The sequence below is a fragment of the Rhodococcoides sp. S146-33 genome (assembly GCF_059489205.1).
The window spans coordinates 1-57671 of record NZ_JCAJWY010000003.1; the positions used below are offsets into that span (position 1 = coordinate 1).

General features: G+C 65.0%; 41 protein-coding genes, 1 pseudogene and 1 riboswitch (1 of these 43 running past the window's edge). Of the genes and pseudogenes, 23 read left to right on the forward strand and 19 right to left on the reverse strand.

What is annotated here, in order from left to right; genetic code table 11:
- Positions 1 to 111 precede the first annotated feature (111 nt).
- Together AC5WEY_RS15670 and pruA are read right to left on the reverse strand one after the other, a co-directional pair.
- Complete coding sequence (locus tag AC5WEY_RS15670) at positions 112 to 1056, reverse strand: proline dehydrogenase family protein (protein ID WP_495646594.1); 945 nt, start codon at positions 1054 to 1056, stop codon at positions 112 to 114.
- Positions 1053 to 2702, reverse strand: a complete 1650-nt coding sequence (pruA, locus tag AC5WEY_RS15675; protein WP_495646595.1) for an L-glutamate gamma-semialdehyde dehydrogenase — start codon at positions 2700 to 2702, stop codon at positions 1053 to 1055. Before pruA ends, AC5WEY_RS15670 begins: the two co-directional genes overlap by 4 nt.
- A gap of 153 nt (positions 2703 to 2855) precedes the next feature.
- Between pruA and AC5WEY_RS15680 the strand changes: the two genes are divergently transcribed.
- On the forward strand, positions 2856 to 4376 hold the full coding sequence (locus AC5WEY_RS15680; RefSeq protein WP_495646596.1) for a PucR family transcriptional regulator: 1521 nt from the start codon (positions 2856 to 2858) through the stop codon (positions 4374 to 4376).
- Between the two features lie 46 nt (positions 4377 to 4422).
- On the opposite strand, the gene AC5WEY_RS15685 is transcribed toward AC5WEY_RS15680, so the two are convergent.
- The 8 genes from AC5WEY_RS15685 to AC5WEY_RS15720 form a co-directional block, all read right to left on the reverse strand.
- Entirely contained in the window at positions 4423 to 5433 is a 1011-nt protein-coding gene (locus AC5WEY_RS15685; protein ID WP_495646597.1) for a LacI family DNA-binding transcriptional regulator, read from the reverse strand.
- Positions 5434 to 5508: 75 nt separating this feature from the next.
- A complete protein-coding gene (gene mmsB / locus AC5WEY_RS15690) occupies positions 5509 to 6837 on the reverse strand; it encodes a multiple monosaccharide ABC transporter permease (protein WP_032405721.1) in 1329 nt (442 codons plus the stop codon).
- Positions 6834 to 8372 carry a multiple monosaccharide ABC transporter ATP-binding protein gene (mmsA, locus tag AC5WEY_RS15695; protein WP_495646598.1) on the reverse strand — a complete coding sequence of 513 codons (1539 nt, stop codon included), beginning with the start codon at positions 8370 to 8372 and terminating at the stop codon, positions 6834 to 6836. The genes mmsB and mmsA overlap by 4 nt, the downstream gene beginning before the upstream one ends.
- An 8-nt stretch (positions 8373 to 8380) precedes the next feature.
- Positions 8381 to 9517 (reverse strand): multiple monosaccharide ABC transporter substrate-binding protein, encoded by a 1137-nt coding sequence (gene chvE / locus AC5WEY_RS15700; RefSeq protein ID WP_495646599.1) that lies wholly within the window; start codon positions 9515 to 9517, stop codon positions 8381 to 8383.
- Between the two features lie 194 nt (positions 9518 to 9711).
- A complete protein-coding gene (locus AC5WEY_RS15705) occupies positions 9712 to 10515 on the reverse strand; it encodes an ABC transporter (RefSeq protein ID WP_495646600.1) in 804 nt (267 codons plus the stop codon).
- A 32-nt stretch (positions 10516 to 10547) separates the two neighbouring features.
- Positions 10548 to 10862: a DMT family transporter gene (locus AC5WEY_RS15710; RefSeq protein WP_057476314.1), complete on the reverse strand. Its 315-nt coding sequence runs from the start codon at positions 10860 to 10862 to the stop codon at positions 10548 to 10550.
- 14 nt (positions 10863 to 10876) lie between these two features.
- A riboswitch (guanidine-III (ykkC-III) riboswitch) is annotated at positions 10877 to 10937 on the reverse strand.
- Positions 10938 to 10982: 45 nt separating this feature from the next.
- A complete protein-coding gene (locus AC5WEY_RS15715) occupies positions 10983 to 11711 on the reverse strand; it encodes a TIGR03943 family putative permease subunit (RefSeq protein WP_495646601.1) in 729 nt (242 codons plus the stop codon).
- An 8-nt stretch (positions 11712 to 11719) separates the two neighbouring features.
- Positions 11720 to 12724, reverse strand: a complete 1005-nt coding sequence (locus AC5WEY_RS15720; RefSeq protein ID WP_495646602.1) for a permease — start codon at positions 12722 to 12724, stop codon at positions 11720 to 11722.
- A gap of 83 nt (positions 12725 to 12807) precedes the next feature.
- On the opposite strand from AC5WEY_RS15720, the gene AC5WEY_RS15725 reads away from it, so the two are divergent.
- Positions 12808 to 13515, forward strand: coding sequence for a response regulator transcription factor (locus AC5WEY_RS15725; RefSeq protein ID WP_057476317.1), 708 nt, complete (start codon positions 12808 to 12810; stop codon positions 13513 to 13515).
- Positions 13512 to 14927 (forward strand): sensor histidine kinase, encoded by a 1416-nt coding sequence (locus tag AC5WEY_RS15730; protein WP_495646603.1) that lies wholly within the window; start codon positions 13512 to 13514, stop codon positions 14925 to 14927. Before AC5WEY_RS15725 ends, AC5WEY_RS15730 begins: the two co-directional genes overlap by 4 nt.
- Here the strand turns inward: AC5WEY_RS15730 and AC5WEY_RS15735 are convergent.
- From AC5WEY_RS15735 to AC5WEY_RS15745, 3 genes are read right to left on the reverse strand one after another with little or no spacing between them, the layout of a single operon-like run.
- Positions 14907 to 16049: an AbrB family transcriptional regulator gene (locus tag AC5WEY_RS15735; protein WP_495646604.1), complete on the reverse strand. Its 1143-nt coding sequence runs from the start codon at positions 16047 to 16049 to the stop codon at positions 14907 to 14909. The two genes, AC5WEY_RS15730 and AC5WEY_RS15735, sit on opposite strands and share 21 nt — an antisense overlap.
- Positions 16046 to 16456, reverse strand: coding sequence for a universal stress protein (locus AC5WEY_RS15740; protein WP_057476320.1), 411 nt, complete (start codon positions 16454 to 16456; stop codon positions 16046 to 16048). The genes AC5WEY_RS15735 and AC5WEY_RS15740 overlap by 4 nt, the downstream gene beginning before the upstream one ends.
- Positions 16457 to 16490: 34 nt before the next feature.
- Positions 16491 to 17873, reverse strand: a complete 1383-nt coding sequence (locus AC5WEY_RS15745; protein WP_495646605.1) for a CitMHS family transporter — start codon at positions 17871 to 17873, stop codon at positions 16491 to 16493.
- 169 nt (positions 17874 to 18042) lie between these two features.
- Here AC5WEY_RS15745 and AC5WEY_RS15750 point away from each other — a divergent pair, with 169 nt between their 5' ends.
- Positions 18043 to 19707 carry a sensor histidine kinase gene (locus AC5WEY_RS15750; protein WP_495646606.1) on the forward strand — a complete coding sequence of 555 codons (1665 nt, stop codon included), beginning with the start codon at positions 18043 to 18045 and terminating at the stop codon, positions 19705 to 19707.
- Positions 19704 to 20360 carry a response regulator gene (locus tag AC5WEY_RS15755; RefSeq protein WP_495646607.1) on the forward strand — a complete coding sequence of 219 codons (657 nt, stop codon included), beginning with the start codon at positions 19704 to 19706 and terminating at the stop codon, positions 20358 to 20360. The genes AC5WEY_RS15750 and AC5WEY_RS15755 overlap by 4 nt, the downstream gene beginning before the upstream one ends.
- On the opposite strand, the gene AC5WEY_RS15760 is transcribed toward AC5WEY_RS15755, so the two are convergent.
- The gene (locus AC5WEY_RS15760) at positions 20343 to 21758 is read right to left on the reverse strand and encodes an MFS transporter (protein ID WP_495646608.1); all 1416 of its coding nucleotides are present in this window, start codon (positions 21756 to 21758) and stop codon (positions 20343 to 20345) included. The genes AC5WEY_RS15755 and AC5WEY_RS15760 overlap by 18 nt on opposite strands.
- Positions 21759 to 21832: 74 nt before the next feature.
- Between AC5WEY_RS15760 and AC5WEY_RS15765 the strand changes: the two genes are divergently transcribed.
- Positions 21833 to 22357, forward strand: a complete 525-nt coding sequence (locus AC5WEY_RS15765) for a winged helix-turn-helix transcriptional regulator (RefSeq protein ID WP_495646609.1) — start codon at positions 21833 to 21835, stop codon at positions 22355 to 22357.
- 10 nt (positions 22358 to 22367) lie between these two features.
- On the opposite strand, the gene AC5WEY_RS15770 is transcribed toward AC5WEY_RS15765, so the two are convergent.
- The gene (locus AC5WEY_RS15770; protein ID WP_057476326.1) at positions 22368 to 22793 is read right to left on the reverse strand and encodes an HIT family protein; all 426 of its coding nucleotides are present in this window, start codon (positions 22791 to 22793) and stop codon (positions 22368 to 22370) included.
- Positions 22794 to 22882: 89 nt separating this feature from the next.
- On the opposite strand from AC5WEY_RS15770, the gene AC5WEY_RS15775 reads away from it, so the two are divergent.
- The 5 genes and pseudogenes from AC5WEY_RS15775 (at position 22883) to AC5WEY_RS15795 (ending at position 29738) form a co-directional block, all read left to right on the forward strand.
- Complete coding sequence (locus tag AC5WEY_RS15775; protein ID WP_495646610.1) at positions 22883 to 24139, forward strand: bifunctional glycosyltransferase family 2/GtrA family protein; 1257 nt, start codon at positions 22883 to 22885, stop codon at positions 24137 to 24139.
- Positions 24136 to 26148 (forward strand): annotated as a pseudogene (locus tag AC5WEY_RS15780) (glycosyltransferase family 39 protein). The gene AC5WEY_RS15775 and the pseudogene AC5WEY_RS15780 overlap by 4 nt, the downstream one beginning before the upstream one ends.
- A 79-nt stretch (positions 26149 to 26227) precedes the next feature.
- Positions 26228 to 27478 carry a phosphoribosylamine--glycine ligase gene (gene purD, locus AC5WEY_RS15785; protein ID WP_495646611.1) on the forward strand — a complete coding sequence of 417 codons (1251 nt, stop codon included), beginning with the start codon at positions 26228 to 26230 and terminating at the stop codon, positions 27476 to 27478.
- A gap of 171 nt (positions 27479 to 27649) precedes the next feature.
- Positions 27650 to 28486, forward strand: a complete 837-nt coding sequence (locus tag AC5WEY_RS15790) for a DUF559 domain-containing protein (protein WP_495646612.1) — start codon at positions 27650 to 27652, stop codon at positions 28484 to 28486.
- A 103-nt stretch (positions 28487 to 28589) separates the two neighbouring features.
- Positions 28590 to 29738, forward strand: coding sequence for a pyridoxal phosphate-dependent aminotransferase (locus AC5WEY_RS15795; RefSeq protein ID WP_495646613.1), 1149 nt, complete (start codon positions 28590 to 28592; stop codon positions 29736 to 29738).
- Positions 29739 to 29803: 65 nt separating this feature from the next.
- On the opposite strand, the gene AC5WEY_RS15800 is transcribed toward AC5WEY_RS15795, so the two are convergent.
- Positions 29804 to 30817, reverse strand: coding sequence for a threonine aldolase family protein (locus tag AC5WEY_RS15800; protein WP_495646614.1), 1014 nt, complete (start codon positions 30815 to 30817; stop codon positions 29804 to 29806).
- Positions 30818 to 30884: 67 nt separating this feature from the next.
- On the opposite strand from AC5WEY_RS15800, the gene AC5WEY_RS15805 reads away from it, so the two are divergent.
- Entirely contained in the window at positions 30885 to 31523 is a 639-nt protein-coding gene (locus AC5WEY_RS15805) for a TetR/AcrR family transcriptional regulator (RefSeq protein WP_057476333.1), read from the forward strand.
- A gap of 104 nt (positions 31524 to 31627) precedes the next feature.
- Here the strand turns inward: AC5WEY_RS15805 and AC5WEY_RS15810 are convergent, their stop codons facing one another.
- Positions 31628 to 32278, reverse strand: coding sequence for a DsbA family oxidoreductase (locus AC5WEY_RS15810; protein WP_495646615.1), 651 nt, complete (start codon positions 32276 to 32278; stop codon positions 31628 to 31630).
- 107 nt (positions 32279 to 32385) lie between these two features.
- On the opposite strand from AC5WEY_RS15810, the gene purB reads away from it, so the two are divergent.
- Complete coding sequence (gene purB / locus AC5WEY_RS15815) at positions 32386 to 33804, forward strand: adenylosuccinate lyase (RefSeq protein WP_057476334.1); 1419 nt, start codon at positions 32386 to 32388, stop codon at positions 33802 to 33804.
- Here purB and AC5WEY_RS15820 read toward each other — a convergent pair whose 3' ends face one another.
- Entirely contained in the window at positions 33805 to 34611 is an 807-nt protein-coding gene (locus AC5WEY_RS15820) for an HAD-IIA family hydrolase (protein ID WP_495646616.1), read from the reverse strand. It abuts the gene before it with no gap.
- A 67-nt stretch (positions 34612 to 34678) separates the two neighbouring features.
- Between AC5WEY_RS15820 and AC5WEY_RS15825 the strand changes: the two genes are divergently transcribed.
- Positions 34679 to 35104 (forward strand): HIT family protein, encoded by a 426-nt coding sequence (locus AC5WEY_RS15825; protein WP_057476336.1) that lies wholly within the window; start codon positions 34679 to 34681, stop codon positions 35102 to 35104.
- On the opposite strand, the gene AC5WEY_RS15830 is transcribed toward AC5WEY_RS15825, so the two are convergent.
- Positions 35091 to 36149, reverse strand: a complete 1059-nt coding sequence (locus tag AC5WEY_RS15830) for an ABC transporter substrate-binding protein (RefSeq protein WP_495646617.1) — start codon at positions 36147 to 36149, stop codon at positions 35091 to 35093. The genes AC5WEY_RS15825 and AC5WEY_RS15830 overlap by 14 nt on opposite strands.
- A 252-nt stretch (positions 36150 to 36401) precedes the next feature.
- Between AC5WEY_RS15830 and AC5WEY_RS15835 the strand changes: the two genes are divergently transcribed.
- From AC5WEY_RS15835 to AC5WEY_RS15875, 9 genes are all read left to right on the forward strand, one after another.
- Positions 36402 to 39902 carry a non-ribosomal peptide synthetase gene (locus tag AC5WEY_RS15835; protein WP_495646618.1) on the forward strand — a complete coding sequence of 1167 codons (3501 nt, stop codon included), beginning with the start codon at positions 36402 to 36404 and terminating at the stop codon, positions 39900 to 39902.
- Between the two features lie 39 nt (positions 39903 to 39941).
- Positions 39942 to 41615, forward strand: coding sequence for a (2,3-dihydroxybenzoyl)adenylate synthase (locus tag AC5WEY_RS15840; RefSeq protein ID WP_495646619.1), 1674 nt, complete (start codon positions 39942 to 39944; stop codon positions 41613 to 41615).
- Positions 41612 to 44974: a non-ribosomal peptide synthetase gene (locus AC5WEY_RS15845; RefSeq protein WP_495646620.1), complete on the forward strand. Its 3363-nt coding sequence runs from the start codon at positions 41612 to 41614 to the stop codon at positions 44972 to 44974. Before AC5WEY_RS15840 ends, AC5WEY_RS15845 begins: the two co-directional genes overlap by 4 nt.
- Entirely contained in the window at positions 44975 to 52573 is a 7599-nt protein-coding gene (locus tag AC5WEY_RS15850; RefSeq protein WP_495646621.1) for an amino acid adenylation domain-containing protein, read from the forward strand.
- Between the two features lie 102 nt (positions 52574 to 52675).
- The gene (locus tag AC5WEY_RS15855) at positions 52676 to 53746 is read left to right on the forward strand and encodes an ABC transporter substrate-binding protein (protein ID WP_495646622.1); all 1071 of its coding nucleotides are present in this window, start codon (positions 52676 to 52678) and stop codon (positions 53744 to 53746) included.
- Positions 53747 to 53809: 63 nt separating this feature from the next.
- Positions 53810 to 55702, forward strand: a complete 1893-nt coding sequence (locus AC5WEY_RS15860; RefSeq protein ID WP_495646623.1) for an SIP domain-containing protein — start codon at positions 53810 to 53812, stop codon at positions 55700 to 55702.
- Between the two features lie 104 nt (positions 55703 to 55806).
- Positions 55807 to 57150, forward strand: a complete 1344-nt coding sequence (locus AC5WEY_RS15865; RefSeq protein WP_495646624.1) for a salicylate synthase — start codon at positions 55807 to 55809, stop codon at positions 57148 to 57150.
- The gene (gene panD / locus AC5WEY_RS15870) at positions 57150 to 57566 is read left to right on the forward strand and encodes an aspartate 1-decarboxylase (RefSeq protein WP_057476344.1); all 417 of its coding nucleotides are present in this window, start codon (positions 57150 to 57152) and stop codon (positions 57564 to 57566) included. The genes AC5WEY_RS15865 and panD overlap by 1 nt, the downstream gene beginning before the upstream one ends.
- Positions 57563 to 57671, forward strand: partial view of a lysine N(6)-hydroxylase/L-ornithine N(5)-oxygenase family protein gene (locus AC5WEY_RS15875; RefSeq protein ID WP_495646625.1) — the start only. It continues 1163 nt past the right edge of the window; 109 of the gene's 1272 nt are visible here — the first part of the coding sequence; its start codon is at positions 57563 to 57565; the stop codon falls past the right edge of the window. The genes panD and AC5WEY_RS15875 overlap by 4 nt, the downstream gene beginning before the upstream one ends.

The window sequence follows — 57671 nt, forward strand, 5'->3', positions numbered from 1 at the left end:
GTCCGTTCCCCGCGTTCACGCCGACTGTCTCACGATCAGCCTGGCAAAGAACGGATTCTGCGCGCGTCTGGCAAATGCGCGCGCTTGCCGGCATCCGTGGCCGTCGACCCCCTACGTCCGCGACATCAGCGATCGCGCGAAGAACATCAGGTTGGCGGGTCGCTCGGCCAGTCTCCGCATGAAGTAGCCGTACCACTGCTCGCCGTACGGCACGTACACGCGAACGTGTCGATCGGCGTCGACGAGCCGCCGCTGCTCCTGATCTCGGATGCCGTAGAGCATCTGGAACTCGAAGTCCTCGGACGACCTGCCGGCGGCCGACGCGAGTGTCTCGGCGGCCTCGATCATCTCCGGATCGTGCGAGGCCACCATCGGGTAGCCGCGGCCGTTCATCAGTATCTTCAGGCACCGCAGGTACGAGTCGGACACCTCCCGTGTTCCCTGGAACGCCACCGAGGACGGTTCGTTGTACGCCCCCTTGCACAGTCGGATCCGCGATCTCGGTCCCGACAACTCCACGCAGTCCGCTTCGGTTCTCCTCAGGTACGCCTGCAGCACCGTGCCCAGATCGGGAAAGTCCACGCGGAGTTCACGCACGATCGACAGTGTCGAATCGGTGGTCGTATGGTCTTCGGCATCGACCGTCACCCACACGCCTGCCGCCTCGGCTGCCGCGCAGATCCTGCGCGCGTTCTCGAGTGCAAGATCTCGATGGATTCCTTGGCCGAGGGCCGAGAGTTTGAGCGAGACCTCCAGTGCGTTGGTCGTGCCGCGTCGGGACGAAAAGCGTTCCATCAGAGACAGATACGAGGCGACGGTGGCGCTCGCCTGAGCTCGGTCGGTGGTGTCCTCGCCGAGATAGTCCACGGACACGAATCGACCCGAGGCCAGCAGGGCGTCGACAGCGTTGACGGCTGCGGGCTCCGATTCGCCCGCCACGAAGCGGTCGACGAGAGCGCGAGTGGCGCGCATTCGCGTCACGGTCGCCTGCAGTTTGGGCGATCGTGCGGCCGCCAACAGCGCCGGCCGGAGGGGATTGTTCAGCAGGGTGGTCATCGCGTGCCCTCGCCTTCCTGGTGTGGGTAGCCGTGGGTGGTCGGCGGGACGAACGTTTCCTTCACGGTGCGGGCCGAGGTCCAGCGCAGCAGGTTCTGCGGTGAGCCGGCCTTGTCGTTGGTTCCCGACGCGCGGGCTCCGCCGAACGGTTGCTGACCCACCACTGCGCCGGTCGGCTTGTCGTTGACGTAGAAGTTGCCGGCTGCGAATCGCAGTGCCGCATGGGCGTGTTCGACGGCAGTGCGGTCGGTGGCGATGACGGCACCGGTCAATGCGTACTTCGATCCGGTGTCCACGGTGCGCAGTGTCTCGGCGTAGGCGCCGGGCTTGCTGTCGTCGTAGACGTGCACGGCCAGGATCGGTCCGAAGTACTCGGTGGTGAACGCCTCGTCGGTCGGGTCGTCGCCGAGGAGAACGGTGGGGGAGACGAAGTAACCCTCGGAATCGTCGCACGTTCCGCCGGCGGCGATGGTCAGGCTGGGTACGGATTTGGCTCGATCGAGTGCAGCTGCATTGCGGTCGAACGCCTTTCGGTCGATGACGGCTCCGCCGTAGTTCGACAGATCGGTCACGTCGCCGTACTTCAGCGCCGACACCTGCTCGATGAACGTCTCACCCATCGAAGCCCACAGCGATTTCGGAACGAAGGCCCGAGAAGCGGCCGAGCACTTCTGTCCCTGGAAATCGAAGGCACCGCGAATCATGGCCGTGGTCAACACATCCGGATCGGCGGAGCTGTGCGCGACGATGAAGTCCTTGCCGCCGGTCTCGCCGACCAGCCGGGGGTACGAGTGGTAGTTCGAGATGTTGTTGCCCACCTCGCGCCACAGCGTCTGGAAGGTTGCGGTGGACCCGGTGAAGTGGATGCCCGCCAATCGTGGATCGGCCAGAGCCACCTCGGACACCATTGGTCCGTCGCCGAGGACCAGGTTGATCACACCCGGTGGCAGACCGGCGGCTTCGAGAAGCTGCAGCGTCAGATACGCGGCGACGGCCTGGGTGGGGGAGGGCTTCCACAGCACGGTGTTGCCCATCAGTGCAGGCGCGGTGGGCAGGTTGCCGGCAATGGCGGTGAAGTTGAACGGGGTGATCGCGTAGACGAACCCCTCGAGTGGGCGGTACTCGACGCGATTCCACACTCCCGGGGCCGAGACCGGCTGATCGGCGAGAATCTGTCGAGCGAACGCGACGTTGAACCGCCAAAAATCGATCAGCTCGCACGGCGCGTCGATCTCGGCCTGATAGGCCGACTTGGACTGGCCGAGCATCGTTGCGGCAGCGATCCTTTCGCGCCAGGGGCCGGACAGCAGGTCGGCTGCTCGCAGGAACACGGCGGCGCGCTCGTCGAACGGGAGGTCCCGCCACATCGGGGCGGCAACAGTCGCGGCGTCGATCGCGTCGCGCACGTCCTGATGGCCGGCATTGGCGAAACTGCCGATGATCGACGAGTGCCGGTGCGGCTCGACCACATTCTCGACAGCGCCGTCGGCGACGCGGTGAACCCCGCCGATGACCTGCTTGATCTCGACGGGCGAGGTCCGGAGCTCGGTCAGGCGTGTCCGCAGTCGGACACGTTCGGCGCTCCCCGGCGCGTAGGTGTTGACCGGCTCGTTGATGGGGGTGGGAACTGATGTGACGGCGTCCATAGCTGCTCCTTCTCGTCGCTGTGTGATGGCTATTGAAGTCCGATTCGGGGAGCGATCAATCAGCTCGTCGGCCAAAGAATCCGTGATGTACTTGTCCGTATGGCCAACACCGTTTCACTGCGATCGCTGCTGACATCCCTGCACAGTGCTGTCGTGGAACTAGTGGTGGCGCCCGCGGGCATCGACATGACCGTCGAGTCCGTTGCGCTGCTCGACGCCGACGACCTGCGTCTGCCGCCGGGGGCGTCCGCCGATCTGACGCTGCTGGTGGGAGTCACCGAGGCGGACGTGGTTCGGTGGTTCGACGATCTGGCTCTGCGTGCCGCAACAGACCGGCCGCGTGCGGTGTTGACCAAGGTGGCCGACTCGACTGCCCTGACCCATGGTGCGCGCGAGACCGGTATCGCCTTGGTTGCCGTACATCGGCAGACGCGCTGGGAGTTGTTGTTGTCCATGACCCGGGGAGTTCTCGACCAGGTGCGCACGCACAGTCCGGACGACGGGACCTTCGGGGCGGACACCGATCTGTACGAACTCGCGCAGACGGTGGCGTCGCTGACGAAGGGGATGGTGAGTATCGAGGACGAGCGGTCACACGTGTTGGCGTATTCGGCATCGGACGATGCGGCCGACGAGTTGAGAACGCTGTCGATCCTCGGGCGTGAAGGCCCGGCCGATTATCTGCGACGGTTGCACGAGCGCGGCGTGTTCGATCGCCTCCGGCGCACCGACGACGTCATCGACGTTCCCGCCGATCATCAACTGGGAATTCGACGACGCCTCGCCGTGGGGATACGGCGAATCTCCGGCAGTCCGACCACTCTCGGAACGATCTGGGTGCAGGAGGGTGCCAGTCCGCTCGCCGACGAAGCCGACGGTGTGCTCCGGGGTGCCTCGGCCGTCGCGGCACGTTTGATCACTCGCATCGCGAATGCCCCGACCAACGAGACCTTGCAGATCCAACGTCTGCTCGGGGCACGAGGGGGCGGAGTGGACGTGCCGTCGCTGGCGTCCGCGCTGTCGATCCCCGCCACCGGTTCCTCGGCGGTCGTCGGATTCGCGTCGTGCGGAGAATTCGACATCGGCGCACTGGCCCCGTCGATCAGATTGCACGCCAGCGCTTTTCGCCGCGATTCATTGGTCACCACCATCGGCGAGCGAATCTACGCACTGTTTCCCGGGGTGGCGTCGGGCACGGGGATTTCGGGATGGACTGCCGACGCTGTGGGGCGAATCGAGAGGCGAACCTCACTGGCATTGCGTGCGGCGGTAGCGGCACCGATCGCCGACCTCGACGCTGTGGCCGTGGCCCGATTCGAGGTGGATCGAGTTCTCGACGGCACCACCGGCGAGGTTCGTGTCACCACGCTGGAGGAATCGAGAACCTCGGTGCTGCTGGGAGAAATTCTCGAATTGATCGGCAATCACGAGCAACTGCGGGACCCGCGTATCGCCGAGCTCGACCGATACGACGCATCCAACGACTCCCGGATGCGCGAGAGCCTCGAAACGTACCTGGCGTGCTTCGGTGACGTTCGCTCCGCAGCCGATCGTCTGCACGTCCACCCGAATACCCTGCGCTACCGCATTCGCCGCGTCGAGCAGATCCTGGACCTCGATCTGACCGATTCCGATGCGCGTCTTCTGGTGGAGATTCAGCTGCGGATGCAATAGGGCCTGCGGCCCACGTGCATAGAAATTCGTAGCAGGCTACGAATTTCTATGCACGTGCAGCACCGCTGCTCGCTCTGATCACCAAGCTCGGCTCGATGCTCGAACGCCTGGTGCTTCGGTTCCCGGTATCGATCTGGTCCAGCAAAATTTCGACACTGCGGACGCCCACCTCGCTGAATTCCTGGCGGATCGTCGTCAACGGAGGTGAGAAGAATTCCGCGTCGGGAACATCGTCGAATCCGATGACGCTGACGTCCTGCGGTACACGTTTGCCCTGAATTTCGAGCGCACGAAGTACCCCGAGGGCCATGGAGTCGTTTCCGGCGAACACTGCTGTGACACATGGAGTTCGGGCCAGCTCGGTTCCGGCCGCGAATCCCGATTTCGCGGTCCAATCGCCGCTGAGCGTGGGCGGCGGTTCGATGCCCGCATCCTCGTGGGCCATCCGCCATCCGGTCACGCGATCGGCGGCCTCGTACCACCCGAGCGGTCCGGCGACGTGCCACACCGCACCGTGCCCGAGGTCGAGCAGATGTGCGGTGGCGGCCCGCGCTCCGGCGATCTGATCGACCGAGACCACTGCCAGTTCGCCTGCGGGAGAACCCTCGACGGCCACCAGTGGAAGTTCGCGGGCCAGCTCCGCGATGTCGCCGCCGTCGGTTCGCAGTGGTGCGATGACGACGACGCCGTCCACTCCCTGTTTCTGCAACCTACGGACGCACGTGATGATCGCCGACTCGTCGAACGACGTCGGAACGCCGACCACAACGGAGTAGCCCGCCTGCCTCGCTGCGGATTCGACGCTGTAGAGCGTCGACACCGGACCGTAGAGGGCGTTGCCGGTTCCGACGATTCCGATGGTGCTGCTGCGGCCGGTGACCAACGCGCGAGCAGCGGTGTTGGGGCGATAGCCGAGCTCCGAGATTGCTTGCTGCACTCGCGTTTTCGTCGCCTCGGTCACGTTGGGGTGACCGTTGATGACGCGAGAGACGGTCTGATGGGACACACCCGCGAGCCGGGCGACGTCGGTCATGGCCGGTCCGCGGGTCGGTGTCATCTTGTCGCAGCTCCTCTGACGTCGTGGAGGACAATCACAGCATGTCCGGTCCCGCACCGCTCGAGACCGTGCCGATCACGTCGTCTTCGTCATCGACGCCGACGTCGGCGGTGCTGTCTCCCCCGGTTGGCCGGGGGAGAACATCTCGGCCGGCACGGGGACGCCGAGGTAGCTGGTGGGTGACTTGGCCAAGTCGCCCTTACTGCCCTTACCGCTCGCTGCGCGACGCTTGGTCCAGATGTCGAACGCCACAGCGGCCAGCAGAACCAGGCCCTTGACCAATTGCACTCTTTCGCTGGGTGAGCCGATGAGCGACATTCCACTGTTGATCACGGCGATGATCAGTCCGCCGGTGAGTGCGCCGACGATGCGGCCCACGCCGCCCTGCACTGCTGCGCCGCCGATGAATGCCGCCGCGATGGCGTCGAGCTCGAAGCCGTTGCCTGCGGTGGGGCCTGCCTGATTGAGTCGACCGGCGAAGATGATTCCGGCCAGGGCCGACAGCACGCCCATGTTGACGAAGATCCAGAAGGTCACCGGCTTGACCTTGATGCCGGACAGTGATGCGGCATGGATGTTTCCGCCGATGGCGTAGACGTGCCGACCGAAGACCGTCTTGCCTGCGAGGGTGGAGTAACCCATGACCAGCACGGCCAGGAGGATGAGTACGTACGGGAGGTTCTTGAAGCGAGCCAATTGCACCGCGATGGCGAGTACGAGAGCGGCGGCGAACGTCATCTTGATCAGGAACAGCGGCATCGCGTCCACGGTCTGGCCGTACTTCTGGCGGCCTGTTCGAGAACGCCACTGGCTGAACACGATTCCAGCGACCGCGAGGATCGCGACGAGCAACGTGAAGATGTCCGCCCCACCCAGTGGTCCGAGTCCCACATTGCCCATGAAGCCGGGCAGAAAGCCGTTCGACAGGGTGCGCACCGGTCCGGGGAACGGCCCGATGCCCTGGTTGCCGAGCACGATGAGAGTGACTGCGCGGAACACGAGCATGCCTGCGAGGGTGACGATGAACGCAGGAATACCGAAGTATGCGACCCAATAGCCCTGCCAGGCACCGATCAAGCCACCGACGATCAACGTGATCAGCACCGCCAGTGGCCATGGCACGTTCTGTTGGACCATGAGGACACCGGCAATGGCACCGGTGGCCGCCACGACCGATCCGACGGACAGGTCGATATGGCCGGCGATGATGATGACGACCATGCCGATGGCCAGGATGAGAATGTACGAGTTCTGCACCACCATGTTGCTGATGTTCTGCGGCACCAGAAGCTGACCGCCCGTCAGCACGGTGAACAGCACGATGATCAGCGCGAAGGCGATGAAGATTCCGCTCTGGCGAAGGTTGCGTGTGAGCAACCCCCGCACGGTCGACAACTGATTCATCGAAGTACTCCTGTTCCACGGGTCATGAGATGCATGAGCGATTCCTGGGTTGCGTCCTCGCGAGTGACCTCACCGGTGATGTGGCCCGCGGACAGCGCGTAGATCCGATCGCACAGCCCGAGCAGTTCGGGGAGCTCGGAGGAGATCACCAGCACCGCCTTGCCGGCATCGGCGAGATCGTTGATGATCGAATAGATTTCGAATTTTGCGCCGACGTCGATTCCTCGCGTCGGCTCGTCGAGAATGAGCACGTCCGGATCGCTGAAGATCCATTTGCTCAGCACGACTTTCTGCTGGTTGCCACCGGAAAGTTTGCCGACTACGGCGGAGACGTTCGGTGCCTTGATGTTCATGCTCTTACGGAAGCCCTCGGCGACTTTGAACTCCTGGTTGTCGTCGACGAAGCCTCCCGTCACCAGTTTGTCCAGCGCCGCGGTGGAGATGTTGCGTTTGATGTCGTCGATCAGATTGAGGCCGTACCGTTTTCGGTCCTCGGTGGCATAGGCGATCCCATGATGAATGGCATCGTTGACGGATTTGACGTGTATTTCCTTGCCGTACTTGTACAGCCGCCCCGAGATGCCGATACCGTAGCTTCGGCCGAACACGCTCATGGCCAGCTCGGTCCGTCCGGCACCCATCAATCCGGCAAGGCCGACGATCTCACCTCGCCGCAACGTGAGGTTGGCCTTGTCGACGACGGTTCGGCCCTGCTGCGTTGGACTGTGTACGGTCCAGTCCTCGATGCGCAGAACTTCCTCTCCCACAGTCGATTCGTGGGGAGGGAAGCGGTGCTCGAGATCGCGGCCGACCATGAGCGAGATGATGCGATCCTCGGTGACGTCGGGGTCTCGCATATCCAGCGTCTTGATGGTCCGGCCGTCACGGATGATCGTGGTTCGGTCGGCCACGGCCGCGATCTCGTTGAGCTTGTGCGAGATGATCACGCAGGTGATGCCCTCGTCCCGGAGGCCGCGCAGTAGATCGAGAAGATGCGCAGAATCGGAATCGTTCAGGGCCGCAGTGGGCTCGTCGAGAATCAGCAAGGTCACGTCCTTTGACAATGCCTTGGCGATCTCGACGAGCTGCTGCTTACCGACACCGAGGTCGCTGACGACGCTGACGGGGTTTTCCCGCAGCCCTACTCTTTTCAGCAGGGCTGCGGCCTCGGAATTGGTTCGGTTCCAGTCGATGAAACCGCGCTTCGACCGCTCGTTGCCGAGAAAGATGTTCTCGGCGATCGAGAGATGCGGACTCAGTGCGAGTTCCTGATGGATGATGACGATGCCCTCGGCCTCGCTGCTCCGGATGTCGGAGAACTGGCACTCTCGACCGTCGAACACGATGTCGCCGTCGAATGTGTCGTGGGCGTACACACCCGACAACACCTTCATGAGCGTCGACTTTCCTGCTCCGTTCTCGCCGCAGATCGCGTGGATCTCGCCGCGATTCACCGAGAGAGTGACATCCTGCAGCGCCTTGACGCCGGGAAATGTTTTGGTGATGCCGCGCATCTCCAGAATCGGGCTCGTCATCGCCGAACTCACTTCAACTGATCCTCGGTGTAGTAGCCACCCTCGACGAGCAGCTTCTCGTAGTTGTCCTTGTAGACGATTTCGGGCTGCAGCAGGTACGCGGGAACGACCTTGTCGCCGTTGTCGTAATCGGTGGTGTTGTTGGTCTCGGGGGTCTGACCGTTGAGCATCGCCTGAGCCATCTGGATGGTGACCTCGGCCAGCTGACGGGTGTCCTTGTAGATCGTGGCGTACTGCTCACCGGCGATGATGGACTTGACCGAAGGAACCTCGGCGTCCTGCCCGGTGACGATCGGGTAGGGCTGACCCGCCGTGCCGTACCCGTTGCTCTTGAGCGCGGAGAGGATGCCGATGGACAGGCCGTCGTACGGCGAGAGCACACCCTGCACCTTCTGGCCCGAGGAATACGTCTTGGTGAGTAGATCCTCCATGCGCTTCTGGGCGGTGGCCGGATCCCAGCGCAGTGTTGCCGCCGTCTCGAAATCGGACTCGCCGCTACCGATCTTCAGAGTTCCCTTGTCCAGGTACGGCTTCAGGGTTTCCATGGCACCGTCGAAGAAGAAGGTGGCGTTGTTGTCGTCGGGCGAACCGGCGAAGACCTCGATGTTCAGCGGGCCTGCGGGCGCGTCGTCCTTGTCGGTGCCGTCCTCGTTCTTCAGTCCGAGACCGACGAGAAGCGACGTGGCCTGATCGACGCCGACCTTGTAGTTGTCGAACGTCGCGTAGTAGTCGACGTTGGGCGAGTTACGAATGAGGCGGTCGTAGGCGATGACGCCGATGCCGTTGTCCTTGGCTTCCTGCAGCTGGGTGGTGATTGCAGTGCCGTCCACCGAGGCCACGATGAGAAGCTTTGCGCCCTGGGTGATCTGGTTCTCGATCTGGTTCACCTGGGTGGGAATGTCGTTCTCGGCGTACTGCAGATCGACCTTGTAGCCCTGACCCTCGAGTGCACTCTTGAGGTTGTCGCCGTCGGCGATCCATCGAGCCGAGGACTTGGTCGGCATCGTGACGCCGATCAGGGCGCCGGCGGTGCTGCCGCCTTCGGCCGGAGCCTCGTCTGCGGTCTTGGTGCTCGAGCCGCACGCGCCGAGCGTGAGGGTGAGTGCAACCGCGGCCGCGGCCATGGATAGGTGTCGAAACTTCATCGTTTCTCCCTGCGTTGTGGAGTAGACCGTGAAGCGGGGCCGTTGGGGTGTCCCATGTGGTTCGCATCACATCAAAACGAAAGTGTGAGCGATAACAACGGCATTGTCAAAGATTTCTTTTCTGCACCTGCGTGAGCAGTGTGAGCGCTAACATCTGCGACGCTTCACACATCCGGAAGGGCGAGTCGAACAGGTCAGTGCAGTTCGTGCACCGACTGCTTGCCGCTCTTGAGCCAACGACCCGGCAACCGGCCGACAAGCTCGCCGAGCGGGTGCACCGCTGCCGACAGAATCTCCACCGAATCCTGCAGGATGTCGATCGAGATGCTCATTCGCTCGATGTTGGGAGCCACCGACGTCAGCGTCTCGGAGAGCTTCACCAACTGGTCCAGTGGCCCGCCCTTGGCCGTCAGACGCTCGACGGCACCGTCCTCGGCCAACATCGTCTCGAGGATCCCGTTCTCGGCGATGGCCCTCTCGATCAAGCCGTCCTGACGAGTCAGCACCTCGAGCGGACCGTCGGTTGCCGTCAGTCGTTCGAGTGGTCCGTTGGTGGCCGTGATGCGATCGAGCAGACCGCCTTCGGCCAGCAATCGTTGGAGTGGACCGTCCTCGGCCAGTAGCCGATCGAGCGGCCCGCCGGGAGCGAGGATCCGTTCGACCGGACCGCCCGGAGACAGCAGGCGCTCGAGGGTTCCGTCCTCGGACGTGAGGCGATCGACGATGCCGCCCTGGGCGAGCAGGCGATCCAATGGCCCGCCCTCCTTGAGGGCGTTGCCCAGGGCGCGGTCGTCGGAAGTGAGCTGACCGAGTTGGGCGAGCAGTTGCATCGTGCCGCCGCGTGGATTGGCCAGCGAGGCCACTCCCGCGGTGCCGGACGCGCCGGTGGCCAGTGCCATTCGGGTGGTTGCCAGCGCTACCTCGGCGACGCCGATCGCCTGTTCGGCAATGGCAATTCCGGCGCGCGCGGGAAGTGTGATCGCTGACACCCAGTTCATGGTTTTACTGTAACTGCTTGTAGCTCGGAAAATCAGTGAAGAACTTTCAGTCCCACCACACATCCGACGATGCCGACCAGAAGCGCGACCTTGAGCAGCGACGCTGCCTCGGCTCCGGTGATCATGGCGTATGCGACGGTGAGGGTGGCACCGATTCCGACCCAGACGGCGTAGGCGGTACCGGTGGGCAACGACCGCATCGCGATCGCGAGACCGACCATGCTGAGCACCACCGCGATTCCGAAAACGACGGACGGCCCCAGTTTGGTGAAACCCTCGGACTTACCGAGCGCGGTTGCCCAGATCGCTTCGAGAACGCCGGAGACGACAAGAATCAGCCAAGCCATCAGAAATCACTCCTCTGACACCGTCTTTTCCAGCGGGTACGGTGCCCCTCGTCCGATTGTCGGAAGTGACTTGTACGATCGTACCAATTTCGGCCGGCGGTGGCCACGGGTTTCGGATTGTCAGTACGCGTACGTGTTCGCCGGTGCCTCGATTCGTTCTACCGTCGACACCGTCATCGTGGGCGTGAATGCGGTGTCCTCGGTCGCCGTGGCCGCGTCGACGACCCCCTGAATCTGTACCCAGGTGCCGTCCGGAATGTCGTCGAGAGCTGCGCTACCTGCGTCGAGATGGATTCGAATCGACCTGGCGTCCGCCGCGCAGCAGATGATCAGAATGCGGGCGAGGTCGAGGCCGCTCGTCGTACCGTCGGTGCGCGGCGAGCCGCCGTTCGCGGTGGCGACAGTGAATCCGGTGACGCGAATCTCCCGGCCGTCGAGACTGCGTTCGGAGTCCCTGACCGCGCGTTGAACAACATCGAGTAGCGGAACCTCGGGTGCAGGCTCGCTCGGCAGTGGCGGAAATGCAGTCTTCTGCTGATCGGCTGCGGAGGTGACCGAACGATCGCCGACCGCTGAGACTCCCAACGCGGGAGGTGCGATGAACAGGATGACCGCGACCGGCACCAGCAACAGCCAGTACGGGCGTGCGTCGTGATCGTGACCGTCACCGTCGTCCGGCCCGCCGCGCCGGATGTCGGCGACGACCGAGGCGACGGCGAGGACCACGATCAACACCCCGGCGGTCAGCAGGAACGGATGCAGTGAGGGTTTGACGTATCGCACAAAGCTGCCGTCCACCGAGATCTTCACCATGGCTCCGCCGAGGAGCAGAAGCAGAAGGTTCTGCACTTCCCGCTTCATCGCGCGCCCAGAACGAGGTAGCCGCACACCGAGGCGCACACGATAGCGACGACGAAGGTCAGCGGCGCGAAGCGCGCAACGAAACCCCGCCCGAAACTGCCTGCCTGCATCGCCATCAGCTTCACGTCGACGGCAGGTCCGACGACGAGGAAGACCAGACGCGGTAGCAGCGGCAGCATCGACATGCTCGCGGCGACGAACGCGTCGGCCTCCGAGCACAGCGCGAGTATCACCGCCAGGACCGCCATCACCAGGATCGACAGCAACACTTGCCCCGCGAGATGCGCGAACACCCAGTCCGGAATCAGCAGGTGCAGCAGGGCGGCGGCAGCCGCTCCGAACACGAGGAACGCCCCGGCCTGCAGCAGATCCGCACGCGCGGATTCGCGGAACGTCGCCCATGTCGAGGTTCCGTGATCGTGTCCACGGTCGGCCAGTCGCGCGGTGATCCACTCCGCCTTGCCGAACCTGGTCCACAGCCAGCCCATCACCAGGGCGGTGGCGAGAGAGCCGAGGAACCGGGCCAGCACCATCCCCGGTTCGCCGGGAAAGGCGACGGCGGTCGAGACCAGGACGACGGGATTGATCGCCGGTGCCGACAGCAGGAACGCCAGGGCCGCCGACGTGGGGACACCCTGATCCATCAACCGACGCGAGACGGGAACGGCACCGCACTCGCAACCGGGCAACGCCATTCCCGCGAGCCCGCTCACGCCGACAGCAGCGGTTTCGTTCTTCGGCACCACTTTCCGAAGCACCGCGGGTGAGACGAACGCTGCGATGCCTCCACTGACGAGCACGCCGAGCACCAGGAACGGCGTCGCCTGCACGAAGATCCCGGTGAAGACGGTCGCCCCGGTTCGTAGGGCGGGGGATGTGGCGACCCAGGCGGACAGGTCGGAACCGAACACGATCCCCAACACGAGCAGAGTTGCGAATATGTGCATGGATGAGACCGTCGGCCTGCTCCTCGTACGGCGATCGGTGTTCGCAGGGAGCATCGCGGTCCATCATGCCCCCTCTGCAGGCGCTCACAGCAACCTCACAGCGAGAGTCCAGCGAACGAGCAGCAACACGCGCGAAGATGGACACCGTGAGCGAAACACCCGAAGCGCGAGTACTGATCGTCGACGACGAACCGACCATCGTCGAGCTCCTGTCGGTCAGTCTGAAGTTTCAGGGATTCGAGGTGGCGACGGCGTCGTCCGGTCCCGAGGCTCTCGACAAGGCGCGTAACTTTCGGCCCGAGGCTCTTGTTCTCGACGTGATGATGCCCGGCATGGATGGGTTCGGTCTGTTGCGCAGGCTGCGGGCCGACGGCATCGACGCCCCTGCGCTGTTCTTGACGGCACGGGATTCGGTGGAGGACAAAGTGACCGGGCTGACCCTCGGTGCGGACGACTACGTCACCAAGCCGTTCTCGCTAGAGGAAGTAGTGGCGCGGCTCAGGGTGATCTTGCGTCGGTCGGGTAAGAGCGAGGATGCGCAGTCGTCACGAGTTGCGTTCGCAGACATCGAACTCGACGACGACACCCACGAGGTGTGGAAAGCAGGCGAGCCGGTCGCGCTCTCTCCGACCGAGTTCACACTGTTGCGGTACTTCATGGTCAACGCGGGAACGGTGTTGAGCAAGCCGCGGATCCTCGATCACGTGTGGCACTACGACTTCGGTGGTGAGGTGGGAGTGGTGGAGTCGTACGTGTCGTATCTGCGCCGCAAGGTCGATACCGGAGACACCCGGTTGATCCATACGCTGCGGGGAGTCGGCTACGTCATGCGCCAGCCACGGTGACGGGCGTTCGAGCTCGACTTCGGAACCTACCGCTGCGATTCACGTTGGTCGCAGTGCTACTGCTGCTGGTCGGGCTGGGTTTGCTGGCGTCCGGTGTCGCGGTGACGTCGTCGCTGGAGACGTCGTTGATGCGTCGCCTGGATCAGCAATTGGTCGAGGCGTCGGACGGGTGGGCAAGGCCGCGCGACGACCGGCCGTTTCCGCCCGTCGACGAGCCCAGCCCGAGTCGACCGCCGTCGAACTTCTACGTGCGTTCGGTCGCGAACGACGGCACCGTGCGGGGTCCCATCAACGATGTGGCATCGGATGTTCCGGATCTCGCCGGCGTCACCTCGGCCCTTCCCACGACGGTCGGTTCCGAGGGTGACCCGTCGAAGGAGTGGCGGGTGATCACGGTGACCAACAGTGAGGGCTCCACCACCGTGGGAATGTCCTTGGGCCCCAATCAACAAACCGTCAGCAGACTGGTGGCACTTCAGCTCTGGATCGGCGCGGCCGTGTTGCTGGCACTGGCCGTGATCGCCTACTTCGTGGTGCGGCGCAGTCTTCGCCCGCTGCGTGAGGTGGAGACGACGGCTGCGGCGATCGCGGCCGGAGACCTGCACCGTCGGGTCCCCGAATGGAGCGAGAAAACCGAGGTGGGCCGACTGTCGGCTGCCCTGAACGGAATGCTCTCGCAGATCCAACGCGCATTCGCGGCAACTGCGGCCTCGGAGGAGGCGGCCCGTGCGTCCGAGGACCGGATGCGCCGATTCGTCGCCGATGCCAGCCACGAGTTGCGCACTCCACTGACCACGATTCGCGGCTTCGCCGAGCTGTACCGGCAGGGTGCGATGAGCGACATCTCGTTGCTGATGACGCGAATCGAGGGCGAGTCGGCGCGAATGGGCCTGCTCGTCGAAGATCTGCTCATGCTCGCGCGTCTCGACGCTCAGCGGCCCCTCGACATGCGACGCGTCGACGTATTGACCATCGCCGCCGATGCTGTGCACGACGCCCGAGCGGTCTCGCCGACGCGCGACATCTCTCTGAAAGTGCTGTCGGGCCCAGGAATTCCCGAGGTGATCGGTGACGACGCTCGGCTGCGTCAGGTGCTCGCGAACCTCGTCGGGAATGCGGTTCGGCACACTCCCGACTCTGCGTCCATCACCGTGTGTGTCGGGACTACTCAGTCTTCGGTGGTGCTCGAAGTTCAGGACACCGGGCCCGGTCTGGCCGAGGCCGAGGCCGCGCACGTCTTCGAACGGTTCTATCGAGCCGACTCGTCGAGGACACGAGAGAGCGGCGGCAGCGGACTCGGACTGTCGATCGTCGCAGCGTTGGTGGCAGCGCACAACGGTACCGTCGAGGTGCGGAGCAGTCCCGGAACGGGTGCAACGTTTCGCGTCGAATTACCCAGGCCGACAGGCTGATTCGCTTTCCTCGCGGGAGTTCTTCTCGTTCGCTCTAGCTCTTTTGCGTTCGGCGAGCTTGGTGTACGCGGCGGCAGCGAGCGGCGCCGCGACGAGCATCGACACCAGACGGATCACCTGCACGCACGCAACGAACGTGACGTCCGACCCTGTCGTCGCCGACACGGCCAGCACCGCCGCCAGACCGCCGGGTGTGGTCGCGAGGTAGCCGGTCAGCATGCTGACTCCCGTGACCGCCGACAGCACCCAGCCGAACAGTGCGCACACCACCCCGATCGAGAGGACCAGCAGCGCAGCCCACGGAAAGATCCGTCCGATGGCGCGCAAGCTCGCGACGGTGAAGGCAAGGCCTGCTTGCCATCCGATGACGATGAAGGCCACCGGTAGCAGCACGCCGGGCACCGAGATGTCGACGGGCCATCCGAGCAACTCGCATGCGCCGGCGACGATCAGCGGGCCGAGGGTGGCGGGTGCGGGTAGTCGGATCAGCCGTGCGAGCAGGATTCCGGTGACGACGGCACCGATCAGAAAGATCGTGCCGATGTACCACGGAGTGGTCGACTGCTCCTCGGTGCCCGCCCCGCCGCCGGTGTCGGTGTGGAAAGCGAAGGTGACGATCAGGGGCATCGTGACGACCACCAGGGCGACGCGGAGGTACTGGACCACCGCGACGATGCGCTCGTCCCCGCCGAGTTCGCGGGCAATGGACACCAGACCCGTTGCGCCACCGGCAATCAGCGACAGTGCCCCGGTCACCGGGTCGACGTCGCGATGCAGGGCCAGCAGTGCGCCGCAACCGGCGCTGACGACGAGCGTCCCCGCGCCGACGAGAACGGCGGGAATCCAGTTCTCGCCCAACGCCCCGAGCGTGTCGGTGTCGAGCATCAGACCGATGGTCACCGCCAGCGTGCCCTGGGCTGCCATGGACGCGGGCCGGGGCACCGCCGCAGGGCCGAGGCCGGTCAGAGCGAAGACCACCGCGACAACGAGCGCAGCGAACAGCGACGGTGCCGTCAGACCCAGGGCTTGGAAAAGGGCCCAGCCCCCGACGGATACGGCCGCGAGGCCGATCCATCGGAGGCTGCGCCCCAGTACTCGGGTCACGCGGTGTCGAGCGCTCACGCTCCGGACTTGACGAGCAGAACCGGGACGGGGATCTCGAGCAGCAGACGCTGAATGGTCTGCCCCATCAGGAACTTTCCGACTGCCGAGCGGTGGCGTGAGCCGACCACCAGGATCTCGGACTTCTGCTCTTCCACCAGTGTCAGCAGGGTGTTGACGGCGTCGGGATCGGGCCTGCCCACTGCCACGGTCCAGGAGACGGAGTCGGCGTGATCGATGTCGGTGAGGGCCGTGTCCACTGCGGTGGAGACCGCAGCAGTTTCGGCTGCCTCGGCCGACGGCTCGGCCGATCCCGACAGTGCGTGCAGGACTACGAGGTCCGTCTCGCGAATGCGTGCTTCTCGAACTGCGGCCGCAAGTGCTGCGCGGCCCTCGGGTGAATTGTTGTGCAGTACGCCGACAGTCATGACGGTGTCTCCTTCAGGAAGGTGGGGTGGGGGATCAGCCGAAGGGGATCTGGCCGAGAACGATGCCGACGGCCAGCATGGCAAGGGAGACGACCACCGCTCGCCACAACACCTTCTTGTGGTGATCGGCCAGCGACACTCCGGCGAGGGTGACCAGCAGCAGGATGGCCGGAACCAGCGGGCTCTGCAGGTGGACGGGCTGGCCGGTGATCGAGGCGCGGGCCATCTCGACCGGGTCGATGCCGTACTTGCTCGCGGTCTCGGTCAACACCGGGAGGATGCCGAAGTAGAAGGCGTCGTTGGTCATGAAGAACGTCAGCGGGATGCTCAGGATGCCGGTGATGACGGCCAGGTACGGGCCCATGCCGGACGGAATGACGTTGAGCAGCCACTCGGCCATGGCCTCGACCATGCCGGTGCCCTGGAAGACGCCGGTGAGGATTGCTGCGGCGAGCACCATGGCGACCACGGAGACGATGGAGGACGAGTGCCGTGCGATCGCGTCGCCCTGCTCCTTGACCTTGGGGAAGTTGACCGTCAGAGCGATGGAGGCAGCGATCATGAACAGCACCGGAATCGGGAGGATGTCCATGACGAGGATGACGAGGAGGACGACCGTCAGAGCAGCGTTGAACCACAGCAACTTCGGACGCAGGGTGTCGCGATTGGGATCGAGGCCGTCGAAGAACTGACCCGACTCGCCGTCGCTCGATCCGCCGGTGCCGGCTCCGCCGGTTCCCTTGCCGCCCTTGCGGATGCTTCCGCCGCCGCCCGAGGCGACCAGTTCTGGCTCGTAGACGAGCTTGCCGATGCGTCGACGCTCCATGATGCCGAGGTGAACGGCGAAGAGCAGCACGATGATCAGGCCGACGATCATCGACGGAACCATCGGGACGAAGACGTCGGACGGCGAGATGCCGAGAGCGGATGCGGCGCGAACCGTCGGGCCACCCCACGGGATGATGTTCATCGTGCCGTTGGCGAGGCCGGCCACGACAGTCAGGATGACCGGGCTGACACCGAGTTTGAGGTACAGCGGTAAGAGCGCGGACGTGACGATGATGAAGGTCGTCGAGCCGTCACCGTCGAGCGAGACGACCATGGCCAGGATGGCAGTTCCGACAACCAGTTTCATCGGGTCGTTGCGTACCAGGCGGAGAATGCCGCGCACCAGTGGGTCGAACAGTCCGACGTCGATCATGATTCCGAAGAAGATGATCGCGAAGAACAGCAGGGCCGCGGTGGGGGCCAGGGACTTGATGCCGTCGGTGATCATGTCACCGATGCCGAGTCCCGCTCCGGCCAGCAGACCGAAGATGACGGGAACGAGGGTGAGCGCAACGACGGGCGTGGCTCTCTTGGTCAAGATCAAGAACATGAAGGCGGCTACCATGAGGAAGCCGAGTATCACCAACATCGTGCACTCCTTCTCGAAATGTGTGAGGTGGGTCCGGTTGGACTACGTGTTGTGACTGAAGTTACGTAACCGGCATCACATGTTCGCCGTTGTGCGCACTACCCGCGCAAGCAACGTAAAGAGCCTTTTGCGCATTGTGCTCGAGCACGTCCCGGCCTAGCCTTGGCTTGTGCGATTGAGGACTCAAGTGCTGCTGCTGCAGGCCGCGTTGGTTGCGGTGGCGCTGGCTGTGGCCTTCGGTGTGTTCGCGATCAGTAGCGGTGAACAGGCGAGCGAGGAATACGGCGAACGTGCGTTGGCCGTTGCTCGGACGGTGGCCTCGGATCCGGAAGTCCGTTCGCTCGTAGAGCAGTTCTCGGCCGCGGATACGGCAGGCACCGATGCTGCGCCGGCCGGAGTGTTGGCAGCCGGCGCGCTGCAACGGGCGGGCGAGAGTGCGCGGGAACGCACCGATGCCTTGTTCGTCGTGATCACCGACGATCGGGGCCTGCGCCTGGCCCACCCCGATCCGACCGTCCTGGGGCAACGAGTGAGTACCGATCCGTCCGGTGCCTTGGCGGGCAACGAGGTGGTCGAGCAGGAGCGCGGCACGCTGGGTGACTCCGTTCGCGCCAAAGTTCCCGTGCTGGCGCTCGGTTCGGACGACGTGGTGATCGGTGAGGTGAGTGTCGGCATCTCCACGACGGCCGTGCGCACCGAACTGGTGAAAGATCTGATCAACGGCGCACTGGTGACGGGAGCAGTGCTGCTGTTGGGTGTCCTCGGCTCGATCCTGTTGGCGCGCAGATGGAAGCGGCTGACCCTCGGGCTCGAACCCGAAGAACTGGCCGAACTCGTCCGCGAGCAGGAGGCGGTGCTGCACGGCATCGGTGAAGGCGTGGTGGCCATCGACCCCGACGGCGTGGTCACGGTTGTCAACGACGAGGCCCGCACGTTGCTGTCGATCGACGGCAAGCCCGGGATGCGTGTCGAGGACATCGGCCTGACACCCAGATTGCTCGAGGTCATCGAGTCGCCGACGGCAGAACCGGTACTGGCCGCCGTGAACGAGGTCGTGGTGATCGCGGCCGCTCGAAAAGTACTGCGCGACAATCGAGATCTCGGCACGGTGCTGACGGTGCGCGACCGAACCGATGTGGAGGCGCTGACGCGTCAGCTCGATGCCGTGCAATCGATGTCTGCCGTGCTGCGCGCGCAACGGCACGAGTTCGCGAACCGCATGCATCTGGTCAGTGGACTGCTGCACGAAGGCCACCCGAACCGCGCGTCGGAGTACATCGACGAGATTCTGGGTGTGGGGCCGAGATCGGAAGCAGTCGAAGGAATCGATGCCGTGTCCGACGACTATCTGCGTTCCTTCCTCACCGCCAAGGCTGCGCACGCCCGCGAGAGTGGGGTGCGCCTGGTGCTGGGGGAGAACACCTGGGTCGGCGGCGAACTGGTCGGACCGGTGGATGTCACCACCGTGCTGGGCAACCTGATCGACAATGCGATCGACGCGGCCCGGCTCGGGGCACGTCGGCCTGCCGAGGTGGAAGTGGAACTGGTGCAGGAAGATTCGACTCTGCACATCGTGGTCGTCGATTCGGGTGACGGCGTCTCGCTGACACCCGAGCAGGTGTTCGTCGAGGGTGTCTCGACCAAGTCGACCGCGGACACGCCCGGTGGTCGAGGTGTAGGACTGGCACTGAGTCGACAGATCGCACGTACCCGCGGCGGCGATGTGACGTTGGCCGATGTCGGTGGGCAGATCACGGCAGAGAACGACCGCGGGGGCGCGGTGTTCATCGCCACGATTGCCGACGCACTACTGATTCAGGAAGTGACGCAATGAGAGTTCTCGTCGTCGACGACGATTTCAGGGTTGCGGATCTGCATGCGGCACTGGTGAATTCACTCGACAACTACGAGGTGGCCGCGGTGGCGACCAGTATTGCCCAGGCGCGAGAAGTGCTGGCGACGCAGACGTTCGACCTCGCTCTGGTCGACGTCTACCTGCCCGACGGGTCCGGTATCGATCTGGTCCGTGAGCTCCCGTGCGACGCGGTGGTGCTGTCGGCCGCGGCGGATCAGCAGACGGTCCGCTCGGCGATTGCCGCGGGTGCCTGGACGTATCTGATCAAGCCGTTCCCACGTTCGGCGCTGGTCGACAGGCTCACTGGATATCTGAATTATCGGGGTGCGCTGAATCGTTCGGAAGAGCTGACTCAGGCGGACATCGACGGAGGCCTCGACGCCCTGCGCCCGCGAGCTGCGGCACCACTGCCGATCTCGCAGTCCGTCACCCGAGATCTGGTGCTCGACGCGGTGCGCGGTACGTCCGAGCCGATGTCGGCCGGCGAAGTCGCTGCTGCCATCGGGATTTCGCGGGCGACCGCGCAGCGCTACCTGGCCACCCTGGTCTCCAAAGGACGGTTGCGCATGCAGCTGCGCTACGGGTCGACCGGGAGGCCGGAGCAGGAGTACTCGTCAGCGCCGGGTGCGTGAGAACGCCACCACCGCGGCCCCGAGAAGCGATATCGCGGCAGTCACCAAGGCTGCTGTGTTCCAGCCCGTCGTCAATGCCGCTGCGCTGTGATTGCTTGCCAATTGGGTCATTCCGCGGGCTCCACTCCCAGCCGGAACAGCCACTACCGCAACGACGGTGACACCGATGGCGGATCCGACGTAGCGCGCGGTGTTGTTGGCTCCGCTGCCCATTCCGCCGCGGCCGGCGGGAACACTTGCTACCGCTTCGCGACCGAGAGCGGCGTTGAGTACTCCGCTGGAAATTCCCGCTACGAGCAATCCGGGAAGCAACCGGGGCCAGGATGCGTTGTCGGACAACCCCGACACCATCACCATTCCCGTTGCGACACCCACCAGACCGACGGCGAGTTGCGTCCGACCGCTTATCGACGGCGGGATCCTGCGGGCCAAAAGAGCGGTGACGACCGACGTGCCGGACCATCCGAAGAGCAGCAGGGCGGCCCCGAGGGCATCGATCCCCAGTGCGGTGCCGACGAATCCGGGCATGTACGACATCAACGCGATGATCCCGCCGCCGGTGGCCAGTGCCGCGACGGTCGCGGCGACGAAGGGCGGGTGTCGGAAGAGCGACAGATCCAACATGGCTGTTGCACTGCGCAATTCGAGGATCGTGAAGGCGGTCAGCAACAGTGCGGCGAGGACGAAGAGAACGATGGGAGTGACGGCAGTCCAGCCCTGCCTGCCCTCGACCAACGCTGCCAGCAACGCGGCAATGCCCGTGGCCAACAGCAGCGCGCCCACCGGATCGAGCCCGCGCGGGGCGTCGGACTTGGATTCCTCGACGAGTACGTGCGCGGCGACGGCCAGTGCGAGCGTGGCGACGGCAAGAATCACATAGGCCTCGCGCCAGCTTGCCCACCGATCGAGTACGGCGGCCAGCAATGGGCCGAGAGCAATGCCGGCACCGACGCTCGCGCCCCAGACTCCGCTTGCCTTGGCGCGCACGGGACCGGCGGGGTGAGTGTGGGCGATGATCCCCAGACTCGATGCGATGACCGCGGCACCGCCGAGGCCTTGGAGGATGCGGGCCAGTACGAAAATCAGCGTGTTCGGAGACACGGCACTGATCAGCGTGCCCACGGCCAACACCGCGGCCCCGAGTGCGAAGGTGCGGCGACGGCCGAAGTCGTCGGCGATGGTCCCGGTGGTGAGCAGTGCGGCGGCCAGACCGATGCTCATGGAGCTGAGAATCCAGGTGCGCCCCGCTGCGTCGGACATCAGATCGGCCGCGGTGCTGTTGATCGTGGCGAGCGGAGCGGTGAACGCCATCAGAGTGAGCAGGGTGCCGAGGGTCGCGATGGCGAGTGCTCGGGTGCTGTTCGTGGTGCTGATCGGCGTGAGTGCGCTGTCGGTCATCGTTGTCCTTTTGGTCTGGTGATCGAACTGTAAACGCCCAACTTGGTTCGGTCAACAGACTGTACGATTGCCGCATGGCTCTCGGAATCGACTACGCCCGCCAGGACTGTTCCCTGGCCCGGGCTCTGGAACTGGTCGGCGAGCGGTGGACCATGCTCATCGTGCGCGACTGCTTCTTCGGAGTCCGACGCTTCGGCGATTTCCAGGTTCACCTCGACATTTCCAAGGCAGTTCTGGCCCAACGCCTCGGTGCGCTGGTCGACGCGGGATTACTCGAGCGGCAAGCCCGAGCCCTCGACGGCGGTCACGACGACTACGTCCCGACGCCCGCCCTCGAAGGACTGTGGCCGGCTGTCTTCGCCCTGAGCTACTGGGGCGAGGAACAGACCGCGAAACCGGCCGGGAAGCGTCGAAAATTTTTTCATGCGCCCTGCGGAACCGACCTCGGACCTCTGGGAATGTGTCCCGAATGCGGAGTTGCGCCCGGGCCACACGACATCGACACCGACGTCGGCCCCGGCTACGACCCGGACACCCGATCCGACGAGGTGTCGATGCAGCTTCGGACGCGTCGACGCTTGCTCGAGCCTCTGCGCTGAGCGGGGTGCGTCAGTTCGGGACCTGAGCTTCGTGCCCGAGGTGGCGTAGCGCTGCTCGGAGCTTGGCCGCGGCCTCGTCCTGTGATTCTGCGGAAGGGTTCGGATCGGCCCCGGAGATGTCGAAGTTACCCATGTCGTAGGCCGGGAACACGTGCAGATGCAGGTGCGGCACCTCCAGCCCGGCGATCAGCAGACCCGCGCGAGGTGCGTCGAACGCAGTCCGGACGGCCTGACCGATGATCTGTGCAACGGCGGTGATCTTGGCGAACACGGCACCGTCGACGTCCTGCCACTGGTCGATCTCCTCGCGCGGAACCACCAACGTGTGGCCCTGCGTGACCGGCGCGATCGTCAGAAACGCCACCACGTCGTCGTCCTGCCAGACGAACCGTCCCGGAATCTCGCCGGCGATGATCTTGCTGAAAATGGAAGCCATGTGAACAGGATGCCCTACTGGTGCTTCTCCCAGGTGATTGCCAGGGTGGTCGCAGGGTGGGTCCAGCTCCGGGCCCGAGTCTGGTGCCCATGACAACGAACTCCCTCGCTCGAGCAGCAGGCCAGCGGCCCGGCTCGAACGCCACGGCCACGCTCGAGGTGGTCATCCCGGTGTACAACGAAGAGGCAGACCTCGAACAGTGCATTCGTCGTCTCCACGAGCATCTCGACGACCGAATCCCGTTCCGGTCCCGCATCACGATCGCCGACAACGCCAGTACCGACGGAACGCTCGCTGTTGCTCATCGGCTCGCCGACGAGATCGACGGAGTCGGAGTTCGTCATCTGGACGAGAAGGGTCGCGGCCGCGCGCTCAAGGCAGTGTGGTCCACGTCGGACGCCGACGTGGTGGCCTACATGGACGTCGATCTCTCCACCGATCTGAATGCGTTGATGCCGCTCATCGCACCCCTGATGTCGGGCCACTCGGACCTTGCCATCGGGTCTCGACTGAACCGATCGTCTCGGGTGGTCCGCGGAGCCAAGCGTGAATTCATCTCGCGCAGTTACAATCTCATTCTGCGCACCTCGCTGCGTGCACGATTCTCGGACGCACAGTGCGGCTTCAAGGCCATGCGTACCGATGTTGCCCGACAGCTGCTCCCGCTGGTCGAAGACACCGGATGGTTCTTCGACACCGAATTGCTGGTCATCGCAGAAAAAGTTGGCCTGCGTATTCACGAGGTGCCCGTCGACTGGGTCGACGACCCGAACAGCAGCGTCAACATCGTCGACACCGCCGTCAAGGACCTGCAGGGATGCTGGCGCGTCGGCCGTGCCCTCGCAACCGGTGTACTGCCGGTCGCCGAACTACGTCGAAGCCTGGGACGGGAGCCGCTCGTGCCCGGTGTGCCGCACGGAATGATCAGCCAAATGGCGCGATTCGGCATCATCGGTGTCGCCAGCACCATCGCCTATGCACTGCTGTATCTCGTGCTGCACTCGCTGATCGGCGCACAAGCAGCGAACTTCTTCGGGCTGTTGATCACCGCGGTACTCAACACTGCGGCCAACCGCGCCTTCACCTTCGGCGTCCGCGGGTCCGAGGGGGCCGGGAAGCATCAGCTCCAGGGATTGGTGATCTTCGGCTTCGCGTTGCTGGTCACCAGTGGGTCGCTGGCCGTGCTGCACGCCTGGGTTCCCGACGTGTCCCGGCACGTCGAGCTTGCCGTCCTCGTCGTCGCCAATCTCGTGGCTACGGTATGCCGATTCGTCGCTCTGCGGTGGGTCTTCGGTAGCTCCGACGCTGTTGTTGCTCAGTCGGCCGGTTCGGAGAAGGACCTGTGACGGCAACGATCGAACGGCCCTCCGCGGCGGCACCGTCGGCCCCCGTGACGTCCCCGCGGTGGGAATGGGCCGGGCTGGTCGTGTTGCTCGTCGGGACCGCAGTCGCCTACATCTGGGGCCTCGGAGCCTCCGGTTGGGCCAACTCGTTCTATTCCGCTGCGATACAGGCGGGTTCGGTGTCGTGGAGAGCCTTATTCTTCGGATCCTCCGACGCCGCCAACTCGATCACGGTCGACAAGCCCCCGATGTCGCTGTGGTTGATGTCGTTGTCGGTGCGCATCTTCGGGCTCAATTCCTGGGCAATGCTGGTGCCGCAAGCGCTCCTCGGAGTCGCCTCGGTGGCTCTGCTCCGTGCCACCGTCAAGAGACGATTCGGCGGAGCGGCCGGTCTGCTCGCAGGCATGGTGTTGGCCCTCACCCCCGTTGCTGCACTGATGTTTCGGTTCAACAACCCCGATGCGTTGCTCGTGTTGCTCATGATCGCCTCGGTCTGGGCGCTGCTGCGAGGCGTCGAGACCGGAAAGACCAAGTGGCTCTTGATCACCGGCATGTTCGTCGGATTCTGATTCCTCACCAAGCAACTCCAGGTGATGCTGGTCGTGACGCCTCTGGCACTGACCTACCTGATCGCCGGGCCGCCGAAATTCCTGACCCGAGTGCTGCAGCTCGTCGGTGCACTGGGCGCACTGATCGTCTCGGCCGGATGGTGGATTCTGATCGTGGAATTCTGGCCGGCATCGTCCCGGCCGTGGGTCGGCGGATCGCAGAACAATTCGATCCTCGAACTCACGCTCGGCTACAACGGATTCGGCCGTCTCAGCGGTGACGAGACCGGAAGTGTCACACCGGGCGGCGGGGGAGCAGGCGGAGGCGGTTCGATGTGGGGGGAGACCGGCATCTTCCGCATGTTCGACGCCTCCCAGGGCGGCCAGATCGCGTGGCTCATCCCGGCTGCCCTGATTCTGCTGGTTGCCGGACTCGTGTTGTGCGGCAGAGCACCTCGCACCGACGGGCAGCGAGCATCGCTGATCGTGTGGGGTTCCTGGTTGCTCGTCACCGGGCTGACGTTCAGCTTCATGGCCGGAATCTTCCACTCGTACTACACCGTTGCGCTGTCGCCCGCGGTCGCCGCTGTTGTCGGAATCGGCAGTGTGGTGTTGTGGCGACGACGCGATACGTACTGGGTCCGTATCGCGATGGCCGTCGCGGTGGCGTCGACCGTGGCGATGGCGTGGGTGTTGCTGGGCCGCAGCGAGAGTTTCGTGCCGTGGCTGAAGTGGGCAATTCTCGTGGCCGGAGTTCTCGCTGTTGTGGCGCTGCTGATTCCGGCGCTGACCCGCGGCAGGCTTGCGGCAGTGTCGATTCTGGCGGTGATGTTCGCCGGGCTCGCCGGGCCGACGGCCTACGCAGTCGACACGATCGGCACACCACACACGGGGTCCATCGTCTCGGCCGGTCCGAATACCGGAATGCGAGGATTCGGCGGTATGGGAGAGGGTCGCCGAGGGCAGGGTGGGTTGCCAGGTGGGATGCAGCTGCCGGCCGGTGTCCAGCTGCCGGCGGGTATGCAGCCGCCGGCGGGATTCCCGGGTCAGGCAGGGTCTCCCGGCCAGATGCCGGGCGGTGCCGAGATGGGCGGCATGGGCGGCGGAATGGGTGGTCTGCTCGAAGGCAGTGAGCCGACCACCGCGATCACCGAGATGCTCGAGCAGGACGCGAGCTCCTACACCTGGGTGGCAGCGGCAATCGGAGCCAATACAGCAGCCGGCTATCAGCTGGCCACCGAAGACCCCGTCATGCCCATCGGTGGGTTCAACGGCACCGACCCTTCGCCGACCCTCGAGGAGTTCCAGCACTACGTCGCGGACGGGCGGATCCACTACTTCATCGGCGGCGGCGGGATGCGGGGGATGGAGTCGGGTAGCTCGGCCGCGATCTCGGCCTGGGTCACCGACAACTTCACCGCGACCACGATCGACAACGTGACGTTCTACGACCTCACGCAGTAACTACCGAACCACCACGAGAGAGCCCCGCACCGCGACAGGTGCGGGGCGCTTTCGCGTCGAGCAGATAGTCTGTTGCACTGTGCGCGTACTAGTCATTGGTTCCGGTGCTCGTGAGCACGCCCTTCTACTTGCGTTGAAAGCCGACTCGTCGGTCGAGAAGCTCTTCGTGGCTCCCGGCAACGCAGGTACCGCGAAGCTCGCCGAGCAGCACGCGGTCGACGTCGCCTCCGGGGAAGCGGTGACCGCGCTGGCGAAGAAGATCGAGGCCGATCTCGTGGTCATCGGACCCGAGGTGCCCTTGGTTCTCGGGGTCGCCGACGCACTCCGCGAGGCGGGCATTGCCGCGTTCGGCCCCTCCGCCGACGCCGCGCGCATCGAGGGATCCAAAGCGTTCGCCAAGGACGTGATGGCTGCCGCCGGTGTCCGCACCGCGCACAGCGAAATAGTCGACTCGCCCGCATTGCTGGACGCCGCCCTCGACCGCTTCGGTCCGCATTGGGTGGTCAAGGACGACGGTCTGGCCGCAGGCAAAGGCGTCGTCGTCACCACCGATCGCCTCATCGCTCGCGATCATGCCGCCGAGCTCCTCGAGAACGGTCACCCGGTACTCCTCGAGTCGTTCCTCGACGGCCCCGAGGTTTCCTTGTTCTGCCTCGTCGACGGCGAGACCGTCGTGCCGCTGCTGCCCGCGCAGGACCACAAACGCGTCGGCGATGGAGATACCGGTCCCAACACCGGCGGCATGGGTGCGTACACCCCGTTGCCGTGGTTGCCCGCGGACGCGGTCGAGCAGATCGTGCGCGATGTGGTGAAACCCGTTGCCGCGGAGATGGTGAAGCGCGGCGTGCCGTTCTCCGGCCTGCTGTACGCCGGCCTGGCGATGGGAGCCGACGGGCCGGCCGTCGTCGAATTCAATTGTCGCTTCGGTGATCCCGAGACCCAGGCGGTGCTCGCGCTGCTCGATTCACCCCTCGGTGAGGCGCTGAACGCGACGGCAACCGGCACCCTCGCGTCGCTGCCGCCGCTGCGCTGGAAAGACGGCGCGGCTGTCACCGTCGTCATCGCTGCCGAGAACTACCCCGGTCGGCCGCGTATCGGTGACGAGATCCTCGGCTCCGACGGCGCAGGCGTCCTGCATGCGGGTACTGCGGTCAAGGACGGAGTGGTGGTATCTGCGGGCGGACGCGTGTTGAGTGTGGTCGGCACCGGATTCGATCTCACCGCCGCCCGCGACGATGCCTACTCCCGCATTGCTGGAATCCGCCTGCCGGGCAGTCATTTCCGTACGGACATCGGACTGGCTGCAGTGGAGGGGCGCATCTCGCTGTAGAGGGGCTGCGTCGGCGGTGCGCTGAGTGTCCACAATTTCGCCTACCACACGGGATCCCGTGTGTCGGCCGAAAAAGTGGACACTCACGTCAGTTGTCCACAGGTAGCAGCGTTATCCACATTTCTCGAATCGCAGGCCCACGAGTGGATTTCCGACGCCAGGCTGTAGTCCATGGGGGTATACACGAGGCAGCAGCTGTTGGACACCGGCGTCAGCGAGGGCGCAATTGCGTATCGGACGAGAGCCGGCACACTGACCAGGCTGCTTCCGAGCATCTACTGCACCGGCGAACCGACGTACCGGGACCGGTGCGTCGCCGCTACGCTCTGGCAACCGCACGCAGTGCTGAGCCATCTCGCCGCGGCGTGGTGGTGGAATTTGCTCGAGCACGAACCCGATCACGTGGACATCACAGTTCCTCGCATGTCGAGAACTCGCGGTCCGAAGTGGCTGCGGGCGTACCGACGCAGTCTCACCGAGTCGAGCTTCGCGGACGGTCTGCCGGTGGTGACCATAGAGCAGTCCATCGTCGACGTCGCTGTGTCGCTGACCCGGCCCGAATTGGAGCAGTTCTTCGACTCTGCGCTGAGCCGCGCGGTGAGCTGGCGCGGGGTCGCGAGGCAATGCGAGAAGTCGGCCGGGATGGCCGGCATCACCGAGGTGAGAAGGCAGCTGCGACTGTGTTGCCCGCGCACTCTGTCCGAACCCGAACGCTTGGTGGCTCGGGCACTCACGGCGGCGGGCTACTTCCTCGAGATCAACGCGGACGTGGGGCCCTACTACGCGGATCTGATGGACCGTCGGGCTCGGGTGATCGTCGAAATCGACGGCCGTGAGTTCCACAGCGCACCGGGTGTGTTCACCAACGACCGCGTGCGCCAGAATGCTCTGCAACTCGACGGCTGGCTGGTGTTGCGCTATTCGGCGGCGATGGTGCTGACCGACCTGGATTATGTGGTGCGGCAGATCGTCGACACCGTACGACGTCGCCGGAAGGCACTGACGTGAGTGTCCACAATTTGTGCTGTCAGACGGGATCCCGTGGCTGCCTCGAAATAGTGGACACTCAGTGCACCTGCGCCGGGCGAAGCGACGTCAGTAGTGTCGAAATATGCACAGCGAATCGCAGCGATCGAAGGTCGAGCCGTTTCATGTGATGGATGTGTTCGCGGCAGCGGCCGAGCGATCACGCACTCACGGCGATGTACTTTCGCTGGCCGCAGGTCAGCCGTCCACTCGGGCACCCGGGCCCGTGTTGCGCGCCACCCGTGAGGCCCTGGACGCGAACCTGCTCGGGTACACCGAGACGCTCGGGATTCTGCCGCTGCGTCAGGCAGTCGCCGAATATCACAGCGCGCGGTACGGCATCACCGTCGACGCCGACGACGTGGTGATCACCACCGGGTCGTCGGGCGCATTCACCCTGCTGTTCCTCGCGGCATTCGACGCGGGAGATACCGTCGTCATGGCCAGGCCCGGTTATCCGGCCTATCGAAACACGTTGGCGGCGTTGGGCTGTCGGGTCGTCGAACTGGACTGCGTGGAAGAGACTCGATTCCAGCCCACCGTCGCGATGCTCGAGGAACTGCCTGAGCCGCCGGCCGGGCTGATCATCGCGAGCCCGGCCAATCCCACCGGCACGATCATCGACGCCGATGAGCTGGCCGCCATCGCGCGCTGGTGCGACGAGCACGAAACGCTGTTGATCTCGGACGAGATCTACCACGGCATCTCCTACGGCAATGCGCACACGTCCAGCGCGTGGGAGACATCGAAAGAATCCGTCGCGATCGGATCGGTGTCGAAGTACTTCTCGATGACCGGTTGGCGGTTGGGCTGGATGCTGCTGCCGGTCCGATTGCGCAGAGCCGTCGAACGATTGGCGTCGAACATGACGGTGTGCCCCCCGGCGATCTCACAGGTTGCGGCCATCGCCGCGTTCACCGAGGAGTCCCGCCGAGAGCTGGATTCGCATGTCGAGCGCTACGCCGTCAATCGCCGAATTCTGCTCGACGGTCTGCCGGCAATGGGCATCACCGATGTCGCACCGGCCGACGGTGCGTTCTACGTGTACGCCGACATCGCGCACCTCACAGACGACTCGCGGAGCTGGTGTGCCCGAGTGCTTTCCGAGACCGGGGTTGCGCTGGCACCGGGCGTGGATTTCGACACCGTGCGAGGCAACCACACAGTGCGATTCTCGTTCGCAGGCACCACAGCCGACGTCGAAGAAGCGTTGGAGCGACTTCGTCGCATGTGAGTGTTTCCTCGCAGCAGGCTACGAGGCAGGAGTGGAGCCTGCGGAACGACAGGAAGGCGCTGCGTTCACATGCGGCGCAGCCGCTCCAGCACCTCGGAAATGTCGACGGCGGAGACGTCGCGGTGCGTCACGAAGCGCACCTTGCCCGCAACGGTCACCGCGGCGATGCCCAACTCGGCCAGCTCGCTCACCGTGTGCGCTGGGTCTTCCACAGTGGCCAGCACAATGTTGGTTTCGGGGTTCGGCACGTCCCAGCCCCGCTCGCGCAGACCGGAAGCGAGGGTTGCCGCGTTGGCATGGTCCTCGGCCAGATCACCGATTCGATCCAGCGCGACGAGCCCCGCCGCAGCCAGAATGCCACCCTGACGAACCCCGCCGCCCAACATCTTTCGGACGCGTCGGGCCTCGTGGATTCTCGCGGCGTCGGAGACCAACATCGAGCCGACGGGCGCTCCGAGGCCCTTGCTCAGGCACACCTGCACCGTATCGGCGCCCGCAGTCAACGACGCGATCGGAACATTCTGGGCCACAGCGGCATTCCACAGTCGCGCACCATCGAGGTGAATCTTCAGACCCGAGTCACGCCCGGCAGCAACGAGTCCCGCCCACTCGTCCGGTCCGAAGACAGTACCGCCGGCGAAGTTGTGGGTGTTCTCGAGCGAGAGCAGCGTAGTCCGCAGCGCGAAGTACGGCCCTGCGCCGCCGGCCTTGGCGCGCACGGTCGACGCGAGGGGACGGCCAGGGCCTGCGTCGTGGGGCAGTGCGTCGGGCATCCCGCCTGCCAACCACGCCGCGGTGCCGAGCTCGGATCCCAGCACGTGCGCGTGCTCGGGGGCCAGGAACCGATCGCCGCGCTGCAGATGCAGCATCAGCGCGATGATGTTGCCCATCGATCCCGACGGGACCCACAGTGCCGACTCGAATCCGAGCATGCCTGCGACTGCCTCTTCCAGTGCCGCCATCGTGGGGTCGTGATCGAGGACGTCGTCGCCCACTTCGGCGTCGGCCATGGCTTTTCGCATGACCGAATCCGGTCGGGTGATGGTGTCGGAGCGGAGGTCGATCGTTCTGTGTGCCACGGGTAACGACAATTCCATAGCTCGAAAGCAGTCCGACGAACGCCCTCGAGCTGGCACGATGACTTGAATGTCCGCAGGTCCGACCGAGTCGCATCACAAGGTGTCGGGTGCGACTCCGAAGGGGGTGCGCCGCCGGCAGGCATTGGCGTCGGCCGCTGCGGACCTCCTCGTCGAGGGTGGCTTCGACGCGGTTCGGCACCGATCCGTGGCCTCGCGAGCCGGGTTGCCGCTGGCGTCGACCACGTACTACTTCGAGTCCCTCGGAGACCTGGTGGCGGCGGCCGTCGACGTCGTCGGAACCCGTGAGATCGACGTCATGCGCGGTCGTATCGAGGACGAGGGCACGTGCTCGAACAAGATGGAATCGACGGTCGACCTCATCGTCGACCTGCTCATCGGGCCACAGGTCGGACACGAGCAACTGATCGCGCGATACGAACGCTTCATCGCGTCGGCCCGGCATCCCGAACTGCGAGAAGTGCAACTGCGGCTACGCGCCCAGATCGACGACCTCCTCACCGACGTGCTGCGTCGATCGGGCCGAACCGTGCAGGAAGAGCAGCTACGACGACTCGTCGCGGTGGTCGACGGAGCAGTGGTGGGTGCGCTCAGCGAAGTGGACCCAGACCCTCGTGACATGGCCCGAAGCATGCTCTTGGCCGTCATCGACGTGGTCGCTCCAGCGGAACAGGTACCGGCCGAGTGACTATTCGGTCTCGCCGGAGTCCGTGTCGCGGGTGGGTGGCACCTCGCACACGCCGTCCGCGCAGACGAGGCCGTGTTCGTCGCCGACCGTCTCCAGAGGACCGGTCATGAGTCGGCCGCGGCTTTCTGCAGGACATCTGCGAACACCGACGGGTCCTGCGCACCGGAGACACCGAACCGTCCGTCGATCACGAAGAACGGCACTCCACTGATCCCGTAGGCGATGGCCTGCTCCTTGTCCGCGCGCACTGCCGGCAGGAACTCCTCGGACTTCAGCGCCTCGAGCACCTCGTCACGGTCCAGGCCGATCTCTGCGGCCAGGTCGGCGAGTTCATCGATGCGGCCGACATGGCGGCCCTCCTCGAAGTAGGCCGCCAGGAGCCGTTCCTTCATCTCGACCTGCTTGCCCTTGGATTTGGCGAAGTGCAGGAGCTCGTGCGCCTTGACGGTGTTGGTGTGCTGCAGGGCGTCGAAGTCGTACGTGAGCCCCTCGCCTGCAGCCAGCTCGGTCATCTGGCCCAGCATCTGCGTGACCTGGGCGGCCGGCATGCCTTTGTGAGAGACGAGGAAGTCGACCTCGCTGCCGTCGAAGTCGACCGGTGTGTCGGGTGCCAGCTCGAACGAGTGGAACTCCACCTCGAGCGTTCCGCCACCGGCGGTGAACTCCGCGGCGGCTGCCTCGAAACGCCGTTTGCCGACGAAGCACCACGGGCACGCTATGTCGGACCAGATATCGACCTTCACTGTTCGGCTCACCACGCATGCAACATCGGAATGAGCTGCGGGTATTCCAGCGGCAGGCGAGAGTAAACAGTGCAGTCGTCTGCCGAGACCGACAACTGCGCCACGTAAGCTGGACGCTCGTGAGCATCCCGAATGTCCTGGCCACCCGTTACGCGAGTCCCGAACTGGTGGCGCTGTGGTCGCCGGAGCACAAGATCGCCCTGGAACGCCAGTTGTGGATCGCCGTGCTGCGTGCACAATCCTCACTCGGAGTGGACGTCCCCAACGCCGCGATCGACGACTACGAGGCCGTTGTCGACCAGGTCGATCTTGCGTCGATCGCCGAGCGCGAACGGGTCACCCGACACGACGTCAAGGCTCGAATCGAGGAGTTCAACGCCCTCGCCGGCCACGAGCACATCCACAAGGGACTCACCAGCCGCGACCTCACCGAGAATGTCGAGCAGCTGCAGATCCTGCGCTCGCTCGAACACGTGCACGCGCATGGCGTCGCCGTTGCGAAGCGGCTGGCCGAACGCGCCGCCGAGTACTCCTCGCTCGTCATGGCCGGCCGCAGCCACAACGTTGCAGCTCAGGCGACGACGCTGGGCAAGCGCTTCGCGTCCGCCGCCGACGAGCTGCTGCTGGCACTGGCCCGGGTCCAGGAACTGATCGCCCGTTACCCGCTGCGCGGAATCAAGGGTCCGATGGGTACCTCGCAGGACATGCTCGATCTTTTCGGCGGTGACTCCGCCAAGCTCGTCGCGCTCGAGCGCATTGTCGCCGATCACCTCGGTTTCCGGCACACGCTCACCAGCGTCGGCCAGGTGTATCCGCGTTCGCTCGATCACGAGGTCGTCTCCGCGCTGGTTCAGATCGGTGCCGGACCGTCCTCGTTCGCGCATACCGTCCGCCTGATGGCCGGGCACGAGCTCGTCACCGAGGGCTTTCAGGCCGGACAGGTCGGCTCCTCGGCGATGCCGCACAAGATGAACACCCGCTCGTGCGAGCGTGTCAATGGCCTGCAGGTGGTGCTGCGCGGCTACGGATCGATGGCCGCCGAGCTCGCCGGAGCGCAGTGGAACGAGGGTGACGTCTTCTGTTCCGTCGTGCGCCGCGTCGCGCTGCCCGACGCCTTCTTCGCCATCGACGGTCTCATCGAGACCTTCCTGACAGTGCTCGACGAATTCGGTGCCTACCCGGCCGTCATCGCGAAGGAACTCGACCGGTACCTGCCGTTCCTCGCGACGACGAAGGTGCTCATGGCCGCCGTGCGCGCGGGCGTCGGCCGCGAGACCGCGCACGAGGCGATCAAGGAGCACGCCGTCGCCGTTGCACTGGCGATGCGTGAGCAGGGACAAGAACCCGACCTGCTCGACCGCCTCGCCGCAGACGATCGACTCCCACTCGACCGCGCTGCCCTCGATGCGGCACTGGCCGACAAGACGGCCTTCATCGGTGCAGCCGACGCCCAGGTCAGTGCTGTCGTCTCGGCCGTGGAGCGGTTGATCGCGAAGTTCCCCGGCGGAGCGTCCTACAGCCCGTCGCCGATTCTGTAGTCAGGCCAGGACCAGTCGGTTCAGGACGTCGGGGAGGTCAGCGACGGAGTCGATCACGTGGTCGGGCTCCATCGCGAATTCGTCCGTGATGCGTCGATCCAACGCGTCCTGCTGGAACTTCCCGGTGCGCACCAGCACCCCCGTCATGCCGACGACCTGGGCGGCGAGAACGTCATTGTCCAGGTCGTCGCCGACCATCACGACATCGTCCGGGTCCACGCCCATCCGCTCGGATGCCGTCCTGAAGCCCAGCGGAGCCGGCTTCCCGATGGCCTTCGCGGTATGGCCCGACGCCTGTTCCATTCCGGCCAGATACATGCCGGTGTCGATGCGCAGACCGGCTCCCGTGCTCCACATCAACGACCTGTGCATCGCGACGACGGGTATGCCGCGGCACAACCAGTCGTAGACGCGACTGAGACGTTCGTGGGTGAACTCGGGACCGGCACCGCCGACCACCACGACGTCGGGATCCTCGGACGTCTCGTCGACGAACTCGATGCCCGGCATGTCGCTTGCGATCTCGCCGTTGTTGATCAGTACCACCCGCGAGTCCGGATAGTTCTCGCGTAGATGATCCGCGGTGAGCGACGCGGCAGTGACGATCTCGTCGGAATGGACGTCGAGGCCGACATCGCGCAACGCAACGGCGATCTGCTCACGCGTCTTGGACGTCGTGTTGGTCAGAAACGCGCGGGCAATGTCCTTGCTGTCCAGAAACTTCAGCGTTTCCGCGGCTCCGGGCACCGCCTGCCACGACGTCACCAGAACGCCGTCGATGTCGAAGAGAACCCCGCCGATACCCATCGGCAAACAGTAGTCTCCGGGTCCGGTCACCGCAGCGTCAGCAGACCAGCGCCTACGCTCAGGGATTGTGAATCCATACACAATCTTCGCCGAGATCATTGCCGGGACGGCCGAGTCCTCCCGTGTGTACGAGGACGAGACAATGGTCGCGTTCATGGACATTCGACCGCTCACCAGCGGACACGTGCTGGTGGTGCCCAGGGAGCAATTCCGAACGCTGGCGGAGTTGCCACCGGAAGTCGGCGCCCACCTGTTCGTCGTCGGTCAGAAGGTGGCTGCCGCTGTGCGCGAAAGTAATCCACGTGTCGCCGGCGTCAACCTGTTTCTCGCCGACGGGACGGTCGCGGGCCAAGAGATCTTCCATGTGCATCTGCATGTGATCCCACGGATGATCGGCGACGGCTTCGGCCTCCGTGCTCGACCGTCGTCGCCGCAGCGATCCGAACTGGACCGACGAGCTGCGGAGATTGCTGCCGCGATTACTCGTCAGTGACCTTCTGGGCCTTGGACAGTGCGTCCGCGTAGACGTTGATCGTGTTGGTGTAGCGGCTGTAGCTCTTGTTGGCACCGTAGTCCCAGAGCACCATCTGTTGCGTGTCGACGGCCGCGATGGTGTCGAATCCGGGGTAGCGGCTGGGGATGTCGGCAAGCTTCACGTCAGCTGCGTTGGCGACGTCGTGGTAGACGAATGCGACATCGGCATCGACGGTCGACACGTTCTCCCAGGACACCTTCTTCCAGTACCCGTCATCGGTGCCGTCGGGGGTGTACATCTTCAGGCCCCAACTTCGGTAGTCGCTGAAGTCCGGGTCCGCGGACGGGTCGAGTACGTAGGCGACGTCGAGGGGCCAGACTCCGACTCCCGTGAGGTCATGCCGTTCGGAGGCAACCTTCTCGAAGTTGTCGACGGCAGCGTCGTACTCGGCCTTGATGTCTGCCAGTTTCGGGGTGTCGAGATCGACTCCGAGTGAGGACGCGAGTCCGGCGTAGTTCTCGATGGTCTGTGCGGTCGATGTCGTATCCAAGGTGACGCCCAGGGTGGGAGCGAGCTGATCGATGGTGTCGGCCTTGGACGCGTCGGCCGTGGTGGTCAGCTTGCCGAATTGGCCGAATCGTGGGTTGAACTCGCCGATGACAAGATCCGGTTCGAGGGCGGCGGCTTTCTCGAAATCGAATGCGCCCCAGCTCTCGCCGACCGATTCGATGCCGGTGAGGTCGGAGCAACTCAGAATGGGGCTGGTGCCCAGCGGAGTCGTCGACCAGATAGCGATGGGCTTGATTCCGTACGACAGCAGCGCCGCGGCCGATTCTTCGTCGGCGATGATTCTGGTCGGTTGGGAATCGAGCGAAATGGTCCGTCCGCGGCCGTCGGTAAACATGAACGGTCCCGACGCTCGGTCGACTGCGTCGACGCGGTCGTTCTCGCCGCACGCGGCGGGGTTCGCGTTCAGGTCGACGATCGGTGCGCCGCGGCTTTCCTGTTCGCTGCTGCATGCGGCCGCAGTGAAGAAGACGAGGACCGCAATGCTCCCGGTCAAGACACGTGGACGGGACCCGAACCGGCCGGTGCTGCGTATTCGATGAGAGATCATGTGTCGCTTTCGTCTTGGTTTGTCGGCCAGAAGCCGGGTGCGGTGGTGCAGGTGCCGTCCACGTCTCGGTGCCGACAGATGTTAGCCTCCTCAGGGTCGACTAAGCGAGGGTAGCCTGTCCTTATGGACGTCAGTGGCGAAACTCCTGGTCACGCCCAGTACGACGCAGAGTGCAGCCGATCGAAGGGGACACGCCGGATGGATCCGCACGGAATCGGGACCGAAAAACTGCGGGCGCAGGTCGCAGAACTGATCGGCGTCGAACCCGATTCCGTCTCGCTCGATGCGAATCTTTTCGAGTTGGGACTGGAATCGATCGTGCTGATGCGGTTGGTCGGCAGGTTCCGCAAGCAAGGTTCGGCGGTGACATTCGCCGATCTTGCTGCGCGGCCCACGGTCTCGGCCTGGTCCGAATTGGTCGGTGTCGCGGTCGAACCGGCACCAGTGTCCACTGCCACCAAGTCGAACGCGGTGAACACCGGCAGCTTCGACCTCGCGGTGCTGCAGCACGCCTACTGGATCGGCCGCAGCGCAGAGCAGCGGTTCGGCGGTGTCGCTCCGCATCTGTACACCGAGTTCGACGGCCGAGGAGTCGATCCCGATCGACTGCGCAACGCGTTCGACGCCGTTGCTCGTAGGCACGACATGCTGCGGGCTCGGATCACCGACAACGGACAACAAGTGATCGAGTCGGCCCCGGGGTGGCGCGGGTTGACCGTGCACGATCTGCGGAGGGCGGACGATGCAGCAGCCTTACTGGAGCGAACTCGGCAACGTCTGACCCATCAGATCCTCGATATCGAAGCGGGAGAGGTGTTCTCGGCAGATCTGTCGATGCTGCCGGACGGTCGAACTCGGTTGCATCTCGATATGGACATGATCGCAGGCGACGCCGTCAGCTTTCGCATTCTGGTCGCAGACCTGGCGCAGGCATACGACGGTCGGGCACTCCCCACCATCGACTACAGCTACGAGCGTTACCTTGCCGACCGGCCGGACGATCGCCGCAACGCACGTGCGCAGGCCGAACGGTACTGGTCCGACCGACTCGATTCTCTGCCCGGAGCGCCCACTCTGCCTCTGCTCGAACGTGATTCAGGCACACCCGTGGCAACGCGGCGGGCGTTTCATCTCGACTCGCATGCGTATTCGCAACTGCAATCGCAGGCTCGTGCGCACGGCGTCACTCCGGCGGCCGCGGTGGCAGCGGCCTTCGCCGAGGTGGTCGGGGCGTGGTCGCGTGAGCAACGATTCATCCTCAACGTTCCGATGTTCGACCGTGCCCCGACGCACCCGGCCGTCGGCGAACTGATCGGCGACTTCTCGTCCTCGGTCATGTTGGATGTCGATCTGAGCGAGAACCTGTCGTTCGCGGAGCGGTCCCGGCATCTGCGGGCACGCCTGCACGAGGACGCCTCGCACGTCGACTATTCCGGAGTGGAGGTACTTCGTGAGCTCGGTCGTCGCAGAGGGGAACCGGTACTCGCGCCCGTCGTCTTCACCAGTGCGCTCGGATTGGGCGAGCTGTTCGACGGCCGTGCGCGGGAGGTGTTCGGGGACCCGGTGTGGATCATGTCGCAGGGACCGCAGGTGGTTCTGGACGCACAGATCACCGAGCTGGACGGCGGTGTGCTGGTCAATTGGGACATTCGCGAGAACGAGTTCCTGCCAGGGGTTCCCGAGGCGATGTTCGACGCCTTCGAGTCGCTCGTTCGAGGCCTCGTCGACGAGGATGCCGTCTGGACGAAGCCGGTAGGCCGGCTGGCTCCGTCGCGTCAACTTCTCTCGCGGACCCCGGCCCGCGATGTACCGCGCACGGATGCGTCGCCGACAGTCGGGACCCAGACTCTGCACCGCGCCTTCTTCGACCGGGCGGCCGGAAAACCGGACGCGATCGCTCTCGAGTGGGGCGACGACGAGTCGATGACCTACGGCGAACTGTGCGACCGCGCTCTGAGAGTGGCTGCGGCGCTGACAGATCGCGGGGTTGCGGTGGGCGACACCGTAGGGGTGACGCTGCCGAAGGGGCCCGACCAAGTCACCGCAGTTCTCGGTGTGCTCGCCGCGGGTGGGGTGTACGTGCCGATCGGCGTCGACCAACCGGCGACTCGGACTGCGCTGATCGCTGAAAAAGCCGGCTTCACGGTGACGATCGGGGGATCGGGTGACGACGGCCTCGATGTGTCCGAGAGTGGAGCCTGCGGAATGCCCATTTCCGACGCGGTCCTCGCTGATCCTGTGACCGCACCCCATCTCGGACCCGACACCGCTCCCGCATACATGATCTTCACGTCCGGTTCGACGGGCGAACCGAAGGGTGTCGTGGTCTCACATCGTGCCGCGATGAACACGATCAGCGACCTGATAGAACGATTCGAGCTGGACGAGGACTACCGTCCGTTGTGTTTGTCCGAGTTGGACTTCGACCTGTGCACCTTCGACCTGTTCTCGGTGTTCGCGGCCGGCGGTACGGCCGTGCTCATCGAGGAACACGAGCGCAAGGATCCGCAGCGCTGGGCCGCTCTGATCCGTGCCCATCGAGTCACGGTGATCAGCTGCGTACCGCCGCTGCTGGACATGATCCTGTCCACCGGTGAAGATCTGGGCGATTCGCTCGAGGTCGTCATGCTCGGCGGCGACAAGGTGGGTATCGATCTCTACCGCCGGTTGACGATGGCGGTTCCTGGGTGCCGGTTCGCCGGGCTCGGTGGCGCTACGGAAACCGCGATCCACAACAGCATCTGTGAGGTCGTGGACGTCGATCCGAACTGGCGCACAGTCCCGTTCGGTGTGCCGCTGCGGTCCATGGCGCTTCGGGTCGTCGATGCGCGTGGGAACCAGGTGCCGGACTTTGTGCGCGGCGAGCTGTGGGTGGCGGGCGTCGGTCTCGCCGACGGCTACCTGGGCGATCCCGAGCGTACGAACGAGCGCTTCGTCGACGCCGATGGATACCGCTGGTACCGCACCGGCGATCTGGTTCGCTACGGCACCGGCTCGATGGTCGAATTTCTTGGCCGCGTGGACAATCAGATCAAGATCAACGGATTCCGCATCGAGCTCGGCGAGATCGAGTCCGTCCTCGGCAGCGATCCCGAGGTCGTTGCCGCCGCAGCAGTTGTCGATCGCTCGGGCTCCGCCACGGTGATGGCAGCAGTGGTGCTCACCGATCGCGACGCGGACCCGGATGAGACCGTTGCGGGCATCATCGCCAGGGCTGCCGAGCGTCTGCCTGCACACATGGTGCCGGAACGGACGGTGGCACTGCGAGCCTTGCCGCTCACCGTGAACGGCAAGATCGATTCCGTGGCCATCGTCGAACAGTGCCGCGCAGCAGGTGATACCGAGCGAGTGCAGGCGCGAGTGGCCCCCAGAACCCACCTCGAGCGCGCACTCGCCTCGATCTGGCAGACGGTGCTCGGCGTCGACGAGATAGGCGTCACCGACACCCTGTTCTCGCTGGGCGGCGACTCCGTCCTCGCGACCACCATCGTGGCCCGAACGCGTGCTGCCTTCGACATCACCTCCGTCACGGTGAGGATGTTGTTCGCTGCCCCTACGGTTTCGGGGTTGGCGGAGTCGATGATCGTCGCGGCAGGCGATACCGAGCTGCTCGAGGCGACGGCAGAGATCTACGTGTCGATCGAATCCATGTCCGAGGACCAACTGCTGGCGGCCCTCGATCAGCAGCACACGCCCTGACTCGACATCACTCACACCTTCCACGATCGGGAATCCACAGTGCACCCAGTCATCGAGCACCCAGATATCGAGAACCCAGCCGACTTCGTACCGTTCGACGAGAGCCGAGCCCGGACGTACCTCGACGCCGGACTCTGGCGCGAGACAACACTTCCCGACGTGTTCACGTCGTGGGTACACCGGTTCGGCTCTCGTCGCGCGGTCGTCGCCGAAGCCGAGGAACTGACGTACGACGAGCTGTATTCGCGTGTACGTGCGACCGCAGCAGGGTTTGCCGACCGCGGGATCGAGCCCGGTGATCGGGTGGTGGTGCAACTGCCCAATTCGGTGTCGTTCGCGGTTGTGCTGTTCGCGTTGCTCGAGTGCGGCGCGGTTCCCGTGCTCACTCTCCCCGCACACCGACGCCGCGAAATCGTCCATCTTGCAGCCACATCGAAAGCAGTGGCGTACGTGATTGCGAAGCGGGACGGAAGCTTCGACTACCGAGCGCTCGCCGACGAGGTAGTGGCATCGGTTCCGAGCATTCGGGACGTCTTCGTCGATGGTTCGTGCGGCTCGCACAGCCCGTTGGCTGCCGTCGTCGGTACGCCACGGGAGTTTCCACGTGCATCTGCCGCGGATGTCGCCGTGCTGTTGGTATCCGGCGGAACGACGGGTCTGCCGAAGTTGATTCCGCGTTCCCACAACGACTACGAGTACAACGCACGGGCGAGCGCCGACGTCTGTGAGTTGACGGCCGACGATGTCTATCTCGCTGTTCTCCCCGCTGCCCACAACTTTCCGCTGGCGTGTCCTGGTCTGCTCGGTGCGCTCGGGGTCGGAGCGACGGTGGTCTTCTCCCGTACCCCCAGTCCCGACCAGGTGTTCGCGCTGATCGAGAGCCATCGGGTCACGGTGACCGCCCTCGTGCCGACGTTGACGCAGCTGTGGGTCGAGGCCACCGATTGGGAGGAGGCGGACCTGTCCAGTCTGCGGTTGTTGCAGGTCGGTGGCGCAAAATTGACGCCCGAGATCGCCAAGCTCGTCGAACCAGCGCTCGGGTGCCGGTTGCAGCAGGTGTTCGGGATGGCCGAGGGCCTGTTGAACTACACGCGGGCAGGCGACGAACCAGACGTGGTGATCGGCACCCAGGGGCGTCCCCTGTCCGAGCACGACGAGATCAGAATCGTCGACGCCGACGGGAACGACGTGCCGGTAGGCGAGGTGGGCGAGCTGCTCACCCGCGGTCCGTACACCATCAACGGTTACTACGCTGCGGCAGAACACAATACGACGGCCATCACCACCGACGGCTTCTATCGCAGCGGAGACCAGGTTCGACAGTTGGCCTCCGGTCACCTGATCGTCACCGGCCGGATCAAGGACGTCATCACGCGAAACGGTGAGAATGTCGCGGCCGACGAGCTGGAGGATCTGCTGCTCACGCACGACGGAGTGGGCCGAGTGGCGGTGATCGGCGTACCCGATCCTGCTGTGGGCGAGAGCATCTGCGCGGTGATCGTGCCGAACGGCGGTGCTCCGAACGACAGTGCTCCGAACGACAGTGTCCCCAGCGTTGCCGAGGTGCGGGCGTTCCTGACCGACGCAGGCTGCGCCGGGTTCAAGCTACCCGACCGGGTGGTGGCACGAACGTCGCTGCCCGTTACGGCAATCGGCAAAGTGGACAAGGCATTGCTCGTCAGGCAGTGCGCCGAGCGGGAGGCGAGTCGATGAGCCCGGTGGATCTGGACGACGTCAAGCGTCGACTGCTGCAGGATCGGCTGCGGCGCGCCAGGGGCGGTGGCACCGTCGAGGTCGAGCGCGGTCCTCTCGCGAACCTCGAATCGCCCGAATACGACGCGCTGAAAGCACGATTCGGATCCATCGACGATGTGTGGCCTCTGTCTGCGCTGCAACTCGGGTTGGTCTATCAGGTCGGCGTCGACGCACACGCCGCCGGGCTCTACACCGTTCGGACCGTCGTCGAGGTCGATCGGATTCTGGACGGCGACGGGGTAAGGCACGCCCTGCAATCGGTGGTCGACACCACTGCGGCGTTGCGGACAGCGTTCGTCACTCCCGACGGCGGCATGCCGGTGCAAGTCGTGCTGTCGACGGTGCAGGCACCGTTGACGGTGGTGGACCTCGGTAGTTGTTCGGCGAGCGAGTTCGACGAGCAGTGGAACCGGGTACTCGCCTACGACCGGCAGCGGTCGTTCGACATCGCTGCGCCTCCACTGTTCCGGGTCACGCTGGTGCACTTGCCCGACGGTGTCGACCGCCTGCTGACGACCTATTGGTTCGGGTGTTTCGACGGCGGCTCCTCGGCGTTGTTGGTCTCTCGCGTTCTGGAGCAGTACGACGGCGCGAGCCCGAACCTCGATCACGGCTACCGGGAGTACCTGCGGTGGTTGACCTCTCGCGACCGGTCCGGGTCCGAACGTGCATGGCAACGCTGGTTCGGCGACGTCGACACCCCGACATTGGTGGCCGATCCGGGTCGGGGCGGTGACGAGGCTCCCCGGCGCGTCGAACGCAGACTGTCGCGGGCGGTGTCCGGTCGACTGGATTCGGTTGCGCGCGAAACAGGCTCGACACTGTTCACGGTGCTCGCTGCCGCCTGGGCCAGCGTGCTGATGCGTGTATCCGGTCGATCCGACGTGGTCTTCGGCACCGCAGTTGCCGGGCGTCCGATGGAGGTGCCGGGCTCGGAGCGTGCCATCGGTGCGTTCATCAGTACCGTTCCGCTCAGGGGCGCGGCTGGCGGATCCGATACTGCCGCAGATATCGCCACGCGGGTGCAGGACCAGCGCCTGGATCTGATGGCACACGACACCCTCGGTCTCGGCGGGATTCAGAAGGCGATCGGTGCCGGTGCGCTGTTCGACACCCTGCTGGTGCTGCGCAACGCGTCCGGTCCTGCAGCCGACGCCGATGCCACGCGGGGACGGCAGGTGCGACACATCTCGACCGTCGACGGCTCGGAGTTCCCGGTGTCGATTGCCGTCGACCCGGGGAGCGAGCTGAACCTGTCGGTGACGTACCTGCCCGGCTCGGTGGACGACGATCGCGCACGGTACCTGCTCGACTCCTTCGAGAGTGCTCTGAAAACCGTTGCCGATCAATCCGATCTGCCGATATCGCAGTGGCCTGCACCGGCAACCGAATCGATGAGCATCGCGGACAACGGTTTCGACGACAGGCTCGAGCGGCTGCGCGATTCCACGATCGCCGAGTTGCTCGCCGACCGCGCCGCGTCCATCCCCGAGACGACGGCGCTGGTGTGCGGAGACGAACGAGTGACGTTCGGGAAACTGGACTCTCGGGTCGATGCGTTCGCGCGTGCTCTGCTGCGCCGTGGAGCCGGGCCGGAGCGCATCGTTGCCCTCGCGCTGCCGCGGTCCGTAGAGATGGTGGTGGCGCTGTTCGCGGTACTACGCACCGGGTCGGCCTACCTCCCCCTCGAACTGGACTACCCCAACGATCGACTCGACGTCATGTTGGCCGATGCAAAACCGGCGATCCTGGTGACGACCACTGAAACGCAGGCGCGTGGACTGTCCAGCGGTGCCGATCCGATGATCATCGACGATCCCGCTGTGGCCGAGGAGTTGATGGCTCGTGTAGACCCGTCGGAGGCCGTTTCGAGCGAATTCGCGCCCGGCACACCCGGTCGCCTCGAGCACCCGGCCTACGTCATCTACACCTCGGGTTCGACCGGCACACCCAAAGGCGTCGTCACCCCGTACCGGGGCCTGACGAACATGCAGATCAACCACCGAGACGAGATCTTCGGCCCCACCATCAACACTGCCGGTAATCGGACGCTGCGGATCGCGCACACCGTGTCGTTCTCCTTCGACATGTCGTGGGAAGAGCTGTTGTGGCTCGTCGAAGGCCACGAGGTGCATGTCTGTGACGAGGAATTGCGCCGCGACGGTCAGGCATTGGCGCGATACTGCGAGCAGAACCTGGTCGACGTGGTGAACGTGACGCCCACGTATGCCGGGCACCTGCTGGATCTGGGACTGCTGGACGAGCACGACGGGCATCGGATTCCGCTGGTCCTCCTCGGCGGGGAGGCGGTTCCCGATTCGTTGTGGCAGCAACTGGGAGACGTCGGATACAACCTGTACGGCCCCACCGAGTACACGATCAACGCGCTCGGTGCCGGCACGCGGCAGAGCAACGGCCCGTCGATCGGTGGGCCGATCCTCGGTACGCGCGCCTATGTTCTGGACCAGTGGCTGCGACCCGTTCCGGTGGGATCCGTCGGTGAGCTGCACCTGTCGGGTGTCGGTCTGGCCCGCGGCTACCTGCACCGATACGGCCAGACCGCAACCAGATTCGTCGCAGATCCCTGGTCGCCGGGTGAGCGGATGTATCGCACCGGCGATCTGGTTCGGATCAGGCCCGACGGCCTCTTCGACTATCTCGGCCGTGCCGACGACCAGGTCAAGATCCGCGGCTATCGCGTGGAAACCGCGGAAGTCGAGCGGGCAGTGGCGAACTGCCATGCGGTTGCCGGCGCGGTGGTTCGGGCGGTGGAGATCGGCGCGGGCACTCGTGCGCTCGCGGCGTACGTGGTCCCCACCGACGGCGTAGCGTCCGAGGACCGTTCCGCGCTGTTCGGATCAATTCGGGACGAGCTGGCGTCAGTCTTGCCGGAGTACATGGTTCCCACGTTGTTCGCTGCGCTGGAGCGTATTCCGATGACCATCAACGGCAAGCTCGATGTGCGGGCTCTCCCCGCTGTCGATGCCGCGGGCGGGGGCACGTTCGTGCCGCCGCGAACACCGGTGGAGACGATGTTGTGCGAGATCGTCGAGGCGGTTCTCGGGGTCGGCCGGGTGGGTATCGACGACGATTTCTTCGCCCTCGGCGGTGACAGCATCACCTCACTCGCTGTGGCGTCGCGGGCGCGCACGGCGTCCATCCCGCTGGCACCGCGGGAGGTGATGCGCAAGCGAACGGTGCGGATGTTCGGGGCGGAGCTCGTCACCGAGGACACCGCCCGACCCGCGGTATCTGCCGAGGCGGCCACCATGGATCTGTCCCAGGACGAGCTCGACGAATTCGAAAGCAGTATGTGAGTGACGAACACGACGGCCGAGACCGCGGCAACTCCGCAATCCAAGATCGCTGCAGTTCTGCCGCTCACCGCGCTGCAGGTCGGTATGTATCTGCAGTCGAGTCTTGCTGCAGCGAAACAGGATCCGTACCTCTCGCAGACGGTGTTGGACCTGACCGCCCCGGTTCGAGTCGACCGCCTCACTCGAGCTCTCGAGCACCTACTCGAGCGTCATCCGAACATCAAAGCGTTATTGCGCCAGCGCCGCAACGGTGATCTGGTGTGGGTGGTTCCGCGCGCGTCGGCACCGGAACTGACAGCTGTCGAAGATGACTGGAACGATCATCTCGACCGCGACAGAGCCGCCGCATTTGTGTTCTTCGACGGGCCGTTGATTCGGTTCTCGTATTCGGTCGGCCCCCGGCCGCCGCGGGTACTGATCACCTACCATCACGCCCTGATGGACGGATGGTCCGAGGCCATCTTCGTTCGGGAGCTCATCGCTCTCTACGAACACGGAGAATCGGCTGCGTTGCCGCCGGCACCCGACTACCGCAATTACCTTGCGTGGACGGCAGGTCAGGACCGCGACGCGGCCAGGGCGCACTGGGCGGATCACCTCGACGGCGTCGAGCGCCCCACGTTGATCGCCGGTGATGCACCGCAATCGAATTCGTGCTCGCGCATCGATCTCGACATCGACGAGGCGCTGGCCCGACGCGTGGCGAACTATGCGCGCAGCCGCGGTGTGACGACGAACGTGGTGGTGCAGGTGGCCTGGGCGTCGATGCTCGCGGCTCGCACCGGAGCAGGCGACGTGACGTTCGGAATGGCGAGCTCAATAAGGCCGTTCGATCTCGACGGTGCGGACGCGATGGTCGGTCTCTTGCTGAACACCGTGCCTGTTCGGATTCGATTCGGTACGAGCGGGTCCGTCGCGGATGTGGTCGATCGCCTGCAGACAGATCACCTCGACCTGGAGGAGCACCGATTTCTGGGACTGTCCGAGATCGCCGGAACCGTAGGTGGCGATGCGCTTTTCGACACGATCGTCGTGTATCAGAACTACCCGGCACTACCTTCCGATGCGAGCGCTGCCGTCGACGAGGTCACGGTGCTGGGCGCTCATATGAGCTTTCCGATGGCTCTGATCGTCGGTCCCGACCCTGCTCTGTGGGCTTTCGTGCTGCACGACGTCGCAGCCGTCGATCATCGTTCGGCCACGGAGTGCGCCGAGACCTTCGTCGAGATGCTCGACCGGATGACGAGCCGTCCGGACGTCGATGTGCCGCAGCTCCTCTCGGCCCCCGATGGTCAGGGATACAGCGTCGGCCCGGAACGGGCAGTGTCGACACTGGAGATGGCCCTCGCCGACAGGTTCGCAAAGTCGAGCGAGGACATCGCGTTGACGGTCGGCGGTGACGCGATCACCTACACCGAACTCCGATCCCGGGTGGCCGAGGTGTCGGCCCGGCTACGCAGCTGGGGTATCGGGACCGAGAGCCACGTCGCTATTGCTCTCGGCAGGGGCGTCGACATGGTGGCGGCACTGCTCGCGACCATTGATTTGGGTGCGGTGTTCGTACCCATCGACATTCGCTACCCGCGTGAGCGCATCGACCACGTGCTCGCGGACTCTCGCCACGACATTCTGTTGGTCGACGATGCGACCCCCACCGCGCTGACCGCTCTCGAGACCGCGACGAGAATCGATACGAGCTCGGCTACCCAGGTGGTGGAAGAACCCTTCGCCCGGAGCATCCCGGGTGACTGCGGGGCCTATCTGGTCTACACCTCGGGTTCGACCGGAACGCCCAAGGGAGTGCTGGGAACCAGAAGCGCGCTCGCCAATCGTCTGCACTGGGCAACGCTGCACTGGGGCGGTCCGACGAGCCGGATCGCCAAGAGCTCACTGTCGTTCATCGACGGAGCAACCGAACTGCTGACCGGAATTCTCGCGGGCCAACGTCTGGTGCTGGCGCAGGATCACGAGTATGCCGATGCGAGGGCGTTGGTCGAGCTTCTCGCTCGATCCGGGGCCCAGCAGATCACCGCCGTGGGGTCACTCGCCGCGGCATTGGCGACGACGTCGCCGCAGGAATGCGGTTCGCTGACCAGTTGGATCCTCAGCGGAGAGCCGTTGACCAGCAACACGATCGATGCGATCGGAGGAGCCACGCCCGATGCGTCGGTGCACAACTCCTACGGTTCCTCCGAGGTGGCGGGCGACGTTGCCGTGCACAGGGTCGCAGGCGACCCGGCCGTCATCGGAGCGGCGGTGGACAACACGGTGCTCGGCGTGCTCGACGAGCGACTGCGTCCGCTGAGAACAGGGATCGGCGGTGACCTCTACGTCTCGGGCGTGCAGGTCGCCCGTGGATATTTCGGTAGACCGGTCGAGACCGCCGCACGATTCGTTGCAGACCCGGGCGGGGACGGCGGACGGATGTACCGCACCGGTGACCGCGCCCGCATTCTCGACGACGGTTCGCTCGAATTCCTCGGACGTGCAGACCGGCAGGTCAAGGTCCGGGGCCATCGCGTCGAGCTGGGGGAGATCGAAAACCTCACTGCCGATATCGATTCCGTCGATGCGTGCGCAGTGGTCGCGGTGACCGACGACGCGGGCGCAACCGTACTCGTTGCGTACGTGACCCCCGGCGATGTCGATGCGGCCGCACTACGCGACGTCCTGCGGCGTCGGGTGCCCGACTATCTGGTGCCTGCGTTCTGGGTAGCGATCGATCGCCTACCGAGTACTCCCAACGGCAAGACGGACTTGGTGGCGCTGACGCAGCGCGGTATCCCAGAGACCGGACCGAGCCGGTCACGTGCAGCTGCCAGCGACGGCGAGCATTGCCTCGTCGAGCTGTTCGCCGACGCGACTCGTGCGAGTGCCGAGTCGATCGGGGTCGACGACGATTTCTTCGCGTTGGGCGGCGACAGCATCACCGCCATCACCTTGGTTCATCACGCACGGGGTGCCGGATTGGCGATCACGACCGCCGACGTCTTCGAGTGCCGCACTGTCGCTGGACTGGTCGAGCGAGCCGGACGCAACGAAACCGTCAGCACTGCAGCAGAACCTGAGAACAGCGCGCCGCTCCTGGACGCACGGGACGTGGCCGAGTTGCGCGCACTCGGTATCGATCCCGAGCTCGCACGTCCGGCAACTCCGCTGCAGCAAGGCCTGGCATTCCAGTCGGTCGCTGCAGGGGACGGACTCGAGGAAATCTACGTCATCGCCACCGAGTTCGAGGTACGAGGCGAGCTACACATCGGAGAACTCGAGGACGCGCTCGACGCACTGTCCGAGCGCCACCCGGCTTTGCGCTCACGCTTTCTCACCCTGAGTACGGGGGTCACCGTCGCGGTCCGCGACACGGAACGAGTGCACGTGCGCAGGCACGTGGTCGACGATCCGGAATCACCCTCGGCGCGCGCTCTGGTCGACGGGGATCGAGCCCCCTTCGACATCGAGCACGGCCCCCTGGTGCGAGTTCTCCTGCTGGACTGCGGGGAACAGCTGCATCGGGTGGTACTGACCGTGCATCACCTTCTCGTCGACGGTTGGTCGATGGGGACCGTCGGCACCGAGTTGTTCATGCTCTACCGTCGCCGAGATCCAGCGGCTCCGGCGTCGTTCGACGACTACCTTCGTTGGCTGTCGCGGCGGGACGGCTCGTCCATCGATGTGTGGCGTCGAGCGCTCGGCGGCGACGTGGTGCCGACAATCCTGGCACCGACAGCCTCGCCGTCCGAGGAGCGATCCGAGGCTCGAGAGATCGAAATGCGGTGGGATGCGCAGGACTCGGCACGCCTGGCCGCCTCCGCTCGTCGTCGATCGGTGACCGCGAGCGAATTGATCAATGCGGCATGGGCCGTGGTGCTCTCGGCGTTCACCGATTCCGGATCGGTGATGTTCGGATCCACGGTGTCGGGACGCCCGACCGACCTGGACCGTGTCGGCGACATGGTCGGGTTGTTCATCAACACCATCCCGGTGCGCGTCGACATCGGGCCCGACGCCACCGTGTCGTCGGTTCTCGCGGGCCTCCGCGATTTCTCCGTCGCCGTGGCCGCACACCATCACGTCGGTCTCGCTGACATTCAGAAGGCACTCGGCGGGGGAACGCTGTTCGACACCCTCGTGGTGTTCGAGAACTTCGCTGCCGCCGATACCTCCGGTGTCGACACCGAGGACTTCTCGGTCTCGGTCGCCGGGTTCCACACGGTGACGCACTACCCGTTGACGTTGACGGTGTTTCCGGGTGAAGAACTGCGGTTGGTCGTCGAATATCGGAGCGACGCAGTATCGGTCGAGCTGGCCCGGGCGGTGGCGTCGGCCATGACGGCAGTGCTTCGGACATTTGCCGACGCGGGGGATCCACCCATTGCGTCGGTGCCCCTCGTGGACGAGGCAACGGCGTACCGGCTCACCGACGAACAGGCCGGCATCGCGCGCACCTATCCGTCCGAGACGTTGGTCGACCTCTTTGCCGAACAGGTGGCGCTGCAGCCCGATGCGATCGCCGTTCAGGACGCCGCCACGGCACTGACGTTCGCCGAGTTGGACTGCGTGTCCAACAGAACCGCACGGTGGCTCATCGGTGCAGGTGTGGGTGCCGAGGACCTCGTGGCCGTCATGGCCCCGCGGACCGCGATCACGATGGCGGCAATCCTCGGCGTGATGAAGTCCGGGGCCGCGTATCTGCCCGTCGATCCGAACTGGCCGGCCGAGCGCACCGGCCAGATTCTCGACGACGCACAGCCGGTGGTCACGGTGGCCGCGGAATCCGTTGCATCGCTTGCTGCTTCACCCGCCGATTCGGTCGGCATCACCGATGCCGAACGGCGGGCACCGATGCATCACGACCACCCTGTGTATTCGATCTACACCTCGGGCACGACAGGTGTGCCCAAGGGCGTTCTGGTTCCACACCGTGGCCTGACGAACCTGTACCACTCGCATCGCGAGAACGTGCACGAACCGGCTGCCCGACGCGCGGGCAAGTCGACTCTGAACGTGGCGCACGCGTGGTCGATGGCGTTCGACGCGTCCTGGCAGCCGCAACTGTGGCTGTTCGGCGGCCACACAGTGCATTTGATCGATCCCGAGACAGTTCTCGACCCAGTGGAACTGACGGCTCGGTTGACCGCGCTGTCGGCAGACTTCATCGAGGTCGTGCCGTCGTTGCTCGAGCAGATGATGAGATCGGGTTCGATCGACACACTCTCGACGGTCGGGGTCGGGGGAGAAGCAGTGTCTGCCGAGCTGTGGAATCGGTTGCGCAGCATGCAGAATCTGGTGGCGTACAACTTCTACGGGCCGACCGAAGCGACGGTCGATGCGGTGTACACGTCCACCGAACTGTCCTGTGATCCGGTGATAGGCCGGCCGGTGACCAACATGCGGGCCTATGTGCTGGACAGAAGTCTTCGACTGGTGCCGCCCGGTGTGTTCGGCGAGCTCTACCTCGCCGGGCCCGGCGTCGTGCGGGGATACCGGAATGCGCCGGGGCGCACGGCACACCGATTCGTTGCCGATCCCTTCACGGCAGACGGCACGCGGCTCTACCGGACCGGGGACCTCGTCGCGTGGACCGAGAACGGCACACTGCGGTACGGGGGACGCTCGGACGATCAGGTGAAAATTCGCGGTCACCGCGTCGAAGTGGGCGAGGTCGAGGTCCGGCTCCGCGAGTTCGACTTCGTGGCCGACGCGCGGGTGGTGGTGCGAGGTTTCGAGAACGGCAATGCCGCACTCGCCGGCTATGTGGTGGCAGAACAGGGACATTCGCTCGATACCGACGTCGTTCGTGCCCGACTGCGCGGTCTGCTGCCGTCGTACATGGTGCCGGCGTCGCTGACCGTGCTCGATGCATTTCCCGTCCTACCGAACGGAAAGCTCGATACTTCTGCATTGCCCGAACCCGAGCTCGCGACGCGCTCCGGCCGTCCCCCGAATACCGATGCAGAGCGGCAGATCTGCACGGCCGCAGCTGCGGTGTTGCACGTGACCGAGGTCGGTGCCGACGACGACTTCTTCGAGCTGGGCGGAGACAGCATCATGGCGATGGAGCTGGCCGCGAGGCTCCGGTCTGCGGGCCTCACGGTGTCGCCGCGGCACATCGTGTCACTTCGAACACCGGAAGGCATTGCACAAGAGATTGTTTCGACAGGCTCGCAGCCCGATGTCGTCACGATCGATCCGTACGGAACCGTGCCGTTGACACCCATTGTGCGGTGGATGGACGCGCTCGATGGGCCCATCGACGAGATCTCGCAGGCGGTGTTGCTCGAGGTCCCGGCGTCGCTCACCGAGGATTCGTTGACGGAGCTCATCGCCCTGATGGTGGCCAGGCATCCGATTCTGCACTCGTGCTTCGAGCGCAATCCCGGCTCCGAGTCGATCTTCACGGTGTTGCCCGACGGTATTGCCGACGTGCGTCGGTGGATACGCATCGTCGATGTCGACGGATTGACCGAGTCCGAGCTGGCCGCCCGTGTCGGTGTCGAGTCGCGAACTGCGCAAACCCGATTGAGCCCGGCCGACGCGAGGATGGTCGACATCGTGTGGCTGCGACACCGAACCGCCCCACAGTCGTCCGGAGAGCTGCTGATCACGCTGCATCACCTCGTGGTCGACGGCGTGAGCTGGCGGATCCTGTTGCCCGATCTGGCCGCTCTGTGGAAACACACACCCACCGAGCGAAGCCCGATCGGTCCGTCGATGCGGCAGTGGGCGCACGAGGTGCTCGCGCTCGCAACCGCACCTCGGGTTCTTGCCGATCTGGACTACTGGGTGAGTATCGGCGACGGTGCGACATCGATTCCTCTGGCGCGTCCGCTCGATCCTGCGGTCGATACGGGTGCCCGCGTGCGCACTGTCGACTTCGCGCTGCGACAGGACGAGAGTGGGCAACTATTGTCGGCCGCTACAGTTCGCCTCGGCGTCTCCGTCGAACACCTGTTGTTGGCCACGTTTGCAGCTGCAACGGCGGAGTGGATCGACAGTGAGATCACGACCACGCAGTCGTTCCTGGTGGACGTCGAAGGTCACGGACGGACGGGGGTCGCGTCGGATCGGGTGGATGGTTCGTCGGTGGTCGGCTGGCTCACGGCAGTGTTCCCGCTGCGCATCACCGCGCGGAGCGAGGATTACCGCACACTGATCGCGTCCGAGGCGAATTGTGCTGCTGCAGAATCTGTTCTGTACGAATTGGCGGAATCGGCCAGGCAGTCGAGGGAGTCCGTACCGGGGGATGGATCCACGTACGGAATGCTGCGGTGGATGGGCGGCGATGCCGAAGGCGTGCTGCGCCGAACTCCTCCTGCAGCAATCGAATTCAACTACCTCGGTCGTTTCGACGCGGCAATCGGCGGGCCGTTCGGTGCCAGCCGGTTGCGCAGCAGTCTCGACTCGACCCCCGGTGGCGCGACACCGTGCGGCTATGCGCTGATCGTGGACAGTTACATCCACGACGAGCACGGCTCGTCGGTGCTGGGGGTGACGATGACCTGGCCTGGGGAGGTGCTCGACGGCGTCGAGAAACTCGCGACATTGTGGCACGAGGCGTTGTCTGCAACGTGTCGAATCCTCGACACCGCGGCAAGCTAGTGAGGCAAGCATTACCTCATTAGTGTTACCTTGTCAGTCGCCTCACCCGGTCGGGTGTGGGACGCCGAAGCGCGTGGTCGAGTCGAGAGGTACCGAGCAACGATGAAGGTTCGTACGAAGTGGACGAGGAGCGCCGCGTCGATTGCGCTCGCCGGAGGGCTCACCATCGCTCTCGCCGCCGGCTGCAGCAGTACAGAGGAAGCGCCGGCAACCGAGTCCACCACCGCTGCGGCGGAATCGGCATTCCCGGTCACCATCGATTCCGCACTCGGATCCGCGACGATCCCCGAGGCTCCGACGCGCATCGCCACCTGGGGTTGGTCCAACCAGGACGCCGTTCTCGCCCTCGGAGTCGTGCCCGTCGCCATGCCGACCTTCGACGGCGCACAGTACGGAGCGGACGACCGCGGCATCTTGCCGTGGGACGCGAAAGCGCTCGCCGACCTGGGCGGAGAGACCCCGGCGCTGCTGACCGGCGACGGAACCGGAGCGGTCCCGGTCGAGCAGTTCGCCGCCGCAGCCCCGGATCTGATCTTCGCCCCGTACTCGGGATTGACCCAGGAAGAGTTCGACAAGCTCTCCGACATCGCACCGGTCGTCGCGTACCCGGACGAGCAGTGGACGACCTCGTGGGAAGACCAGCTCACCATCGCGGGCAAGGCCCTCGGTAAGGAGAAGGAGGCCGCAGATCTGGTCTCCGGAGTCGAAGGTTCCATCTCCGACGCGGCCGCGAAGTATCCGGCGCTGCAGGGCAAGACGGTCACCATCGCACTCCCCAATGCCCCCGGCACGTTCGCCGTCAGCAAGGACGACGACGTCCGTGTCGAGTTCCTCGAACAGCTCGGTCTTGTGAACGAGCCCACCATCCAAGAGGTCGACCCGGCCAAGGATCCCGATGCCGTGTACTTCGAGCTCAGCCTCGAGCAGGCCTCTCTGCTGAAGTCTGATGTGCTGTTCGTCGTCGCCTACGACAAAGAATCGCTCGGCGGCTTCCTGGCCGAACCGGCTGTGGCCTCTCAGCCCGTGCTGGCGCAGGGTCGTACCGCATCCACCGAAAGCCTCAGCGTCGACAAGAACTTCGCGTTCGGCGGCCTGACGGTGCTCACCATTCCGTACATCCTCGACGACGTGGCATCGGCGCTGAACACCGCCGCCGAGAACGTCCAGGGCTGATCCGAGCCCAGGCCCACCCGACGCACCACACATCTGCATTCCCGCTAAGGAGCGTGTTTCACAGTGGCAAGGTCTCATCGACTTCAGGTCGTCTTTCCCGAAGTCATCCGAACGGCCACCGTGATCGACACGCAGCAACTCAGTTCGGGAATGCGCAGGATCGTGTTGGGTGGGCCGCAGCTGCGGGAATTCTCGCGAGACGGCTTCGACTTTCCGGCGCTGCGTAGCGAGGGATTCGACGACTTCGTCCGCCTGTTCTTCCCGCTCGACGACAACGGCACGATGGCTCTACCGGTGCAACACGAGCGCACAGTGGAGTGGCCGCGGGACCCGCGGCCACTGACCCGCAACTACACCGTGCGCACCGTCGATGCCGAGACTGCCGAAGTGACGCTCGATTTCGTCACTCACGACACTGGAATCGCGTCGACGTGGGGGCGTCGCTGCGCCGTGGGTGATTCCATCCCACTGCTGGGCCCGGTGCGCTCGGGTCACGCACCCGCCGAGGTGGATTGGGTGTTGCTCGTCGGCGATGAGACCGCGTTGCCTGCTGTTGCTCGCTACCTCGACGAAGCCGGAGCAGGTGAGCGAATCCGGGTGTTCGTCGAGGTGGCCGACGCCGAGCGAGAACTACCACTGCCGACGGCCGCCGACGCCGAGATCACCTGGGTCCACCGCGACGGCGCGGTTGCCGGCACCGGAGACCTGCTGGAAACAGCCGTACGTAATGCGCCCTGGTGGGAGGGAACCGTGTTTGCCTGGGTAGCAGGCGAATCCACAACACTCAAAGGCATCAGGCGATACCTGCGCGAGGATCGCGCGATGCCGCCGGAGATGGTCGAGGTCACCGGCTACTGGCGTCGCGCAGAGGTTCTCACCCGCGCGGACGATCCGGAAGTTCCCGATCTGAACGCCCGCGAATCCGAGCCGTTCGACAGGCTCGCCGAACGAGCGGAAATGTTCTCCCCCTTCGCGATCAGGGCCGCCAACACGTTGCGTATCCCGTTGCATGTCTCCCGCGGCATCCGCACCGTCGACGAACTGGCCACGGCCACCGGCACCGATTCGCGGGCCCTGGCAAAATTCGTTCGCTACCTGCGGTCCGTCGACGTGCTCACCGAGGATTCGGACGGCGGTGTGATTCTCGCCGATATCGGTGAAGCCATGCTCGGTGACGACTGGATTTCGCACTGGCTGGATTTCGACGGTATCGAGGCGCGAGTGGAATTGTCGATCACCGGACTCGTCGAGAGCCTGCGCACCGGCGCTGCCAGTGCGAGCCTGCTGACCGGCAAGACGTTGAGCGAGGACCTCGCCGGCTCGCCTCGGCTGACGGAACTGCATCACAACCACATTGCGGACGAGGCAGCCTTCCTGGGTCCTGCTCTGGTCCAGGACTATTCGTTCGACGGCCTGTCCACGGTGGCGGTGACCGGTGCCGCATCCGGGGTGGTGCTCGGCTCGATCCTGACGGGCCACGACGCGATGTCGGCAACCGTTCTCGGACTACCGAGCGAGCTCGACCTCGTCCGACGAGATCTGCAGAAGTGGCCGGAACTGCACGGGCGCGTGATCGAATGCGCTCAGAGTGTCGTGTCCGAACCGCGCAACAACCCTGCGGGTGGGTTCGACGCATACCTGTTGCTCGAGGTCACCGGCCACTACCGCGACGACGATCTGGCGTTGCTGCTGGCGAGCGCGGCAGCAGGCCTGTCCGAGAGCGGGAAACTGATTGTGGTGGAACGACTGTCGGACGATGGTGTGATCAACGAGGATCAGGCCGAGTTCGATTTGTTGATGCTCTGTATGCACGGCAGTGGAGTGCGAACCAGAGCCGAGTTCGAGTCGGTCGCAATCGCAGCAGGCCTGGTGGTGACCGCGTCTCGTCTCGTCGGCTGGGGTATCGCGGTCCTCGATCTGCAGCGTGCGACCGAAGCCGTTGTGCGCCAGGGGTAGTTAGGTTAGCGTTGCCTATCGAAGGCGCGCAGCAATGCCCCGAGCATGTCGGTTGCGCGCGATGCGCGGTCCAGGACCGAATCACCGTCAGGAGTGCACACACTATGACCGTTGTCGAAGAGACGGCGTCGGGCACGGCCGAGACCACCACCCTGCAGTACGGATTGCAGACGGTGGTCACACTGGCCGAATCCGGCTTGTTCGACGAGTACGTCGTGTACGAGGACAGAGGACGCTGGGTGTTCGCGGGCGGCGTGGTCGCTCGCATCGTCCTGCAACCGGATGTCGTCACGACCACGTGGGGGAACGGCGAGCCGACGGTGCGTCGGTGGTCGGGTAGTCCGTCGACGGCGTTGCGGGAGGCCTGCGACGGTCTGACCCGAGAATCCTGGAATGCGTACGGGTTCGTCGGATTCGGGTTCGCGGCCCACCTGCACGGTATGACGGGCTCGTGCGACTCCGACGAGGTGCTCGGTCATCTGGTCGTACCCCGCGTCGAGGTCCGATTCGGTGCCGACCAGCACGACGTCGAGGTGACCGGGAGCGAGGAGGACCGCGCCGCGGTGCTGGCCGTACTCGCGGACGCCTCCGCCCAGGAGCCGCCTACAGTGCATTCGATCGATGTCGGCGGAGATCTCGACGACTATCGCGCTCGGGTACAGCAGGCCGTCACGGAAATTCACCGCGGTGACTACGCCAAAGTGATTCTCTCTCGCACGGTGCGCATTCCGTTCGATCTGGACATGCCGGGCACCTACCGAGCCGGACGCGCGGCGAACACCCCGGCTCGCTCGTTCCTGCTTCACCTGGGCGACCTGCGTGCAGCAGGCTTCAGCCCGGAACTGGTTGCGTCCGTGGACGCACACGGTGTGGTCACCACCGAACCGCTGGCAGGCACGCGGGCCTTCGGTCTCGGCTCCGAGGCCGACTCCGCAGCGAAGACCGATCTCGAACAGGATCCCAAGGAGATCACCGAACACGCTGTGTCCGTCCGTACCTCGTTCGAGGAGCTCGAATCCATCGCGTGCCCTGGGTCGACCGCGGTCTCGGATTTCATGAGCGTGCGCGAGCGTGGAAGCGTCCAACACCTCGCATCGACCGTGCGGGCACGCCTGCGTGAGGACCTGTCCTGCTGGGATGCCTTCGGGGCGCTGTTCCCGGCCGTCACGGCGTCGGGAATTCCCAAACGCGAGGCCATCGAGGCCATCGGGAGGCTCGACGACCCTCGCGGTCTGTACTCGGGTGCCGTCGTGAAGGCGTCGTCCACGGGGGAACTCGAAGCAGCCCTTGTGCTTCGAGCCGTCTACGAACAGCGCGGATCGGCATGGCTGCGCGCCGGTGCCGGCATCGTCGGCCAGTCGACACCCGATCGCGAATTCGACGAAACCTGCGAGAAGCTCGCCAGCGTTGCCCCATATCTCGTCCGCACGAAGGAGGAAGACGCCTGATGCATCGCACCATGTTGGGTGGAAAGATCCACCGCGCCACAGTCACTCATGCCGATCTGCACTACGTCGGCTCGATCACCATCGACTCCACGCTGATGCACGCCGCCGATCTGATCGAGGGTGAGCAGGTCCACGTCGTCGACATCACCAACGGAGCGCGCCTGGTGACGTACGTGATCGAAGGACATCCCGGTTCCGGAGTCATCGGAATCAACGGTGCCGCAGCGCATCTGGTCTCACCGGGCGATCTGGTGATCATCATGTCGTTCCGGCAGGTGGAAGATTCGGAGCTGTCGGCGCACAGTCCTTCGGTGGTGCACGTCGACTCTGCCAACGAGATCGTGGCCCTCGGAGTCGATCCGTCCGAGCCGGTTCCGGGCGCGCTGGACCAGCTGTCCGGGGCGAGCGTTCGATGACATCGCACGAGAACTACGACATCGTCGGAGTCGGATTCGGGCCGTCCAATCTCGGTCTGGCCATCGCGATCGAGGAACACAACCGAACGTGCGCGCCGGCCGAGC

Coding starts and splice junctions, on each gene's coding strand:
- AC5WEY_RS15670 (WP_495646594.1), bottom strand. CDS start 1,056: ATGACCACCCTGCTGAACAATCCCCTCCGGCCGGCGCTGTTGGCGGCC.
- pruA (WP_495646595.1), bottom strand. CDS start 2,702: ATGGACGCCGTCACATCAGTTCCCACCCCCATCAACGAGCCGGTCAAC.
- AC5WEY_RS15685 (WP_495646597.1), bottom strand. CDS start 5,433: ATGACACCGACCCGCGGACCGGCCATGACCGACGTCGCCCGGCTCGCG.
- mmsB (WP_032405721.1), bottom strand. CDS start 6,837: ATGAATCAGTTGTCGACCGTGCGGGGGTTGCTCACACGCAACCTTCGC.
- mmsA (WP_495646598.1), bottom strand. CDS start 8,372: ATGACGAGCCCGATTCTGGAGATGCGCGGCATCACCAAAACATTTCCC.
- chvE (WP_495646599.1), bottom strand. CDS start 9,517: ATGAAGTTTCGACACCTATCCATGGCCGCGGCCGCGGTTGCACTCACC.
- AC5WEY_RS15705 (WP_495646600.1), bottom strand. CDS start 10,515: ATGAACTGGGTGTCAGCGATCACACTTCCCGCGCGCGCCGGAATTGCC.
- AC5WEY_RS15710 (WP_057476314.1), bottom strand. CDS start 10,862: ATGGCTTGGCTGATTCTTGTCGTCTCCGGCGTTCTCGAAGCGATCTGG.
- AC5WEY_RS15720 (WP_495646602.1), bottom strand. CDS start 12,724: ATGCTCCCTGCGAACACCGATCGCCGTACGAGGAGCAGGCCGACGGTC.
- AC5WEY_RS15725 (WP_057476317.1), top strand. CDS start 12,808: ATGGACACCGTGAGCGAAACACCCGAAGCGCGAGTACTGATCGTCGAC.
- AC5WEY_RS15740 (WP_057476320.1), bottom strand. CDS start 16,456: ATGACTGTCGGCGTACTGCACAACAATTCACCCGAGGGCCGCGCAGCA.
- AC5WEY_RS15745 (WP_495646605.1), bottom strand. CDS start 17,873: ATGTTGGTGATACTCGGCTTCCTCATGGTAGCCGCCTTCATGTTCTTG.
- AC5WEY_RS15755 (WP_495646607.1), top strand. CDS start 19,704: ATGAGAGTTCTCGTCGTCGACGACGATTTCAGGGTTGCGGATCTGCAT.
- AC5WEY_RS15760 (WP_495646608.1), bottom strand. CDS start 21,758: ATGACCGACAGCGCACTCACGCCGATCAGCACCACGAACAGCACCCGA.
- AC5WEY_RS15765 (WP_495646609.1), top strand. CDS start 21,833: ATGGCTCTCGGAATCGACTACGCCCGCCAGGACTGTTCCCTGGCCCGG.
- AC5WEY_RS15770 (WP_057476326.1), bottom strand. CDS start 22,793: ATGGCTTCCATTTTCAGCAAGATCATCGCCGGCGAGATTCCGGGACGG.
- AC5WEY_RS15775 (WP_495646610.1), top strand. CDS start 22,883: ATGACAACGAACTCCCTCGCTCGAGCAGCAGGCCAGCGGCCCGGCTCG.
- AC5WEY_RS15790 (WP_495646612.1), top strand. CDS start 27,650: ATGGGGGTATACACGAGGCAGCAGCTGTTGGACACCGGCGTCAGCGAG.
- AC5WEY_RS15795 (WP_495646613.1), top strand. CDS start 28,590: ATGCACAGCGAATCGCAGCGATCGAAGGTCGAGCCGTTTCATGTGATG.
- AC5WEY_RS15805 (WP_057476333.1), top strand. CDS start 30,885: ATGTCCGCAGGTCCGACCGAGTCGCATCACAAGGTGTCGGGTGCGACT.
- AC5WEY_RS15820 (WP_495646616.1), bottom strand. CDS start 34,611: ATGGGTATCGGCGGGGTTCTCTTCGACATCGACGGCGTTCTGGTGACG.
- AC5WEY_RS15835 (WP_495646618.1), top strand. CDS start 36,402: ATGGATCCGCACGGAATCGGGACCGAAAAACTGCGGGCGCAGGTCGCA.
- AC5WEY_RS15845 (WP_495646620.1), top strand. CDS start 41,612: ATGAGCCCGGTGGATCTGGACGACGTCAAGCGTCGACTGCTGCAGGAT.
- AC5WEY_RS15855 (WP_495646622.1), top strand. CDS start 52,676: ATGAAGGTTCGTACGAAGTGGACGAGGAGCGCCGCGTCGATTGCGCTC.
- AC5WEY_RS15865 (WP_495646624.1), top strand. CDS start 55,807: ATGACCGTTGTCGAAGAGACGGCGTCGGGCACGGCCGAGACCACCACC.
- panD (WP_057476344.1), top strand. CDS start 57,150: ATGCATCGCACCATGTTGGGTGGAAAGATCCACCGCGCCACAGTCACT.